This is a genomic window from Acidianus infernus, from assembly GCF_009729545.1.
Lineage (GTDB): Archaea > Thermoproteota > Thermoprotei_A > Sulfolobales > Sulfolobaceae > Acidianus > Acidianus infernus.
This window is the reverse complement of the sequence record NZ_WFIY01000004.1, coordinates 1990023-2047693: the sequence shown is the minus strand read 5'-3', so window position 1 is coordinate 2047693 and position 57671 is coordinate 1990023. Positions and strand designations below refer to the sequence as shown.

At 36.9% G+C, this 57671-nt stretch carries 60 protein-coding genes and 3 pseudogenes (1 of these 63 only partly in view); 31 read left to right on the top strand and 32 right to left on the bottom strand.

Annotated elements, in window-relative coordinates; all coding sequences use genetic code 11:
- The 3 genes in view from D1867_RS11505 to D1867_RS11495 are tightly spaced (each overlapping or abutting the next) and all read left to right on the top strand, a layout consistent with a single transcriptional unit that may run on beyond the window.
- On the top strand, window positions 1-289 hold the final stretch of the coding sequence (locus D1867_RS11505) for a dihydrolipoyl dehydrogenase family protein (RefSeq protein ID WP_420809280.1). The gene continues 1037 nt to the left of window position 1, outside the view; the window shows 289 of its 1326 coding nt (coding positions 1038-1326); its start codon lies off the left edge, out of view; its stop codon occupies window positions 287-289.
- Complete coding sequence (locus tag D1867_RS11500) at window positions 282-623, top strand: hypothetical protein (RefSeq protein WP_155864248.1); 342 nt, start codon at window positions 282-284, stop codon at window positions 621-623. The genes D1867_RS11505 and D1867_RS11500 overlap by 8 nt, the downstream gene beginning before the upstream one ends.
- Window positions 620-1156 (top strand): thioredoxin family protein, encoded by a 537-nt coding sequence (locus D1867_RS11495; protein WP_013776494.1) that lies wholly within the window; start codon window positions 620-622, stop codon window positions 1154-1156. The genes D1867_RS11500 and D1867_RS11495 overlap by 4 nt, the downstream gene beginning before the upstream one ends.
- A gap of 89 nt (window positions 1157-1245) precedes the next feature.
- Here D1867_RS11495 and D1867_RS11490 read toward each other — a convergent pair whose 3' ends face one another.
- The 3 genes from D1867_RS11490 to D1867_RS11480 form a co-directional block, all read right to left on the bottom strand.
- Entirely contained in the window at window positions 1246-1566 is a 321-nt protein-coding gene (locus tag D1867_RS11490; protein ID WP_013776495.1) for a PIN domain-containing protein, read from the bottom strand.
- 83 nt (window positions 1567-1649) lie between these two features.
- The gene (locus D1867_RS11485; RefSeq protein ID WP_013776496.1) at window positions 1650-2669 is read right to left on the bottom strand and encodes a histone deacetylase family protein; all 1020 of its coding nucleotides are present in this window, start codon (window positions 2667-2669) and stop codon (window positions 1650-1652) included.
- Between the two features lies 1 nt (window position 2670).
- Complete coding sequence (locus tag D1867_RS11480; RefSeq protein ID WP_013776497.1) at window positions 2671-2931, bottom strand: sulfurtransferase TusA family protein; 261 nt, start codon at window positions 2929-2931, stop codon at window positions 2671-2673.
- Window positions 2932-3052: 121 nt separating this feature from the next.
- Between D1867_RS11480 and D1867_RS11475 the strand changes: the two genes are divergently transcribed.
- Entirely contained in the window at window positions 3053-3394 is a 342-nt protein-coding gene (locus D1867_RS11475) for a hypothetical protein (RefSeq protein WP_013776498.1), read from the top strand.
- On the opposite strand, the gene D1867_RS11470 is transcribed toward D1867_RS11475, so the two are convergent.
- Window positions 3382-3558, bottom strand: a complete 177-nt coding sequence (locus D1867_RS11470; protein WP_013776499.1) for a YHS domain-containing protein — start codon at window positions 3556-3558, stop codon at window positions 3382-3384. The genes D1867_RS11475 and D1867_RS11470 overlap by 13 nt on opposite strands.
- A 1509-nt stretch (window positions 3559-5067) precedes the next feature.
- Here D1867_RS11470 and tsaA point away from each other — a divergent pair.
- The 3 genes from tsaA to D1867_RS11455 all read left to right on the top strand — a co-directional run bounded on the left by tsaA (window position 5068) and on the right by D1867_RS11455 (window position 6178).
- Complete coding sequence (gene tsaA, locus D1867_RS11465) at window positions 5068-5502, top strand: tRNA (N6-threonylcarbamoyladenosine(37)-N6)-methyltransferase TrmO (protein ID WP_155864247.1); 435 nt, start codon at window positions 5068-5070, stop codon at window positions 5500-5502.
- Window positions 5503-5586: 84 nt separating this feature from the next.
- Complete coding sequence (locus D1867_RS11460) at window positions 5587-5790, top strand: HEPN domain-containing protein (protein WP_155864246.1); 204 nt, start codon at window positions 5587-5589, stop codon at window positions 5788-5790.
- 229 nt (window positions 5791-6019) lie between these two features.
- A complete protein-coding gene (locus D1867_RS11455) occupies window positions 6020-6178 on the top strand; it encodes a hypothetical protein (RefSeq protein ID WP_205737153.1) in 159 nt (52 codons plus the stop codon).
- A gap of 71 nt (window positions 6179-6249) precedes the next feature.
- On the opposite strand, the gene D1867_RS11450 is transcribed toward D1867_RS11455, so the two are convergent.
- From D1867_RS11450 to D1867_RS11435, 4 genes and pseudogenes are all read right to left on the bottom strand, one after another.
- Window positions 6250-7386: a hypothetical protein gene (locus D1867_RS11450; protein WP_155864245.1), complete on the bottom strand. Its 1137-nt coding sequence runs from the start codon at window positions 7384-7386 to the stop codon at window positions 6250-6252.
- A gap of 34 nt (window positions 7387-7420) precedes the next feature.
- Window positions 7421-7905 (bottom strand): annotated as a pseudogene (locus D1867_RS11445) (RNA-guided endonuclease TnpB family protein); the annotation flags it as partial.
- A 233-nt stretch (window positions 7906-8138) separates the two neighbouring features.
- Complete coding sequence (merA, locus tag D1867_RS11440) at window positions 8139-9446, bottom strand: mercury(II) reductase (protein WP_155864244.1); 1308 nt, start codon at window positions 9444-9446, stop codon at window positions 8139-8141.
- Window positions 9443-9595 carry a TA0938 family protein gene (locus D1867_RS11435; RefSeq protein WP_155864243.1) on the bottom strand — a complete coding sequence of 51 codons (153 nt, stop codon included), beginning with the start codon at window positions 9593-9595 and terminating at the stop codon, window positions 9443-9445. The genes merA and D1867_RS11435 overlap by 4 nt, the downstream gene beginning before the upstream one ends.
- A 784-nt stretch (window positions 9596-10379) precedes the next feature.
- Between D1867_RS11435 and D1867_RS11430 the strand changes: the two genes are divergently transcribed.
- From D1867_RS11430 to D1867_RS11415, 4 genes and pseudogenes are all read left to right on the top strand, one after another.
- A complete protein-coding gene (locus D1867_RS11430; RefSeq protein ID WP_155864242.1) occupies window positions 10380-10604 on the top strand; it encodes an AbrB/MazE/SpoVT family DNA-binding domain-containing protein in 225 nt (74 codons plus the stop codon).
- 66 nt (window positions 10605-10670) lie between these two features.
- Window positions 10671-12044 carry an RNA-guided endonuclease InsQ/TnpB family protein gene (locus tag D1867_RS11425; RefSeq protein WP_155864241.1) on the top strand — a complete coding sequence of 458 codons (1374 nt, stop codon included), beginning with the start codon at window positions 10671-10673 and terminating at the stop codon, window positions 12042-12044.
- Window positions 12045-12095: 51 nt separating this feature from the next.
- Window positions 12096-12374: pseudogene (locus tag D1867_RS11420) on the top strand (PIN domain-containing protein); the annotation flags it as partial.
- Between the two features lie 338 nt (window positions 12375-12712).
- On the top strand, window positions 12713-13708 hold the full coding sequence (locus tag D1867_RS11415; protein ID WP_155864240.1) for an alcohol dehydrogenase catalytic domain-containing protein: 996 nt from the start codon (window positions 12713-12715) through the stop codon (window positions 13706-13708).
- A 94-nt stretch (window positions 13709-13802) separates the two neighbouring features.
- Here the strand turns inward: D1867_RS11415 and fdhD are convergent, their stop codons facing one another.
- From fdhD to fdhF, 3 genes are read right to left on the bottom strand one after another with little or no spacing between them, the layout of a single operon-like run.
- On the bottom strand, window positions 13803-14570 hold the full coding sequence (fdhD, locus tag D1867_RS11410) for a formate dehydrogenase accessory sulfurtransferase FdhD (RefSeq protein ID WP_013776507.1): 768 nt from the start codon (window positions 14568-14570) through the stop codon (window positions 13803-13805).
- The gene (locus D1867_RS11405) at window positions 14545-14907 is read right to left on the bottom strand and encodes a helical membrane plugin domain-containing protein (RefSeq protein ID WP_013776508.1); all 363 of its coding nucleotides are present in this window, start codon (window positions 14905-14907) and stop codon (window positions 14545-14547) included. The genes fdhD and D1867_RS11405 overlap by 26 nt, the downstream gene beginning before the upstream one ends.
- Window positions 14871-17804, bottom strand: a complete 2934-nt coding sequence (gene fdhF, locus D1867_RS11400; protein WP_338078054.1) for a formate dehydrogenase subunit alpha — start codon at window positions 17802-17804, stop codon at window positions 14871-14873. The genes D1867_RS11405 and fdhF overlap by 37 nt, the downstream gene beginning before the upstream one ends.
- A 229-nt stretch (window positions 17805-18033) precedes the next feature.
- Between fdhF and D1867_RS11395 the strand changes: the two genes are divergently transcribed.
- Window positions 18034-18606, top strand: a complete 573-nt coding sequence (locus tag D1867_RS11395) for a hypothetical protein (protein ID WP_013776510.1) — start codon at window positions 18034-18036, stop codon at window positions 18604-18606.
- 804 nt (window positions 18607-19410) lie between these two features.
- Here D1867_RS11395 and D1867_RS11390 read toward each other — a convergent pair.
- The 10 genes from D1867_RS11390 to D1867_RS11345 form a co-directional block, all read right to left on the bottom strand.
- Window positions 19411-19905, bottom strand: coding sequence for a hypothetical protein (locus D1867_RS11390; protein ID WP_155864239.1), 495 nt, complete (start codon window positions 19903-19905; stop codon window positions 19411-19413).
- Window positions 19906-20705: 800 nt separating this feature from the next.
- Complete coding sequence (gene gltA, locus D1867_RS11385; protein WP_155864238.1) at window positions 20706-21821, bottom strand: citrate synthase; 1116 nt, start codon at window positions 21819-21821, stop codon at window positions 20706-20708.
- A gap of 37 nt (window positions 21822-21858) precedes the next feature.
- On the bottom strand, window positions 21859-22701 hold the full coding sequence (prpB, locus tag D1867_RS11380; protein ID WP_155864237.1) for a methylisocitrate lyase: 843 nt from the start codon (window positions 22699-22701) through the stop codon (window positions 21859-21861).
- Entirely contained in the window at window positions 22685-23953 is a 1269-nt protein-coding gene (locus D1867_RS11375; RefSeq protein ID WP_155864236.1) for an MmgE/PrpD family protein, read from the bottom strand. The genes prpB and D1867_RS11375 overlap by 17 nt, the downstream gene beginning before the upstream one ends.
- Window positions 23954-23977: 24 nt before the next feature.
- The gene (locus D1867_RS11370; RefSeq protein WP_155864235.1) at window positions 23978-24163 is read right to left on the bottom strand and encodes a hypothetical protein; all 186 of its coding nucleotides are present in this window, start codon (window positions 24161-24163) and stop codon (window positions 23978-23980) included.
- Window positions 24164-24216: 53 nt separating this feature from the next.
- The gene (gene wrbA, locus D1867_RS11365; protein ID WP_155864234.1) at window positions 24217-24804 is read right to left on the bottom strand and encodes an NAD(P)H:quinone oxidoreductase; all 588 of its coding nucleotides are present in this window, start codon (window positions 24802-24804) and stop codon (window positions 24217-24219) included.
- A 46-nt stretch (window positions 24805-24850) separates the two neighbouring features.
- On the bottom strand, window positions 24851-26131 hold the full coding sequence (locus tag D1867_RS11360; RefSeq protein WP_240872259.1) for an acetyl ornithine aminotransferase family protein: 1281 nt from the start codon (window positions 26129-26131) through the stop codon (window positions 24851-24853).
- A complete protein-coding gene (locus D1867_RS11355; RefSeq protein WP_155864233.1) occupies window positions 26128-27231 on the bottom strand; it encodes a 3-hydroxyacyl-CoA dehydrogenase family protein in 1104 nt (367 codons plus the stop codon). The genes D1867_RS11360 and D1867_RS11355 overlap by 4 nt, the downstream gene beginning before the upstream one ends.
- A 45-nt stretch (window positions 27232-27276) precedes the next feature.
- A complete protein-coding gene (locus tag D1867_RS11350) occupies window positions 27277-28014 on the bottom strand; it encodes an enoyl-CoA hydratase/isomerase family protein (RefSeq protein ID WP_155864232.1) in 738 nt (245 codons plus the stop codon).
- Entirely contained in the window at window positions 28011-28550 is a 540-nt protein-coding gene (locus D1867_RS11345) for a class I SAM-dependent methyltransferase (protein ID WP_155864231.1), read from the bottom strand. Before D1867_RS11345 ends, D1867_RS11350 begins: the two co-directional genes overlap by 4 nt.
- 204 nt (window positions 28551-28754) lie before the next feature.
- On the opposite strand from D1867_RS11345, the gene D1867_RS11340 reads away from it, so the two are divergent.
- The gene (locus tag D1867_RS11340; protein WP_240872256.1) at window positions 28755-29183 is read left to right on the top strand and encodes a hypothetical protein; all 429 of its coding nucleotides are present in this window, start codon (window positions 28755-28757) and stop codon (window positions 29181-29183) included.
- A 13-nt stretch (window positions 29184-29196) separates the two neighbouring features.
- Here D1867_RS11340 and D1867_RS11335 read toward each other — a convergent pair whose 3' ends face one another.
- From D1867_RS11335 to D1867_RS11315, 5 genes are all read right to left on the bottom strand, one after another.
- Window positions 29197-29625 (bottom strand): Zn-ribbon domain-containing OB-fold protein, encoded by a 429-nt coding sequence (locus tag D1867_RS11335; RefSeq protein ID WP_338078053.1) that lies wholly within the window; start codon window positions 29623-29625, stop codon window positions 29197-29199.
- The gene (locus D1867_RS11330) at window positions 29626-30123 is read right to left on the bottom strand and encodes a Zn-ribbon domain-containing OB-fold protein (RefSeq protein ID WP_155864229.1); all 498 of its coding nucleotides are present in this window, start codon (window positions 30121-30123) and stop codon (window positions 29626-29628) included.
- A 13-nt stretch (window positions 30124-30136) separates the two neighbouring features.
- A complete protein-coding gene (locus D1867_RS11325; RefSeq protein WP_155864228.1) occupies window positions 30137-31315 on the bottom strand; it encodes a thiolase domain-containing protein in 1179 nt (392 codons plus the stop codon).
- Window positions 31312-32445 (bottom strand): thiolase domain-containing protein, encoded by a 1134-nt coding sequence (locus D1867_RS11320; RefSeq protein WP_155864227.1) that lies wholly within the window; start codon window positions 32443-32445, stop codon window positions 31312-31314. The genes D1867_RS11325 and D1867_RS11320 overlap by 4 nt, the downstream gene beginning before the upstream one ends.
- 97 nt (window positions 32446-32542) lie before the next feature.
- Window positions 32543-33658, bottom strand: a complete 1116-nt coding sequence (locus tag D1867_RS11315) for an acyl-CoA dehydrogenase family protein (RefSeq protein WP_155864226.1) — start codon at window positions 33656-33658, stop codon at window positions 32543-32545.
- An 86-nt stretch (window positions 33659-33744) separates the two neighbouring features.
- On the opposite strand from D1867_RS11315, the gene D1867_RS11310 reads away from it, so the two are divergent.
- Entirely contained in the window at window positions 33745-35610 is a 1866-nt protein-coding gene (locus D1867_RS11310; protein ID WP_155864225.1) for an AMP-binding protein, read from the top strand.
- Between the two features lie 49 nt (window positions 35611-35659).
- Window positions 35660-36115 (top strand): peroxiredoxin, encoded by a 456-nt coding sequence (locus D1867_RS11305; protein WP_155864224.1) that lies wholly within the window; start codon window positions 35660-35662, stop codon window positions 36113-36115.
- A gap of 9 nt (window positions 36116-36124) precedes the next feature.
- Here the strand turns inward: D1867_RS11305 and D1867_RS11300 are convergent, their stop codons facing one another.
- Window positions 36125-37978, bottom strand: coding sequence for an AMP-binding protein (locus D1867_RS11300; RefSeq protein ID WP_155864223.1), 1854 nt, complete (start codon window positions 37976-37978; stop codon window positions 36125-36127).
- A 273-nt stretch (window positions 37979-38251) separates the two neighbouring features.
- Here D1867_RS11300 and D1867_RS11295 point away from each other — a divergent pair, with 273 nt between their 5' ends.
- Window positions 38252-39433, top strand: coding sequence for an acyl-CoA dehydrogenase family protein (locus D1867_RS11295; RefSeq protein ID WP_155864222.1), 1182 nt, complete (start codon window positions 38252-38254; stop codon window positions 39431-39433).
- On the top strand, window positions 39430-41646 hold the full coding sequence (locus D1867_RS11290) for a xanthine dehydrogenase family protein molybdopterin-binding subunit (protein ID WP_276608440.1): 2217 nt from the start codon (window positions 39430-39432) through the stop codon (window positions 41644-41646). Before D1867_RS11295 ends, D1867_RS11290 begins: the two co-directional genes overlap by 4 nt.
- Here the strand turns inward: D1867_RS11290 and D1867_RS11285 are convergent.
- Window positions 41636-41884, bottom strand: a complete 249-nt coding sequence (locus D1867_RS11285; protein WP_155864221.1) for a hypothetical protein — start codon at window positions 41882-41884, stop codon at window positions 41636-41638. The genes D1867_RS11290 and D1867_RS11285 overlap by 11 nt on opposite strands.
- A 60-nt stretch (window positions 41885-41944) precedes the next feature.
- Between D1867_RS11285 and D1867_RS11280 the strand changes: the two genes are divergently transcribed.
- The 8 genes from D1867_RS11280 to D1867_RS11245 all read left to right on the top strand — a co-directional run bounded on the left by D1867_RS11280 (window position 41945) and on the right by D1867_RS11245 (window position 48965).
- Window positions 41945-43138 (top strand): 4Fe-4S dicluster domain-containing protein, encoded by a 1194-nt coding sequence (locus D1867_RS11280; RefSeq protein WP_155864220.1) that lies wholly within the window; start codon window positions 41945-41947, stop codon window positions 43136-43138.
- Window positions 43139-43187: 49 nt separating this feature from the next.
- A complete protein-coding gene (locus tag D1867_RS11275) occupies window positions 43188-43745 on the top strand; it encodes a 2-oxoacid:acceptor oxidoreductase family protein (RefSeq protein WP_338078133.1) in 558 nt (185 codons plus the stop codon).
- Entirely contained in the window at window positions 43729-43992 is a 264-nt protein-coding gene (locus D1867_RS11270; protein WP_155864218.1) for a 4Fe-4S binding protein, read from the top strand. Before D1867_RS11275 ends, D1867_RS11270 begins: the two co-directional genes overlap by 17 nt.
- Entirely contained in the window at window positions 43989-45188 is a 1200-nt protein-coding gene (locus D1867_RS11265; RefSeq protein ID WP_155864217.1) for a transketolase C-terminal domain-containing protein, read from the top strand. The genes D1867_RS11270 and D1867_RS11265 overlap by 4 nt, the downstream gene beginning before the upstream one ends.
- On the top strand, window positions 45154-46044 hold the full coding sequence (gene porB, locus D1867_RS11260) for a pyruvate synthase subunit PorB (RefSeq protein ID WP_155864216.1): 891 nt from the start codon (window positions 45154-45156) through the stop codon (window positions 46042-46044). The genes D1867_RS11265 and porB overlap by 35 nt, the downstream gene beginning before the upstream one ends.
- Window positions 46045-46148: 104 nt before the next feature.
- Entirely contained in the window at window positions 46149-46346 is a 198-nt protein-coding gene (locus D1867_RS11255; protein ID WP_155864215.1) for a DUF3311 domain-containing protein, read from the top strand.
- A 1-nt stretch (window position 46347) separates the two neighbouring features.
- Complete coding sequence (locus tag D1867_RS11250) at window positions 46348-47901, top strand: sodium:solute symporter family protein (protein ID WP_155864214.1); 1554 nt, start codon at window positions 46348-46350, stop codon at window positions 47899-47901.
- 62 nt (window positions 47902-47963) lie between these two features.
- On the top strand, window positions 47964-48965 hold the full coding sequence (locus D1867_RS11245) for an NAD(P)/FAD-dependent oxidoreductase (protein WP_155864213.1): 1002 nt from the start codon (window positions 47964-47966) through the stop codon (window positions 48963-48965).
- A gap of 35 nt (window positions 48966-49000) precedes the next feature.
- On the opposite strand, the pseudogene D1867_RS12715 reads toward D1867_RS11245, so the two are convergent.
- From D1867_RS12715 to D1867_RS11235, 3 genes and pseudogenes are all read right to left on the bottom strand, one after another.
- Window positions 49001-49293: pseudogene (locus D1867_RS12715) on the bottom strand (hypothetical protein); the annotation flags it as partial.
- An 851-nt stretch (window positions 49294-50144) separates the two neighbouring features.
- Complete coding sequence (locus tag D1867_RS11240) at window positions 50145-51167, bottom strand: hypothetical protein (RefSeq protein ID WP_155864212.1); 1023 nt, start codon at window positions 51165-51167, stop codon at window positions 50145-50147.
- Complete coding sequence (locus D1867_RS11235) at window positions 51168-51371, bottom strand: sulfocyanin (protein WP_155864211.1); 204 nt, start codon at window positions 51369-51371, stop codon at window positions 51168-51170.
- A 114-nt stretch (window positions 51372-51485) separates the two neighbouring features.
- Here D1867_RS11235 and D1867_RS11230 point away from each other — a divergent pair, with 114 nt between their 5' ends.
- The 6 genes from D1867_RS11230 to D1867_RS11215 all read left to right on the top strand — a co-directional run bounded on the left by D1867_RS11230 (window position 51486) and on the right by D1867_RS11215 (window position 55718).
- Complete coding sequence (locus D1867_RS11230; RefSeq protein WP_155864210.1) at window positions 51486-51866, top strand: hypothetical protein; 381 nt, start codon at window positions 51486-51488, stop codon at window positions 51864-51866.
- Between the two features lie 341 nt (window positions 51867-52207).
- A complete protein-coding gene (locus D1867_RS12650) occupies window positions 52208-52339 on the top strand; it encodes a hypothetical protein (protein WP_276608439.1) in 132 nt (43 codons plus the stop codon).
- Window positions 52340-52407: 68 nt separating this feature from the next.
- Complete coding sequence (locus D1867_RS12525) at window positions 52408-52578, top strand: hypothetical protein (RefSeq protein ID WP_240872254.1); 171 nt, start codon at window positions 52408-52410, stop codon at window positions 52576-52578.
- Window positions 52579-52609: 31 nt separating this feature from the next.
- The gene (locus D1867_RS11225; protein WP_240872251.1) at window positions 52610-53446 is read left to right on the top strand and encodes an AsnC family protein; all 837 of its coding nucleotides are present in this window, start codon (window positions 52610-52612) and stop codon (window positions 53444-53446) included.
- A gap of 465 nt (window positions 53447-53911) precedes the next feature.
- Window positions 53912-54418 (top strand): hypothetical protein, encoded by a 507-nt coding sequence (locus D1867_RS12520; RefSeq protein ID WP_240872248.1) that lies wholly within the window; start codon window positions 53912-53914, stop codon window positions 54416-54418.
- Between the two features lies 1 nt (window position 54419).
- Window positions 54420-55718 (top strand): P-loop NTPase family protein, encoded by a 1299-nt coding sequence (locus D1867_RS11215; RefSeq protein WP_155864209.1) that lies wholly within the window; start codon window positions 54420-54422, stop codon window positions 55716-55718.
- 77 nt (window positions 55719-55795) lie between these two features.
- Here D1867_RS11215 and D1867_RS11210 read toward each other — a convergent pair whose 3' ends face one another.
- Complete coding sequence (locus tag D1867_RS11210) at window positions 55796-57361, bottom strand: APC family permease (RefSeq protein ID WP_155864208.1); 1566 nt, start codon at window positions 57359-57361, stop codon at window positions 55796-55798.
- Between the last annotated feature and the right edge of the window lie 310 nt (window positions 57362-57671).

Genomic DNA, 57671 nt, shown 5'->3' with positions numbered 1-57671 from the left:
GTGCAAGTTCCCCCTATCTGCAACAACTAGGGCCATAATAAAAGGCTTAAGAGAAGGTTATGCTAAAATAGGCATTGACGAAAGAGGTAAAATAGTCTACGGAGAAGTAGTTGCAGACGTAGCAGAAGAACTTGTGAACGAGCTGGCAATTGCGATAAAGGCGGGAATGACTTGTAAAGATCTCGCTTTTACAGCTTTAGTCCACCCTTCATTGTCAGAAAGCATGATAAACGCATGCAGAGGATTCTTTAACTTAGACGTGGATAGATTTAAGGATAAAAATGCTTGAAAAATACTTGGAAGAAAAAGGTTACAAGTTAAGGGTTGAAGGAGATAGAAAAATAGTCGACATGAACGATTATTCCTTTTATATAATAGGTGGAAACAAGTGCGTCTTCCCAATTCCTCTACCCACTGGAAAGGAAAGCCTAGACGATTTAGTTAACATGGGCATCCAATACGCTAGGGCTTCAAGGTTAGTACAAAGCTTAGGTTCCCCGGTTTCTTATTCCGTTGAAGGCTCATCAGTTTTAGTAATTAAGGAATTCAAGGACGAGAAGGAGTTAGAAAACAAACTGATAGACGCAATGGATAAAATAGAAAGTTTGAGGTATTTCGTATGAGCTACGACCCAATAATTAAACAGTACTCTAACGTAATAAAAGGGTTAAAAATCGAGGAATGCCTAGCAGATGAGCTTTTTGAAGAAATGAAGGTAAATAACGAAATAGTGAAGATAGAAGGCTGTAATAGGCCGGTAATTAAAGTAGAAAAAGAAGGGAGGAGATTCTTTACTTACTATGGAGTCCCAGAAATTAACGAACTCTGGCCTTTCCTCAATGCTTTAGTTAGGATATCTTCCAATACCGTTCACCTGCAGGCGGATGAAATGGAATTAGCAAAGAAGTTGAAAGGAAACTTAAAGCTCTTCGTTACTGCAACTTGTACTCATTGTCCTGCGGTCGCTGAACTATTTTACCAAATTTCAATAGTTAACGAGAGCGTAAACCTTGAGATATACGACGTGGACGTTTATGAGGAGTACATAGATAAATACCACGTATTAAGTACTCCTAAAATAGTATATAATGAGAAAGAATTCCCATCATTTCCCCCGTTAATACTTTTAAAAATGCTCGCAAAGAGCACACAGTAATCTCAGTTCGTGCTGAGAAAACTTTGCAGGACGTTAAGTGTAGACGAAAAGTAATACTACTAGAGAAGCTAAAGCGATAAAAGAGCATTTCAAATAATAATGACTTTTACTCCTTCCTTCTCTGCAAATTCCTTAACTTTATCGTCTGCGGTTATTAAATAATAATTAAGGTCTTTAGCCAAAAGCACTGCTTCAGTTTCCTCAACGCTTAACCCTTCTAAAGGTTGGAATTTATGAGAGTAAGCTAAAACCTTAACTCCTTCATCTAAAGCCTTATCTACGTCTATCCCCTTCTTTAACGCAAAAGATAAGCCAGAGGTCGTAATTATTAAGGAATATTTTCCTTTAAACTTTTCAACAACCTCGTCCAATCTTTTAAAAAGATTTGGAGATATAACCGCATACTCCATGATTTAAAGTAGAATAGAGACGATTAAAAGCTCTTCTTACCAGTTTTTCATATTTCAACTTATCTAAAGAAAAAGAGCTTTAATTAAGAATGATTCTTAACAAAACTTGAATAAAAAGTTTTCAAAATTTCATCGACTTCCTGCCTAACTATTTCAGCGTTTCCCATAGTTTCCTCCTCCGGGTTATCTTTCTTTCCTAGGTAGCCCAAAATGTATTCAAACATGCATAAAGCAGAGCTCTCTCCATAGCCTCCACCGCCGTATGATATTACCTTAAAATTCAACTCTCTCTGAAGCCTCCTAACCTTCTGACCCAGATAGTTGAAGGAATTGGCAGACAAATTAAGGAAATGTAGGCTGTCGTCCTTATGGCCATCAACTCCAGCGTTTACCAAAAGATAATCCGGGCGGAAGTCCTCCAAAACTTGAGTAACTTTCAAAGCCTCAGCAAAGGCGTCATCTCCAGAACCCCTAGGTAACGGGATATTCAAATTCAACCCCTTCCCTTTTCCCTCTCCTATTTCGTCCATTTTACCGTCTCCGGGGAAGAAATGACCGTCGTAACCAAAGATGTTTATCTTGAGTACTTCGTCAGAATAAAGTATCCTCTGTAGCCCGTTACCGTGGTGGGCGTCAACGTCAAGTATTGCAACCCTCCTAGTTTTACTTAGAATTTTTGCTGCAATTGCAATGTCGTTTATAGGGCAGAACCCCATTGCCCTGCAGGGCAGCGCGTGGTGAAAACCACCTAGAGGAACGTAAATGAAATCAAGGAAGGAAGAGAATTTAATTGCCGTAATACTCCCACCTAGGATTAAAAGCACGTCGTCAAACATTCCTGGATAATGAACGGTGTCACCTTCGTCCAAAAAACCTATATAAGGAGAATTACTCGCTTCCTTCAGTTTCCTCAAGTATTCCTTGGAATGGACTACGAGCAAATCTTCTTCCTTTGCGGGCTCAGGTTTAATGAAAAGGATCTCATCTTTTATTCCCTCAAGTAGTTCCCTAAACTTCCTTATTCTAGCCTTAGCTATATCCCTTATCATGGGATGAGAAAAAGAGATATTAAGAAACCTATCGTCCCAAATTACTCCTATCATTTCAGCAACCGGTAAAGTCGCTTAAATCAACTTTCTTCTTTTCTCCCTTTTTCTCTATAATTAGAGTAAAAACCCCGTCCTTTTCCTCGTGTTGAAGAACTTTACAGTTAGCTAAGTCCATGAGCTGGAGCAACATTTCGTCACATTTAGGATCTTTATATAGAACTTTTAACTGTTCCCCTCCTTTCATTTCCATTATCTTCGCAGAGACTTTGAGGAAAGGTTCTGGGCATTCAAGGCTTACCAAGTTTAGTTCTTCCATAAAATTATGAAAATCAAAAAAGTAAATAAGTTTTTAACAAGTAGACTGGCATCTTGACGTCAAAGGAGTAGCAAAGCCTTATAAGTACCGCAATAAAAATATTACTGTGTCATCTTCACCAATGCAAATAGAGGCAAAAAAGGTAGCAGCCCTTTACGCAAGGTGGTTAAGGTTACCGGAAGATGCGTTATTTCACGGAGGAAGAGGCCCAGTAATGAAAATTTATGATGCATTAAAAAGCGCTAAAAACAAGGATGATATAAAGTCGATCCTAGACCTTTCAAAGTATGAAATGGAGAAGCAAACGCTTAACGACCTAACAAGGTTGGTTAATGAAATCCTTAACAGGATACAAAACATGAACGACTCAGATGCCGTAGCTTTTACCTTGGAAGTATTTAGGTATTTCCAAATAGCTTTAGCCACAAAGATTGAGGACATAAAGAAAGGCTATTGGGCTTGACTACCGCTGTTCTTACAATTATAAACAAACCTCTCAGGGTTCTGTCTAAAAGCTAATTGGCAAATTTCAGTATCGAAATAGTAAACAATTCCATTATACATTTCTTTATAGGGAGAACACTCTGCTTCAAACAGCCTATTGCAAACTGGGCAAATTACCTTCATAAAGGAAAATAAAAACGGAAGTTTATAAAATGAGCTCCAGCAGTGTGCAAAAGAATACAAAGCTCTCCCGTTTCCACCATAGAGTATTCAAAATCCAACTAAGAGACGATAATGAATCACGACTTTCCACAATTGGAATTGTTCGGAGGAGTGTAGAGCCAATAAAGAAATTTAAACTCCCATCCCTACCCTTGCAAATTTTTTGCTAAACAGTTGTTGCACATGAGTTTTAGGAAAGTCGCTCTCGTTTCAGACCTAACTACAGCGATAAGGAAACGTCATAAGCCTTATTTAATTCAAAGAAGTATCTACTCTCTCATTGAAAAAACCTTGAGTCATATACGCCAATGTAACATGAAGTATATAACGTCCTCCTTGAAAGGCGCATGTGCTAATAATTTCTGACTTCCTCCCGGAAGGTTTCTCTCCCAAGGGGCTCATCAATTCGAGCACAGAGGAATACTGGGGAGAAGCGTCATTATACTAAAAACTTTCTTAGGCTATACATCCCCTTTCCGCCACATTTATTGTAAGCCAGAGTCTTGTAATAAACGCTGTCGTCTACAGCATAAAACCCATCAATACTGTCTTTGAAGCCAAGAAAGAATGCGCAGTTTTCTCATCAAAATTTCTCTGAAAAGTAAAGGGGCATCATAATTCTTGCTCCACATTCGCGTTACTACTTCTAGGACGTGGTGAACAGTTTTTATTTTATCGGCGTTGTTAAAAGTAGGTCTAAGGTCGTATTTATAAATCTCTTTAAAAATATAACTATCCGTCCTATTGAACGATGTTCTGTATATTTTATCATTTTCTAAAAGGATTTTAACGAGATGGTACTAATATAAAACCATAATTGACGAATTTATGTAATGAAGAGTTCGATAGTTATTAAAACGATAAAGTTTGAATCTCAATGAGACCATTACGAGAATCTCTAGACTAATTGAAGACCGTATTAAATCTATTTCTTAAACCGTATACAACTTCATAATATATACTCATAACCGAATATTAGGTGTCAAAATCTTACTAATGTCTGTAGTTCAGAGTATAAGCTGAATTCTTGTCTATGTGTCACACAAAGGATAGTAACAAGTTTTTAGAAATCGAGAATAAGGAGGACTTTGAGAAGTTTAAGAAGATTTGTTAAAAATAGCTAGAGAAAAAGCTAAGGGTCATGTCCATTCTTATGAGACTATAACTGTGGGGAGATGTACTTAACACCTAGCGAATTTGCTGAAATTTAGGTGAAGGGAGGGAAAATCAACGGTGGAGGATTCAATATGGTGAAGAGGTTATTAAGCGGTAGAGTACAAGGGTTTCCTCAATCAGAAGGACGAATTAAGCGTGTTGGGGAAGTCGATAATATGGATGGGAGTGTGTTTCCCTCGAAGATGATCCTTTAAGCCCTTGAGAAGTTACGCCACGAGTAAACACTTAGGAATAATTTATGAAATTGAATAGCAGACTTCAATGATTTTATTTCTTTAGCCTCGACTTTATATTATGGATTGTTGCTTTAACTACATAGGTTTCGTGAGGAGAGAAGATAATTCTGCCTCAAGGAATTCCGTAGTTAGAATAGTGATTAAAGAGGAATACGTTGAAGGACTAAAAGGTGTTGAAGAGTTCTCTCACTTAATAATTATTTATCATCTTCATCTAGCTAACCTCAACAAGGGTCTAAAAAGAGTGAGAGGAGGAGTAGAGGTAGGAGTTTTTGCTACAAGGTCTCAGCACAGACCTAACCCAATAGGGATTTCAGTGGTTGAACTAATTAAGAGGGAAGGCAACACCTTGTACGTTAAAGGAATAAATGCCTTTGACGGAACTCCAGTCCTTGATATCAAACCTTATGACGAATGGGATTCAATTCTTAACCCAAAAGTGCCAGAATGGCACAAGATAGAAATGAGATCACGGGTTACCGACTCTTTCTAAGTTCTCTATTTCCTTTAGAAGTTTCTCTAATTCTATTTTAACAAAATCTAAGGTATATGAGTTATATTTCAAATATTCAGTTTAATGAACTATAAGGAATGGATAGAGCAGGAAGATCTAGATACTGCAAAAGTTCTTTTAACTAACGGGAAATGTTATGCTTCTGCCTTCCATTCTCAGCAAGCAGTAGATAAATCATCAAAGTCCCTTGTAATTTATCTTTGGAAAAGATCCTGTAAGACGCATTTACTTATAGAGAAGGAAGGACTGAATCCTTTTTCATGCTGAGTGAGTCTAACTATTTTGTTAAATTATACAAAATAAATGAGTAAAACTTTCCTAACCTAACGTGGGATTTTTGTTAAAAAATGTTTGATAACATTTTTATTAAATTAAGAGTTATTAAATGCGTCGAATTAGATGTTAATCTATTAATAAGTTTCAAATAAATTGTTGGACACACTCTAGAAATCCGTAAACAAACTCATGTTTTTACTTTAACTTCTCACGGTCTATTATGGAAGAGAAAGTAGCAGATTCAAAGGGTAGGTTATATCTAGGAAAGTGGTATGCTAATAAAAAACTCTATGTCGTAGATCTGGGAGGAGTTATTGTACTCCTTATACTTGCTTTGCGCAAGAAATTGGGAAGATTAAAAATATGGAAGATCTCGTGAATTTCCTCTAAGAATGAATAGTGTTAAAATTCTATAAGATAATAAAAACATTAAAGTCGACAAAAAATATTCTATAAATATCTTTTTCTAAAAAGTAAGAAAATTAAAGTTATAAATAAAATGCCTATGATAACTATGACTATCTTATCTGTTTTATTTACGTTAATAGTGTGAGCAATAGATTTTGTATAACTACTTTGAACCATAGACGCGATATAGGTAATGTTAGTACTAATAAATTTCCCTACACAACTACCATTTTCATAAAAATATACAACTTCTGGAAATGGAAGATAGAATGATTTACTCTTTACACAGTCTATTTCAGTGTAGTTATCAAAACTTATCAATATTTCCTTTTTAGGTATGAAAGAATAGTTAAAATAATAGAATGGTCTTATAGTTACGTTTTCTAATGGGGTAGAGTTTACAAAAAACCTTCCGTTAGCTATCCACAAACTACCCCTAGGAAAAGTATAAACTGTATTATTTACAATGACTACGCTAAAATTATATAATTCTTGTATACCTGCATTACCGTAAGTTATCCATACTGTACCTTTACTGAAATATGCGTAGCCGTTTATTGCACTTTCCCCTGTAGACCAAACTCCACTATAAGCTACTGGAGGAACATACCAGTTATTGTTATACCTATAATATTCCCTTATAGATACATTAAATCCCTTTGCGAGTTCTGCTACGGCACTGTTTCCATATCCCCCTATCACAGTTCCAGCGTTGTAGCCGGAATAAATTATTCCAAAAAATTTGCCCATGATGACACACGTTTTGTTTAATGTTAAAGTCGTGTTAGATATAAAGAATTCAATGCAAAGTGCGTTACTAGTGTTAGTCCAGATCGTAGTTATATTGAAAGTATAGCCTATTATGCCACTGTGACAAAACATATGATAAGCCCCATCATAATAAACGCTAGTTGTCCATATTACATCATAACCATATTTAGTAAGCATTACGGGCTCAATAACGTTTTGGACAAAGACATTACTACCATTTATATTTAGACATACATTTTCTTGAATCGAAATACCCGGAGATCCAGGCTCTAAAGATATGTTATATAAACTTACTATAGATTGAATCCCGCATGTTTGTACATAACCGAATTCGTATCCATAATCATACCCGGCATAAACTGTAGGAATAAAAATTATTAGAATAACAAGAAGGAATAATACCTTCATAAGTATTATTAAATTAACGTAAAATAAAAACCTATACCTTGAGAAAAGCTTTGTCATCCTTGATTGTTAGCATAGACTCCTTCATCTTCCAAGTTAAGTAGTCCTTTAGGTTTCTAGGATAGCCTAGTATTGGCAGTTCACCAACACTTGCTATCTTAACTGTCATTCTATCTAAGTCAGCATTATAACTTGCCTTTGGTGTTAGCCATACAGTGGGCTTATAAACGCGGGAAACCTACCCCTCTTGGGATTAAACTTGTAGATGGAGAGGGCATCACGATAGCAGTCCTCAGCGACCTTCGATGGTAGATTGTACTCTACCTTTAACTTTTCGTACAATCCGGCATGGACTTTGGAGAGTGTGTCCTTTTCTTCGGGGTTTTTCACGTTCTCTTTCATCCAGAATAGGGCAAAACGGAGTGCACTAACATAGTTGTTCACGAGGGCTAGGAGGGTGTTAGATAAACCAATCTTCATTGCGACAGTTGCTCTGATTGGGTTTTTCTCCCTCCTAGCTATTGAATGACAATAGGAGAAAGAGATTTTTAAATCTATAAGGGGGCTATCATTGACGAGGTTTTCCTTCCCCATTTTTGTAATCTGCACGATCTCATAGCTTTTCTATCGATAGAGGATATCTTCTCTTCCATATAACTTAAAAACAGCTATGTTTTATGATTTTCTCTAATTAGAAATTTCCACATTAGATCGAAGTTATTTTATCTCTCTAAGTATTTTAAGTTACTCGTATATTAAACGCAACAACTTAACTTTTTCACGTCCTTATAAAACGCTAAAGCAACTATCCTTAAAGACTCCGCTACTGTAGGGAATACGTGAACTGTATCTATAATATCATCTATCGTCATCCTATGCTTTATTGCCAATGCTGCCTCACCAATAAATTCTGCAGCATTCTCAGCCATTACATGAACTCCCATTATCCTCTTTGAGCCTTTCTCCACTACCATCTTTATTAAGCCCTTCTCTTCGTCAATTATTTGAGCCTTTACGATGTCTTTCATTTTTACAGTCCTGCTATCAAAATCTCCATCAAAGGAATTAAGCCCCACTCTTGCTAAATTTGGACGAGTAAATATGACTTGAGGAACACTAAGGAAGTCAATCTTCTTATGCTCTCCCTTAATTGCATTTCTCACCGCTACAGTTCCTTCATAACCCGCTAAGGCTTCCAACATTTTATCTCCTATTACGTCACCTGCAGCGTAAATGTTGGGGTTAGTAGTCTGAAGCTCGTCATTAACTTTTATTCCTCCCTTCTCGTTTAGTTCAACTCCTGCAGATGATAAATTCAAATCAACGTTAGGTTTCCTTCCAGTAGCCATGAGGATCTCTTCAGCCTCGACCTCACCTTTGTTTGTAACTACAACTTTACCGCCTTCTCCTTTCTTTACCTCCTTAACCTTAACGTCTGTGACTACGTAAATTCCTTTCTCCTCCAAGACTTTCTGTATCTCCAGAGAGATCTCAGGCTCCCAATCTGGAATGAGAGTTTTACTCCTCTGAAGGATTGCCACTTCAACGCCGAAATTTCTGTACATTTGAGAAAACTCCAATGCCTCTGCCCTACCGCCTATGATTACTAAAGAGGAGATTTTCCTATCGGGGTTTAGAGCCTCAACGTTAGTCCAGTATCCTAAGTCTTTTAATCCCGGAATTTCCGGGATAAAAGGAGAAGATCCGGTAGCTATAATGAACTTCTTACCTTCTATTACTTTATCCCCAACTTTTACCTCGTGAGGGGAAATAAAGTAAGCTTTACCTTCTATTAATTCCACGTCGTAATAACTGAGGACGTCCTCGTATTTTTCTTTCCTGGATCTATTTACGAACTGTTTGGTGTCTTCAAAAGACGAGAAAAAATCTCTTCCCTTTTCCCCTAAGTGGAGTAACCTCTTTGAAGGAACGCAACCTACGTTTACGCAAGTCCCTCCAATAGGGCCGTAACCTATTAAAACTGGCTTAATTCCCAGTTCATTTGCTTCAATAAGTGAAGCGAAACCTGCTGCTCCGTAACCTATTATTACTAGGTCTTTCATTTTAACCTAGCCTCAAATTTGTCAGCACAGTGGGAACAACAGAAGTAGTGCTTTTCCCCATTTATTACTCTAACGTAAACGTCGTCCTCAGTTAGGGGTGCACCGCATTGTTCGCATTTCAATTCGTCTTGATTTATTCTTATTTTCATTTTTTCTCAAATTTTCTTTACACTCTTTTGTTAAAAAATTTTCTCATAATGAACATATGCTTAATAAGAAGAAAAGAGATAGTAAGCAATAACAACGAAAGCCTTTTACTGGAACTGGGGTCATTTTTCCTGTACCTCCTCTCTGTCCATAGAAGGGTCGAGGCTTTATAAGACCAGGTTGGAGATAGTCTTCTACCTCTTAGACAAGGGTAAAGTCACAGTTCAAGATATGTCTAGAGATTCACAATTTCACACCACTTGTCTTACCTAAGAATAGTTAAAGTAGAAAAGAACGGTAAGTATTCAGAGTACTCAGTTAGTGATGAAGATGTTAAGGAGATAACCAGGCATACAAAGAACTACGGTAAATCCATTCTATCCTGCTAGAGGAGAACTAAATCGGTGAAATAAATGTCTAATCAATTCCCTCTCCCTTTTTTCTACATCCCTCTTTACATAAGGAATTTTTATATATCCAATAAAATGAGAAGGTAACAATTGACGAAATTTGTTTAACAAGGTTTCACATATATCTCCTTATTTCAACAAAATTGCTGACCATCATGACTCCAGTCCTTTCAGTTCTTCCTTAATCTCTCTGTTAACCTCAGTTAGCACAAACGACGAAATAAGGAAGTTATATAGAGAGTAATACTCTCCTCGAGTGGGGAATCTTCGGTGGGTAACAACGCGATAATAATTTAGGACCGTTAGAGGTTAATCGTACTTATTTGCTATTTAGTTGTAGTTAAAATTTATATATTAGTAACTCTCACTTTTTACTATGAAGGTAAAGGTTACTAGAAACTTTCAAGTTACTATACCTTCAGAGATAAGAGAAAAATTAGGTATAAAGGAAGGGGATTACGTGGAAGTAACTTTAGATGAAAGTAATGGGGTTATAATAATTAAACCGTACATAAGAAAGTGGACTACAATAAGATTGAATAGAAAAGTGGATCAAGAGGATATAGATAAGGCAGTTGAGGAGGCATTAAATGATAAATGAACGACAAGCCTCGCCCCTTCTAGGGGCGGAGTAAAGCTATTTAAACTTCAGCAATAACGATTAGTTATGGCACCCTCCTCTGGTCAACTTTATGAGGATGAGGAGCGGGAGCCGACTTCCACTCCCGCAATGCCAGAGGAGGGTGTCTACAAAGTTGAACACTCAGGAAAGAGGACAAACGTAGTTCGTCTTCTTCCAAATGGTTTTCAAGAAAGAAAGTTGAGGAGGTTAGCCAATCTCTCTGCAAAGCTCTTCAACGAAGTTAACTATGAAAGGAGGCAACAATTCTTCCACGAAGGGAAAGTAGACTTTAAGGGAACGTGGAGTAAGTACTACGAGAAGTATAAGGACAAGTTGGGCGTTAATGCTCAAGCTATTCTTCAGAAGAACAACGAAGCGTGGTCGTCCTTCTTCTCCTTGTTAAAACTGAAGAAGGAGGGAAAACTACCACCACACATGAACCGCGTTTCTCCGCCTAGATACTGGAAGGACAGAGAGACGAAGAAGAGAAAGCTAATACTAATCATTAGACAAGATCGATATGAGGTAGATGCTGAAAATCATAAATTAATCCTCAAGGACTTTAAAATGGAAATAGACTTTGTTGGTAGACTCAAATGGTACGGTAAGCAAGGTAGATTAGAAATAATTTTTGACGAAACCAAGAACGCCTGGTATGCACACATACCAGTTGAGGTAGGTGTTGAAGAAGCTGGAAAGAAGAGCAAGCACGTCGTCAAGGGTGAAAGGAAGAGTATCCAGATTGCCAAACCAAATGGAGACAAGCTCGCTTCCATCGATTTAGGTATTAACGTAATAGCAAGCGTAGTAGTTAACGATGGCACTTGGTTGCTCTACAAGGGTGTTAGGACAAAGGAGGACTACTTCTACTTCCAAAGGAGGATTTCAGAAGTTCAATCGTTAGCAGACAGAACCAAAAACCTTGGCGAACATGAGGCATATCTGGAATTGTTAAGGGAAGAGAGGAGACTGTTCAAGAAACTAACTAGGAGGCTTCTTCACCTCTACCGTAACTTAGCTTCCCACCTTATTAGGACACTTCACGAACTAGGAGTGTCAACAATTTACTTAGGTTACCCATTCAACATTGTGAAGGAGAAGGGTAATAAGTTTACAGTAAACATTTGGTCTTATCGTAAGTTGATGGAATCCATTGAATTGAAAGCACAAGAATACGGTATGAAGGTGTTTGAGGTTGTTGAGTACAATACATCAAAGTATTGCGCTTACCACGACGTGGAAGTAAAGAGAAAGCCAAGAGGTGTTGTCAACTGTCCTTTGGGTCATAAACTTCACAGCGATTTGAATGGTGCGTTAAACATTCTAAAGAAGGCAGTAGGAGTAATTATTAACGCAGTTAAGAAACCTCTATCTTTCATCGTGGATCATAACCGAGTAGCACCCATAAAGGGGGTGTAACCCCTAAGACCTCGGGGAACCCTCGCCCTTTAGGGCGGGGAGGAGGTCAGAGTGGTTTATGAGTTCTTATGGGTTTTAGCAAAACTTACGCCAAATGTTTCCTTAATAGAAACTAAGATTAAAGAGTTAAGGGAGTTTGAAATTATATGCGAAAGCCCAGAAACCATACTAAATGGTATAAAAATGTTAAAGGAAGACGGTAAACCCTTAAAAATGTTAAATGATTACATAATTCTAGCCTTAGCTAAGGAATTAAAAGGAAATTTAGCAACCTATGATGAAAAATTGAGGAAAACTGCCGAAAAACATGGTGTAAAAACAATTCCTTAATGCTAAAGCGGAGTTTAAACATTCTTGAGGAGCAAATTGGAGATAATAGATGCTAACTAAGATACTGCCGCAACTAGAATAATCCTTAAAAGAAACTATCAACTCTGATCTGGATTTTCTGTCTATCTTTAATGTGTTAGTAAGGTCTAATTGGGATCTAAAGACGTTGATGAGATCTTAAAAGAGGCACTAGAAGAGAGAACTAAAAGATTGTTAAAAGGTATTTAGACTAAGGGTTTTCGTTAGGCAGTACGCATATTCTTGAATAATGTAGTTAAAGTAACTAACTTTACCTAAATCGAGTTACTTTTATAATAAACAAAAAGAAAGAAGAAAATATGAGAGCTTTACAGTTCGATAAAAGCGGAATTGAAAACTTGAAACTAGTTGAACTCCCTAACCCTGAAGTAGGTGCTCACGACGTTAGGATAAAAGTTAAGTTTGCAGGAGTAAATCCCATAGATTATTTTGTAGTTAATTATCTTCCAGTAAAACCTATGCCTCACATACCTGGTGCTGAAGTTTATGGAGAAATTGAAAGTGTAGGAGACCACGTTAAAAGCCTTAAGCCGGGAGATAGGGTAATAGTTTATAATAGGCTTTTTGATGGTACGTGCGACATGTGTTTGTCCTCAATGGAAATGTTGTGTAGAAACGGAGGTATAATGAGCGTAATAACTAATGGTGGTTATGCGGAATACTTGACAGTCCCAGAAAAGAACGTATTTAAAGTCCCAGACAATATGAGCGAAGAATTAGCTTCGAGTTTACCTGTTGCAGGTCTTACCGCATATCACGCTTTGAAAGAGGCTGGAGTTAACTCTAACGATACAGTAGTAGTTTTCGGTGCTTCGGGGAATACTGGCCAATTTGCTGTACAATTTGCGAAGAAAATGGGAGCTAGAGTCATTGCTGTAAGTAAGAAGGTTTGGTTAAAGGATTTTGGAGCAGATTATGTTACCACTTATGATAAAGTAGTAGAAGACGTTTCAAGAGTGACTGGAGGTAAGATGGCTAGCGTGGTAATAAATTCTGTAGGCTCTTCAGTGTGGGATTTAAGCTTGAGCAGTTTAGGAGTTAACGGAAGGCTGGTGTTCTTTGGCGGAATTGCCGGATCTGAAGTGAAATTAGACCTTTCTCAGATATATGGTAAACACGTAAAGATTATTGGTACTACTGGAGGTAGAAGAATAGAATTAATGGAAATTCTGGAATCGTGTAACGACTGTAAGGTAAAGGTTTGGAAAACTTTCAGTCTAGAGGAAGGTAAGGATGCATTAAAGGCGTTATTTGATCCTACTAGGGATGGAAGAATTTTGTTAAAAATTCAATAAAGTTTATTTTGCGTCTGTGAGGTTTTGTTGTCTAAATTTAATGTTTAGCGGACCTTCTAGTCCCTTATATAAGGAGCTTTACGTTTTTATCTCGTCATATTAATCTCTCCTTATGTGAGTAAATATTGAAACTGTCCCCCCTTAGAAAGCCAATGAGAGTTACTCCTGCCTCTTCAGCGATTTCTACTGCTAAGCTTGTGGGTGCAGATATTCCCGCTATTATAGGAATTCCAGCCTTTATTCCCTTGCTTACTATTTCGTATCCTAACCTTCCGCTTACTAACAATATTGACTTTTCTGCGGGTATTTCTTTTTCTATCAATAGGCTTCCTACTATTTTATCTACAGCGTTGTGCCTTCCTACATCCTCATATATTTTCAGCAACTTCCCCGATGCGTCAAAAAGTGCCGAAGCGTGAAGTCCTCCAGTCACGTTGAACGCGTTTTGGTTCTCTCTTAATATTGAAGGTAAAGAAAATATTAATTTTTTAGACACTTTTAGGTTACTTTTTAGTATTGAAATTGTGTAAAGTAACGCTCTTCCGCAAACACCACAGCTGGAGTTAACTATTAGCTCTCTGGTTTTAACTTTCATAAGCCTATTTACCCAGACTTCTACGGTATTTTTATCTTTTTGTACCACTTTTTCTACATCTTCGATGCCATTTATTACACCTTCAGAGTATAAAAATCCTAAGGATAGTTCTTTATCGTTCCCTGGAGTTCTCATAATTATTGCAAAAGTTTCGCAGTTATCTTTACATATCTCTAAGTGCATCGGTTCTTCTACTGCAACGTAATCCTCTCCTGATATCTCCTCTTCTTCCCTTATTCTTTCAAGGCTTACTCTCTTTATTTGCACTACCTATCGCCTTAAGTATCTTTAAAACTAAGTATAATCCTCTCTTAACGTCAGGGTCTTTTAGTTCCATTATTAGCTCTCCTAAGCTAACATTATTAATCTCTTCCTTACCGCTTAGAACGCTGTAAATCATGTTAACGTTCCTTATTAACATAGCGTTTTGTTCTGCTAAGAAAGCTAAGTTCTCATCCAGTTTTTCTACTATTCCAACTAACAGTGGCAGTATTCCAGTCTTCTGCAATGCGTTTAATAGCCTTAAGAATTGCTCTAAAGCATCCTTACTTTCAACTATTTGTTCAACTAATCCGTCAATGGCCTGAATTCCTCTCTCATCCATTTCTTTTGCACCTCTATTCCTAATTGTCTTCTCCTCTCATTTATATGAAATCTCCAATTATCTAAAGGTAATGGACTTTCTCCCTTTCCTTCCTCTATTTTCTCTATTACCACTGGCGTGTCCTTATATCCAGGGGTACCGCTTGCTTTATCTATTTCTAAGCCAGTAAGATTGTTAACGCCTTTAGACGGATCTGAAGCGAATAGAGGTATGAATATTTCCTCACCTTTAACCCTATCACTAACTATAGCTCTAGCCTTTATTTCTCCTCCAAATTTAGATTTAACTAGCACGAGATCCCCATTCTTTATGGAGTACTTTACAGCTAATTCCTTTGATACCTCAACGAAAGTTTCCGGAACCTTTCTCCTCAATTCTTCAACCCTTCTAGTCATATTCCCTACGTGAAAGTGTTCTAATACTCTTCCAGTGTTTACAATTACTCTGTGAACCTCATCTCTTAGCTCTGGAGGCTTCCAGCTTAACGGATATAATATAGCCTTTCCGTCTTCTGTTGCGAAAGCATTAACATATAAAAGTGGAGTGTCAGTACCATCTTCATTTACTGGCCATAATAAACTATTAAATCCTTCTAACCTCGAATAGCTAACTCCAGCAAATATTGGACATAATTTAGCTATCTCATCCATTATTTCTGATGGGTGTTTATAGTTCCAATTTGCTCCTAATGCATTAGCGATCATTTGGATTATTTCCCAATCAGGTTTAGAGTCTCCTAATGCTTCCATAGCCTTATAGAATCTCTGAATCCTCCTCTCGGTATTTACGAAAGTCCCGTCTTTCTCTAGGCTAGCAGCTGCTGGTAATATTACATCAGCTAATTTGGCAGTTTCAGTCATGAACATATCTTGAACTATTAAGAAGTCCACTTTCTCTAAGGCTTGTTTAGTTAATGGGGTTCCGCAGTCTACCATTACAGTATCCTCTCCAACTATATATAAGGCGTGAATTTTACCCTCTAATACTCCCTCAATCATTTGGGTTATTTGCAACCCCGGCTTTCTGTTTAATTTAACTCCCCAGCTATCTTCAAATTTCCTTATTACATTTTCATCATCTAACTTCTGATATCCAGGTAAGTAATTAGGTAAACAGCCGAAATCACTAACGCCTTGAACGTTATTATGACCTCTCATAGGATATGCTCCAGTCCCTGGCCTTCCGTAGTTTCCGGTTATTAATAATAAGTCAGATATTATGGTTGACGTATCGGCACCTCCTAAATGTTGCGTTACTCCCATTCCCCATAATATTACTACGTTTTTAGCTTCATGTATCATTTCCGCTAATTTAATTATTTGTTCCTTTGGAACTCCGCTTATACTTTCAACATAATCTAATGTGAATCCCTTTATGGATTCCTTGAATTCCTCAAACCCCTTTACTCTCTTCTCAATGAACTCCCTATTTTCCCACCCTTTATCTATAATATATTTAGCAACGGCAGCCAATATTGCTGCATCCGTGCCAGGTTTAGGTCTTATAAACAAGTTAGCCCTTTCAGCCATTTCATGCTTTCTTACATCTATTACAACTACCTTAGCCCCCCTAATTTTCTGAGCCCTCTTTATCTTACTTCCTACAACGGGGTGACTTTCAGTAGTATTGTGACCTACTATAATTATTAAGTCAGAATATTCTGCAATGTCCTTTATAGTTCCAGAATCCGCTCCTATTCCCACAGTCCTCCAAAGACCTACAGTGGCCGGTGATTGACAATATCTTGCAGAATTATCTACGTTGTTTGTACCTATTACCGCCCTAGCAAGCTTTTGCAATAAGTAAGCCTCTTCGTTACTCATCTTATCTGAGGCTATGAATCCTATGGAATCTGGCCCATATTTTTCCTTAACTTCCTTTAACTTCCTAGCTATGTATTCTATTGCTTCATCCCAGCTTGCTTCCCTAAAGCGGTCTCCTTCCCTTATTAGAGGTTTTGTTATCCTATCTGGACTATTAACGAAATCCCAACCGAACTTCCCTTTGACACATGTTAGAATTCCGTTGGCTGGAGATTCTGGTTTAGGTTCAACTTTTAGTATTTTCCTTCCCTTAGTCCATATCTCAAAGGAGCATCCCACACCGCAGTATACGCAAACAGTTTTAGTCTTCTTTATCTGACTTTCCCTGGCTTTTGCCTCAATTTCGCTAAACGTCATTAATAGACTGAAGCTGTCCTCAGCTCTTCCTATCGCCTCAATTGCCTTTTTCTTTAAATCTTTGTTAATCCATGTTAGATATCCAGCCTCTCCTAGCATCGATTTTTCCATTAAAGCGTTTACTGGACATACTGTTACACAAGTACCGCAGTTAACACATGAGGAATTCCCTATTAGATTTCCGTTATCCCAGATTACTCTAGGAGGATTTAAATCCCAATTAATCCATATTACCTCATTTACTGCGAAATCCTGGCAAGCCTCAACACATCTTCCACAAAGTATACATTGTGACGGATCGTAGATGTAAAAGGGTCCAGTATCATCAACGGAATACGGTTTTTCAACATATTTCTGTGAATTTATCCCCAGCTTTATTACAGCCTCATGTAAGACGCAATCTCCATTGTTATTTTCACATATACTGCAATATAGTTTATGATACTTTAATATTCTTGAAATTGCAGTCTTTCTAGCGTTTACTGCTCTGGGACTGTTCACTAAAACGTTCATTCCATCTGAGACCTTTGTCGAACATGCCCTAACTAGCCTTCCGTTTACCTCTACTAAGCATGAGTCACAACTCTCTATTGGTGTTAATCCCTCATTATAACATATATGGGGTAAGTATACTCCGTTCCTCTTTAGTACTGATAATATGGTTTCCCATTCATTTGCTGTTGTTTCCCTATTATCAATAGATATCTTTACGGTCACAGATACCTCATCTCATTTATTATTAAAAAAGTTAACTCACTAAACATTTTAAATCAAAAATTCTTTTTTTAACAAAAATCTATACTAAGATTGTTCTATAATAAAAGTTTATAGTAGTATATATAGTTTAAAAATAGAGATATTTGAATACATGAATTATAAAATAATTTGCTAATAATAGGAAAGAAAACTTTATAACTTAAATAGAGTAAAAAAGATATAGATCGAAATGAATTTGCCAATACTCCCGTTGGCTATAGGATTTTTTGGTCTAGGAACGGGATATTTTGTTTATGGCGGAGTGGAAGTAAGCGGTTATCCCCAATCAAGTGAATCATTAAATAAATCATTAGGTCAATGGGGCATATGGATGCCCGGTTTTATGCAATTTATTACTGCAATAATATTATGGGCGTATATAGCAATGTATGATGTTACACCTCCTAATGCATTATATATGGCCGCTGTAGCTTTTACTGCATATGGCGTACATTGGTTTGCGTTAGGACTAAATAGACATTATGGAGGCGACGCTAGAGTCGACGGCTATATGGCCGTAGCTTTCTTGTGGATATCAATAATAGGTGCTTTAGTATTTTATGAGGTAAAAGATAATCCAGTAGGAATCTTATTTACTTTACTGGCACTAGTTTATATTTCAGATATCCCGGCAAGTTTATTAGCATCTAGGCAATGGACTAAAGTAAAGGGTTATTTCCATCTAATAACTGGAGTGTGGCTAATGTACTTAACTTTCGCCGCGGTTACTTCTTTTGCTCTAGGCTGGAGTTTGCCATTATAATCTTATTGTTCAAGTAATTTATTTTTTATATACGCTCAGTTTATATAAAAATGATGTCGAGATATTACTTAATTAGTTGAGAAACAAAGGTAGGCTGTATGGAGTATACGGAATTTCCCTTATATCAGTTGAAATAGGGAAGAATTGAAAGGTAGTATATATTTTTATCTTTCTATTCTGCTTATTTGATATTTTTCAGGAAGTAAATTTATGTGATTTTAATGAAGTCGTGCATCTTTCTCTTCGAGATGGTATGTGTGGCTTTTTGAAGTAATCTTTATTAATGAAGGGTTGAAAGCCTAGGGGACGGATAGCCCCTTATAGAAAGCAGTTCCTTTTAGCGTCGCTAATGGAGGCTCTTCCGGATGAAAGTGCTCCATTAGAGTTATTCTCTGGCCACCGATAGTGGAAACTATGAGGAGAGAACCCCTCAGTGCTGGGAGGAAGTCGGCTGATAAATAATATTAGCTACATATATACTCGGTATATCGCATCAAGTCCTGTGTTTACGAGTTCGACCTAGGCACATTTGCGGCTATTCCAATTCTCAAATTTCTCTCAATATTTTACTATTTATTGATACTATCTTTGAGATAATAATTACTTTCAATAACGTCTTCGAATTGAATGAGAGAAAAAGAAAGGTTAAAAAGTGATAATTAAAACTTTCTATTAAATTAGTTGAGACGAGATAGCTTTTAAGGTATATTATAGAATACTATATAAAAAAGAGAAGAGTAGTTTATTACAAGAAAATTATGTATGCATGGGTAATTCTAAATATACAAACATTTTTACGACTCGCTAGCCTTTCTGTAGGTGAACAGTTAGAATTCCGTTCTTAAACTTTTTCTCAACAATTTTCCAATTCCCAGGAGGTAAAGTTATTGCTTTCTTTCCTACATCTAGGACTCCGCTCTCAATCCTAACCTCAGGCTCTTCTTCAACTCTGCCTACGACGAATAATTCATCTCCTTTTGGTATGATTTCGAAGTCCTCTTCCTCTGGAACCTCATACTGCGTTTCTTTCTCGGGTTCTTCTTCAATTCCCATCATAGCTCTCAGCATTTTTTCTATACTTGAAGTCATTGAAGTTGGAGCCACAGCGTTAATAAGCCTATTATAATCTTCACTTTCCTTGGGGACTACTATTTTACCGTCTCTGTTATCAAAAGTAACGTAATAAATTACTATGCCGTCAAAGTTTGCCATCATTGATAAGCTTTTAACTAATCCCGATAAGGAATTCATGTCTTGTTTCTCTAGTGCATCTATTATTTTCCTTTCCAGTTCGTCCATAATATATAATTTGATTAGTATAAAATAAACCTTTGCATAAACTTTAGCTCATCCTGATTTTGCAGATAAATCCTGGGCGAGGCTTTTTCTTTTAAAAACTCTATGGAGGGTTGGTGGGTAACCCAATTGAATCTTTCTAACGACGTTGCTCTTTTAGTGGGAAGATGAAAAACGCCGAGGACTTCTAGAGAGTCAAATAAAAGCATTAGTTCTTAGCCATGTGCATATTAACCAATCAACTTTCTCATTGTCCGATGATCGAGAAATTAAGCACATAGAAGAATAAGAAAACATATAAGTAACGACCTTCATAGGTCTTTTGAGTCTTTATTTTATATTTTCTGATACTATAGAAAGTCTTTTTCTTGAAGTCATTAAGCACCAGTATTTATAAATTGAAAGACACGATGTGTGTAATTTAATTATCAAAAAGTTGTAGAATAGAAATATTTAGTAAAATAATATATTTTATGACCTTAATTATAATGATTCAGATTGCAAAGCGTAAATACTCACATGATTACTTTAAATTTAACTAATCTGTAATTTTATAACTAATTATTACAATTGAGGTATAATTACTAGAAGAGAGTAAAAATACAGTATTAGGTAAAATGTTAATCCAAACGCAGAGGGTAAAGATATAATAGTATGGTTGATAATGACATGGCAAGGTTTATATCCATTAGTTTATCTGATAGAAAAACGACAAACCTCGCCCTTTCAAGGCGGAGAGGAGGTCAGAACTCAGTACTTAGCATTATTCCTAATCTTTGAAATCAGCTAGAAGGCTGACTCCTTTATCCTCTCTGTGATAAAGGTATAAAATCTCTTTTTTCTGGTCCGACGTATAAAGCCCTGGGCCAGATTATTGCAGGTTGATTTTCTAAGTATTCTATTACGTGAGCTAACCAACCCAGTATTCTGGACAAAGCGAAAAGTGAGGTAAACATGTAAATCGGAAAACCTAGTGAATAGAAGACAATCCCAGAGTAGAAGTCTGTATTCGGATATATTTTCTTTTGTGAGAAATATCTTACTCCTAGTTCCTCAAGCTTTTCCGCTATTTGTAAGTATTTTTTACTCTCCTCCTTAGCTAGTGAATAAGCCATCTTTTTGAATATTTTTGCCCTAGGATCGTAAGTCTTGTAAACTCTATGCCCAAAACCCATTAGTCTCTTTTTACTTTTTATAATGTTCTCCTCAAACCATTTTTCCACGTTATCCGGACTACCTATTTCCACAAACTGCTTGAAAGCCTCTTCAGCTGCTCCTCCGTGTAAAGGACCTTTTAGTGCGGAAAGTGCAGAGGTTATGCAGGAATAAATATCTGTTAAAGTTGATGCAGAAACTAGTGCTGCAGTAGTTGATGCAGGTACTTCGTGGTCTGTATAAAGTATTAGTGCAGTGTTCATTGCCTTTACCTCGTCCGCTGAAGGCTTTTTGAAGAAAGTTGCCTCTAGAAAGCTCTTTGCATAACTTTCAGATGGTTCTGGAATTTTTGTTTTTAACCCTTCCTTTATCCTATATACGTTAGAGACTATGGTTGAAGCCTTGGCAATTATATCAAGTGCTGTTAGTCTATTTATTCTTTTACCCCAAATGCTCATTATACTAAAAGCCGTCTCCATTAGGCTTATTGGGTCTGCATCTCTTGGTAGCTTTTGCATTGCTTCAAGAACTTCGAGAGGTACTTCGTAACTTTGGTTAATTTTCTCCTTTACTTCTTGTAATTGCTTAGCGTTTGGCAGTTCTCCGAATAACATTAGATGAACTACTTCTTCGTATTCACAATTTTCTGCAAGGTCTTCTATATTATACCCTCTATACCTAAGTACTCCTTTTTCTCCGTCTATGTAGGTTAATGAAGTTTCCTTTATTATTACATTCTCCAGTCCCCTACTTATTTGGATCATACTGCCACTTCGTCAAAATAATAGTTATTATTTATAATTATAAAAGTTTCGCTAATTTTTTGTCTAATTTATCATAGAAATCATAATTAATTATCTCGTATTGCTCTTTTCTCGTCATCATCTTATCTATTAAAGACTTTTGAGTGCCTTCATTTAGTAGAACTTCTAGTGCCTCCTTCATCGCCTTTGCAGCTACTCTAAAGATTGTTACTGGAAAGATAACGTATTTATAGCCTAATTCTTCAAACTCTTTGGCGGTTATTAGAGGAGTCTTTCCGAACTCAGTCATGTTAGCTAAAAGTGGTGCCTTAACTTCTTTGGCAAATTTTGCGAACTCCTCCTTTGAATGTAAAGCCTCTGGAAATATTATGTCGGCTCCTGCTTCTACGTATTCTTTAGCTCTTTCTATTGCATCTTCTAAACCGAAGACGTCGTTTGAATCTACTCTAGCTATTATTAATGCGTCTTTCCTAGCCTCCAGAGCTGCCTTTATTTTTGACACCATTACACTCCTTTCAACTACTTCCTTTCCGTCTAAATGACCGCATTTTTTAGGCATTTTTTGATCTTCTATTTGTATAGCGTTAGCTCCAGCTTTTTCCAATACTCTTACCGTCCTATAGACGTTTATTGCTTCTCCGAAGCCCGTGTCTGCATCAACTATCATTGGTATTTGGGTTACTTCTCTAATTTTCCTAACTTCGTTGGCGAGTTCCTCAAGGCTGATTATACCTATATCAGGCAGACCTAAAGACGAAGTTAGCGCTCCTCCAGATAAATATATAGCCCTAAAACCTACTTTTTCTGCAAGTAATGCTGTAAATGGATTAAAAACCCCTGGAATTATAAGGAATTTTTCCTTTCTAAATACTTCCGACAATTTTGTCTACCTCATTTTCATTTTCTAAATTCCAAATTTTATTTATTACTTCCCTTGTTAGTCCAAGTTTCAACGCCTTTTCCTCCACCTCTTCATCTGACATGGGATTATTATAGTAACCTCTCGGGGACCTAACCTCGTTCTCGAACTTTCCTTTATCAGTTATTATGGTAATTTTTGTAGGCAATTCCCTAGGATAAACCTTTGTGTATTCTGGGTTTTCGACTACCTCAACTTTCTTCATTAACTCTTTAACCTTCTCGTCTCCTATTAACGAGTAATTTTCGAGCCACATTTTTCTTAGCATTAGCGTTGTAGCAGTTATGAAAGGTATACTGTGATCTGCAGTTTCTTTGGTTTCGGGATTCCACTTTTCTTCATCTGCTAAAATGCTCTTACCTGCCTCGTAAGTTTCTACAATTATTTTCTTAATTTCACCTTCATACTTCAGATTAAGTATTGCCTCTACTAAGGCTTGTGCATGATATTCGACAGGATATTTTTTAATACTCGTCTGGAGTATTTTCCTAGTTCCCATCCTTTCAAATGGCGAATAATCTAACTCGGCTATTAATTTAAATCCTTTTTCTCCAGAGAATGGCTTTTCCGGTCCGGTAAAACCTTCCTTTGCTAATAAGACTGCGAAAACTGAATTTCTTATTGCTTCAGCTGTAGCTCCTGCCTTCCACATCGATAATTTTCCTACTCTACTTTGCCTCAATGCTACATGGGGGATTACAGTCATGGAAATTGCGTTAATTGTTTGTTCTTTGTTAAGGTTAAGCAGTTTACTTAATGCTACTGCACTTGCTATTTGTGTAAAGTTTACGTGATCGAAACCCCTTAATCTTAGTGATGCGGAGTCACATAACCTTGTCCCGACTTCATAACCTATTACGATTGATAGTATTATATCTCTCCCTTTCTCTCCCAATGTTAGTATTCCTCCAATGATATCGCTAGGATGTAATGGTTCCTTTGACAAGTATGTATCGTTAAAATCTAGATATCTTATTAAGAAAGTATTATAAAATGAAGCGTAATCTGGAGATCCTTTCTTGTAACCTATCATTGGGTAATTTCCTTTTATATCCAGTCTTCTTATTATTTCCGCGGGTTTAGAGTTTATTGATGCTTTTGCTACCCCTAAAGAGTCTATTATTCTCCTTTTGGCTTCATGTATTTCTTCTTCGCCTAGATCTTCATAAGATATTGAAGTTGAGTATTCAGCTAATAATTCAGCTAGTTCCATAATGATAAATTAATGTCCTCTTTATTAAATTTCTTCCTCGGCGTTGGAGGATGCTAGAAGTAACATGGATATTATACCTAGTAATATTCCTAGATAAATCGGTACGTCTGGCGAGTACTTAAAGTAAGGTATTGGCAAACTAAAATCTGATACTACTAAATACACTGCTAGAGCTAATAGTCCTCCACATGCGCAAGTTAATTTCTTCATAAGTAATGCTTTGCACCAAAAAATAAAAATTTTTCTTAAGTTATAAAATAAACTTAACTTAATAGCTTTTTAGCTACTTGTGCTAACCTTTTACCTTGAAATCTTGCTATCTTTATTTCGTCTTCATCTAACTCCTTTTTTGAGCCTAGATGTGATGCCCCGTAAGGACTTCCTCCAGTTGTTGATTTTGAAATTTCTGGAATTCCGTAACCTAAAGTCACTATTATCATACCAAAGTGATATGCATATGTGCTCATGGTAAGGATCGTAGTTTCGTGGCCTCCGTGAACTGTTGATGCCTCGGTGAAGAACGTTACAGGCTTGCCATATAAGTCTCCATTTCTCCATAGAGGTGCGGTTGAATCTAAGAAAGTCTTCATTCCACCTGCCATGTTTCCGTATCTAGTTGGAGAACCTATTGCTATTCCATCTGCCCATTTTAAATCATCCAATGTAACTTCTGGAATATCCTTAGTGTTATCAACTGGGATATGAAATTGTTGTATTAATTCTGGGTACAGCGTTTCTCTAACTTTCCTTATCCTTGTTTCTGCACCTTCTTCTTCAGCTCCTTTTGCTATTTCTTTTGCCAAATCTACAATACTCCCGTAGCCGTAGAAGAGAACTAAAATATTTACCATAGATAACAGAAGAAAAATAAATAACTAAAAATTTGACTCATCATAACTAAGTCAATTTTGTGGCATCACTAATAACTTTCTTTAATATTGCTAAGCCTTTCTTTGCTTCCTCGCCACTTATTATTAAGGGAGGAATTATTCTGATTGCTCCTTCTCCTGCAGGCAATAGTAGTAGTCCTCTTCTAGCTGCCTCCTGAATTACCGTATCCCTTATTTTTCTATTGTATATTCTACCGAATTCTATTCCCCAAGCTAAACCCATTCCTCTTACGTCATCTACGTCCATCGTAGATAGCTCATCTCTAAATATTTTCCCTACTTCATTTACATGCGGTAATAAATCCTTAGTAATTTCTATGACCTTTGAGCCTATTGCACATGCTAAGGCATTACCTCCAAAGGTATTACTATGCATTCCAGGTTTAAAGTCCAACTCTGCCCTAAATATGGTAGCACCTATTGGAACCAGTCCGCCACCTAAAGCCTTCGCTAAGGTTATTACATCTGGTTCCGCGTTAAAGTTCTCTATTGCGAAAAGTTTTCCTGTTCTTCCCATTCCCATTTGTACTTCATCGTCTATCAAATATATTCCGTATTTTCTTGCTAACCTTTGCAATGCTTGAAAGAAACCTCTTGGTGGGACTACGTAACCTCCTTCTCCTTGTATAGGCTCGAAGAATATGCCTCCTATCTCTTCTGGTGGGACTACGTGGGCAAAAATGTAATCCTCGATATATTCTATTACTCTGTCTATTAATGAGTTAGGATCCTCATAACCATTAATATGCCACGGATTCTTAAACGGATTAGGGTAAGGCACATATATTACTGGTAAGAATGGCCCTACTTCTGCTTTTTGTATTGGCTTACTTGCTGTAAGTGAGACGGAACCAAAAGTTCTACCATGGAAAGCTCCAATGAAGGATATTAAATATTTTCTTTCTCTCCTTTTTACTAATTTTATCGAAGCTTCAACTGCTTCAGTACCGCTATTAGAGAAGAATACTTTCTTTTCAAAATTCCCTGGAGAGCATATTGCTAATTTTCTTGCCAATTCAAGTTGCGGTAAGTTATAAAAATCATTACCTGCAGCATGGGCTAACTTTGCCATTTGGGCTATTGCAGTTTTTATTACTTCAGGGTGAGACGGCCAACCCAAATTATTAACTCCAATTCCCGAAGTAAAGTCTAGGTATTTATTTCCTTCAATGTCATATAACCAAACTCCTTCTCCTCTGTCGAGTATTATTGGATAAGTTTCTGGATCTCTAGTTGTTGTAGCAAGGTATTTTTCTGTCTCTCTAATAACTTTTTTAGGGTTCATCATGAGTAAGACCTCGTTAATTCTTCATCTGGGATGAAATGGGGTAAACCAGTGGATTCGTAAAGCATTTTTAAGTTTCTTATGATCGTGCTTAATCCAAATTCTTTTAAGTATTCTTCGGGAGTTTTTGGCCAATTTAATCCTAATTTGCAACCTTTACCTACGTCTTCCTTTGATACTATTCGAAGTCTAATTAATCTATACGATTCGTTTATTGCTGAGGAAACTAGAAGTGCAGGGTCGACTAATTTTGCGTTCTCTAGTGTAGGTTCTATAATTTTACCTTTATATGTATAAAATCCTTTACCTGATTTCATTCCGAATTCTTTTGAATTATATTTTTGTTCAAAAGATTTGCAATAATATACCTCAAAACCTCTTTCTATTAACGCTTTCTGAATAAGGTAACTTACGTCAAGTCCTACGTAATCTTGGAGTAAGAACACTCCCATGGGAAATTGTAAGACCTGAATTGCTGTATAATCTATATCTTTTACTTCAGCCATTTTATTGTCAAGTAACCAACATCCAACTTCGTTAACCCTAAACATTATTCTTGTAACTAAAAAGCCAGGGATATCCTTATTGATAAGTATCGTCTCCTTTCCCATATTCTTTGCAACATCTAAAGCAATTCTTACTGTTTCTTCTGACGTCTTTTCTCCTCTGATAATTTCAACCAAGGGCATTAAGACAGGGGGATTGAAGAAATGCATTCCTATTACTCTCTCCTGCCTATCTACGGCCTTTGCTATTTCGGAAATTGGAATACTACTAGTGTTTGATGCAAGTACTGCAGTCTCTGAAACCAGCTTAGAGGCCTTGTTAAAAACTTGCGACTTTACTTTTATATCTTCTATTACTGCCTCCACCATGAAGTCCGTGTCCTTTAACGCTTCCTCTTGGTTTGTAGTAAAATGAATACGTTCTAATGCCTCTTGCTTTTTAAGTTTAGATAAACTCCAAGCTATTTTATTTCTTGCGTTAAGTAAGATTTCGTCGCTAATGTCGTTAACCCAAACGTCATAACCTGCGATAGCTGCCAGTTCAGCTATTCCATGTCCCATGGTTCCTGCTCCTATTACAGTAAACTTTTTTATCATATAATAATCTTTGCAACTAGCAAAAATAACTTTATTTATAAAACTTTAGGACGTATGTTTAGAAACGAATTCCCTCATCCTATCCTTAGCTGGAGAAGTTAAACAAAGTAGTGATAATTCCTTAACAGCTTTTTCTATCATCTTTAAGTCTGCTCTTGTCCAAGCTTTCATTGATCTTATGGAATTCAAGTCCAGTTGAGAGATCATTTTAACTACTTTATCAAGTTCTTCCATAATTTTTTCCTTAGGGACGACGTAATCCACAAGTCCTATTTCCTTAGCCTCTTTCGCCGTTATTGCTTCAGCTGTTAATAGAAGCCTTGTAATCCTTCTGCCCAAGGCTTTATATCCTATAGCGCAAGCCATCGGGGGGATAAGTCCAAGTTTTCCTTCAGAGATGGAGAAAACTGCGTCTTCCGATGATATAACAATGTCAGAAAGTAAGAGTATTTCGCAACCTCCGCCGTAAGCTAAACCATTTACTAAAGCTATTACCGGTTTTTTAACCTCTATTAGTGCCTTAATAGCTGAGTACAAGGTATTAAAGAATTTTTCTGCTTCATCTGCATTAGATAGTCCTTCCATTGCATATATATCATCTCCAGCAGAGAATGCCCTACCTTTGCCAGTTATAATTATTGCCGTCGATGGATCTTCATCAGCTTTTCTTAGAGAATCCCTAAGTTCCGCCCAACTTTCCATATCTAAGGCATTAAGTTTCTCCTCCCTATTGAAGATTATCCAAGATAGGAGTCCTTCATTTTTGTATATTACTTTCGTCATTTTTTCTCACCACTTAATATAACCCAAGCGTGAAACCTGGAGAGACCTTTCCTCTCTATGTTAGTAAATAGGGAAAAGAATTCCTCTGCAGAAAGGGACCTAGGATCTGATCTTTTCCCTATCCTTATTGTAACTAATGCCTTTCCTCCAGGCTTAAGAACTCTCTCTATTTCTCTTGCCAATTCCTTGTGAAGTACAGTACAACATAGAACGTCTTTAGAAAGTAAAAAGTCTATTGATGCTGAAGGAATGAAATTTAGGTTTCTAGATACGAAAGTTTTAACGTTATTTATACCCTTCTTTTTTAACTTACTTTCCAAAACTTTTATCGATTTTGCACTGGAGTCCACGGCATAAACAATTCCTTCCTTTCCTACTAAATATGATAAAGGAATTGTATAAAATCCTGGACCACAACCATGGTCTACTACAGTCATGCCTCTTCTTACAAACGGTGTTAAAATTTTGTAAGGATTTTCGAAAAACCTTCTTAGAGGGAAGGATAAAATTATTGGAGGAATATGTCTATCTTCCATAGTTTAGATTTCTCAGCCTAATATAATTAAACTTTCTAAACATGACTTCAATTTAAAACTTAGTAAATTTTCAATAAAAATTTAATATTTTTATAGTTAATTAAAACTCATGTCTATTTGTCCAGATATGAATATAAGGCTTCAGAAGGAAATAACAAATGAGAATTAATTATTGTTTTTATTTTCTGAAGTTTAATGCCACTTATGTGGAAGCATATAAATGGATGGGATAAATGTAGAGATTGTTGGCTTGCTTATGAGAAAGGTTTACAGCACGAGAACTCTTTACGTTGTTATAAGGTAGGAATACCAATATCATCACTTAACGTTCCAGTAGAGGTCTTCATAGACGAGATAAAGAAGAAGGGTTATGTTGCCAAGTACGGTTACTTTCCATTTCCAGTTAGTTTAGTTTCAAGAGGTGTAATAATATTATATTTTGAGAGTAAAGAAAAGATGATTTCTGCAGTTAATGAATTACGAAATTTTGTGAAAGAACCTAACATTAGGGAGAAGTTATTTTTTAATACTTTCGTAAACGTGGATTGGATGGGGGGGATTAACTATAGAAGGGGATGTCCAGAGTATGATAAAAAATTTGGAGATTGGAGGAAATGGGGGAATCCTCATTGAGGTACTTTTTGGATTATTCAACTATTACCCTTAACGGCCAATCGAAACTTGTTATCTTAGCTTTACCTCCAACTCTAACGTTTCCTTCAGCATAGCATAATAATCCTCCGACAGTATTTGGAAACCTTATCATTGCAATATAAATAGGTTTATCTAATTGACGACCTTCATCGTCTTTATAAATTATAGTGTAAGAATCAACGTAAGCTTCTTCCTTCTTTATTTCTACGTAATTATCGATCTTAGCAAAACAATTTTCACAATATGCTCTTGCAGGGATGTAAATCTTACCGCATTTTGAGCATTTACAGCCTATTATTTTACCTTGTTTTAGCCCTTTAAAGAACTCCTCTCCTGCCGGTCCTACTGTATACTCGTATTTTTCAACCTCCATATTATCGTACCATTTTACGCTTTCTTTTATACTCTTATCCCAAGACACTCAGATCACCTTAAAGCATTGTATGTCTTCTATACTGCCTTTCCTTTCTTCTTTGGATCTCCAGATCGCCTTAACTTTTTTACCTATTATGTTCATGTTCTTCACTTCCTCATAAGTGGTGCATATTCTGTGGAATATTCCGGGGTATACAAAATCTCTATCGTTCGATGGCAATAACCTTATAACGCCTACTATTTCGGGTTCCTTCAACCTTTCCCTAGTCCAACTTATAAAACTTGCAACTGCAGTCATTACGATACCTTCGTCCTTAACCTCAATCCATTCGTCAGTGGGTCTAAAGCATTCATCGCAATACATTCTTGGCGGAACGTAGATTTTACCACATTTATTGCATTTTCTTCCGTATATTTTTCCTTCCTTAAATCCCATTAAATATTTGCTTTGAGCTTGTCCTGCAGTATATGCGTATTTCGCATTAGGCTTATACGAGATTATTACATGTTCTTTTAACTCATTTTCCTTTAGAGGTGTGACCATTTTTCCACCCTTTTTAGTTACGTAAAACTATAACCGTTCCGGCTTGCATTAAATCTCCCCAGGCTTGAGCTAGTCCAGTATGGACTGGTCTTTTGACTTGCATCTTTCCTGCAGTACCCTTTAATTGCCAATATATGCTAATAACCTTCATAAGTCCTGCGGCAGCTATCGGATTGCCTACTCCTAGTAAGCCTCCACTAGGGCTACTGGGGATATCTCCATCAATGTCGAACACTCCTTCCTTTAATAGTGTAGGCGCCTCTCCCCTTTTAGCCAATTGTAATGCCTCTAAGTGGTGCAATTCTTTATAATCAAAGGGATCGTAAGGCTCTACAACGTCTATCTCCTTATTAGGTCTTTCTATGCCTGCAATCTTATACGCCATTCTGGCTGCAAACTCAACGTACCTTGCGTAAGATAAGTCCCTTGCAGGCCATTCTGTATTATCCAAAGTCCATCCTACTCCTTCAACCCATACTGGCGTATCTGTATACCTTCTTGCAACGTCCTCTGAGGCCAAAACTATTGCTGCACCTCCATCACTTACCGGACTAACGTCTAGGAGTTGTACAGGCCATACTAGGACTTCGCTATTTAAAACGTCATCAACTGTTATATTAGCTCCAAGCTGCGCATATGGGTTATTTAGTGCATTTCTCTTATTTTTGACTGAGACTAAAGCTATTTCTTCCTTCTTTATTCCATATTTGGACATATACCTATGCATTTCCATGGCAAAAATCCAGATCAAATTTGGATTAAGCGGCTTCTCCAATATCGGATCCCATATGTACTTAAACACGGATTGAGGATGAGGTCTTGCAGGACTCATCTTCTCTTCAGCTACAGCAAGAACTTTCTGGCAAAGCCCGCTAGCAACATGATACCAGCCAGCTATTGCAGTCATAACTCCAGTAGCCCCTCCAACATATACTCTACTGACCGGCTTCCTTATTCCTCCGGAACCGTGAGATAAATATTCGCCTTTTAAGTGAACGCCGTCGAACGCGTCTGGGGCACTGCCTATTACTACACAATCTATGTCCTTTAATTCTAAGCCCGCCTCTTCTAAAGCTTTACTAGCCGCTTCCCAAGCTATTTCTTGGGGAGTTTCCAGTAACCTCCTTCTAAATAGCGTTAACCCTGCTCCAATTATTGCAACCCTTTTATTTAAATACAGATTTACCTTCATGGCTTTTCCACCACCACCACAGAGCCACTGAATGTGGGAATGCCTCTCCAAGATCCAACTAATGCCTTTTCTATTTTTCCTTGTTTGATATAATCTATTGCATCTAAGAGTAGGGAAAACCCTGAAGCCTCGAGTGGTACTCCCTTAGCTAAGTGACCTCCTAAAGGATTTACCGGAATTTCTCCTTGAGGCGAGAAATTTCCTTCATTTAAATCCTTTGAAGGATCGTCAGATATCCTTAAGCCTTCTAGGTGTTGCAATTCCTTATAACTATACCTATCATCTACGAAAACTGCGTCAAAATACTTTCTAGGCGAAGTTACGTTGGCCATTTTATATGCTAAATCAGAGGCGATCCTCATATAATTTGCCTTGCCGAGTTCTGAAGTTTCTAAGTTTGAAGAATCTGTAGCATAACTTATGCCCTTGACCACTACATAGTCATCTTTTTTCAATTTTCTTGCAATTTCCTCTGTAGAGACAACAATTACTATTGCACCGTCAACTAACGGAGCTATGTCAAGTTCACTCAATGGATATACTATGAATTCCTTGCTAAGCACGTCTTGAGCTGATATTTTACTGGCGTAAGAAGCTCTGGGAGATGAAAGACCAGAGCTTTTATTTTTCTCTACGACCATTGCGAGATCTTCTCTTGATATTTTCTTCCTTTCCATGAACTTTACAGCATCTAACCCTGCAATAAAGTGGAAATTTTGTGGATTTATGGATCTCACATATATTGGATCCATAGATAATTTGACTATTTCACTATACGTTAGTATATCGCTGGCCTTTGAGTGGGCCTCTATTGCTACTATATCTGCAATGCCGGAATTTATGTGCATAAATGCATGTGCTAGTCCTTGTAGGGAATCTCCTGCTACTGTCATTGTAGGTCTTAAGGCTCCGCCTAATTGATCTGGCGCGAACTCGTCAGAAATTGAAATTCCTTCCCAGAAGTCTTCCTGACATGAAATAAATGAGTCTACGTAGTTTCTTGGATTTATATTTCCTGCGTCTTGGTAAGCCCTAGTGGAAGCTTCAAAAACCATTTCCCTAAACGAGACCTCTGGAGTTGAAGGCTTGAATCCGTACCACCCTACGCCTATTATTGCTATTTGATTCAAAAATAATCCCCTACTTATCTTAACTTTCCTAATTTATTAAAGTTTTCTGACTTTTGATATATTATTGTTCTTATAATAAACATAATATTTATAAAATTTAATCTAATATAGGAATGCCGTATTTTTCAGAATATTTTGATATAATGTGTCTTTGTATTTCATCGCTTCCCTCGCCTATCCTCATTACTCTCACGTCTCTGTAAATTCTTTCTACGGAAGAACCTTTAGCATAGCCTAATCCTCCTAATATTTGGAGAGATGTATCAACAATCTCCTGTGCAATTTCTGCAGATAATAGCTTTAACATTGAAACGTAAACTCCTTTATCATTTGAGTTCTCATCAAATTTTCTGCTAACTTCCTTAGCTAAAGCTTTCAAAGAGTTAATTTTAGCAATTGAATCAGCAAAATACCACCTTATTCCCTGAAAATTATATAGCTTATTTCCAAAAGCCTCTCTAGAATTAGCCCACTGAAAAGCTTCTTCTAACGCTCTTTCTGCTAAACCTATTGCAATACCGGATATTGCTAACCTACCTACTTCTAGAACTGAATTAATCATTTCCCAACCGTTGTTTACCTCACCTATAACGTAATCTTCTGGAACCTCGCATTCGTGAAATATGACTTCAGCAGTGCCGGTACCTCTATTCCCCATTACTTCAATCTTACTTGTCTCTATACATTTACCTCTTGGTATTATGAAAACTGACAAGTCTTTTCTAGAGTTTCCCGTCCTTGCTACAGTTATGAATATATCCGCATAAATTCCTTGGGTAATCCACATTTTACGCCCGCTCACAATCCACGAACCTTTCTTTTCTGCATACGTTTTCATAGATCCTATGTCGCTTCCGCCAGAAGGTTCAGATAAGGCAAGACTGGCTATAATTTCCCCTTTACTCATGGGCTCCAGGAAACTCTTTCTCTGCAAATCGTTACCGTAAAGTCTTATCATTTCTCCGGCTAATTCCCCTTGGGCATCGGCAATTAAGGCTAAAGAACCGCTAACTTTAGCAATTTCTTCTAGTGTTTTTACCATATCATAGTGCGATAAATTACTATATAAAGGAATTAAGAAACCTAATTCTCCCAATTTTTTAACTATCTCTCTAGGATAGAAATCTTCCTTATCGATTTTTGCTGAAACACTCTCCACTTCTCTCCTTAAGAATTCCCTTAGTGATTGAATGATAAGACTACTTTCACTCATATGTTAACTTAATTTCGTATGTTTTTAAAATCACCTATTAATGAAAACTAAAGTATATAAATAAGTTAAATAATAAAAGTTTATTGATGGTTTGGAAAATTTATTCATTACATCAAATCAGATCCATGGCAAGAGTTGCAATAGAGGATCCCAGTAATTTTTGGAGAGATAAAGCAAATTACATAACTTGGTTTAAGGCTCCAGAGAAGATTCTTGAAGGAGACCCTCCTAAAGATAAATGGTTCCCTGGAGGAATTACAAATATTTCTTATAACGCAGTAGATAGGCATTTACCAAAGTTAAGGAATAAAGTGGCCTTCTATTGGGTTAATGAGAATTTGGATCATGAAAAAGAAATTTCGTATTACGATTTGTATCAAGAAGTAAATAAAGCATCATACGTTTTAAATCAACTAGGAGTTAAGAAGAATGACGTAGTGTCTATTTTGATGCCAAGTATACCGGAGGCAGTGTACTTCTCTTTAGCAGTTCATAGACTAGGTGCAGTTTTGGCTATTCATTACGTAGGATTAAGTGAAGAAACGCTTTCCTATAGATTTAACGACTGCGGTTCCAAGATTTTAATTACATCATCAAAGGCTTTTAGGAACGGCAACGAAATTAGGATTAAGGATTTTGTAGATAATGTGTTAAAGTCCCATACTACACCGATACAGAAAGTCCTAGTAGTCTCGAGAGGCTTTTCAGACTTTAATGTTATAGGCAATAGGGACATAATTTATGAAGATATTAAACCTAAAGGCAAAGTTTATGTGAAGCCAACGGGAGTTGAGGCAAATGAGCCTGCTACGATTTATTATACATCTGGAACTACTGGAAGGCCTAAGGGGTTATATCACACTAACGGGGGTTATATCATAGCTTTAAATTGGGCTTTCAAAGCAATATTTAATCCAACAGAGAACGATACCTGGTGGACTATTTCAGAATTAGGTTGGCCAGTATGGCCTATGGCAAATTTATACGTAATCCCAGTAATGGGACTGACTGGAGTATTATTTGAGGGATACATTGCTCATAAGAGAGATTTATTTTCTAAAATAATTGAAAAGTTCAACGTTAGTTTAGTCTGGAGCTCTACTACAACGCTCTATACTCTAAAGAGTCTGGGAGACGAATCCGTGAAATCCGGAGATACGTCGAGTTTAAGGGAAATACTCAATACCGGTGAACCGCTTAACGCCGGGGCATGGAGTTGGTTAAGCGAGAATTTGCCTCACGTTAAGATAGCTGATGCCTATTGGATGACCGAGCATTTATATCCCATTGCCGCAACTCCTTATGGCTTGGGAGAAATTCCTTATAAGCCTGGTTCTGCAGGGATACAATTTCCTGGTTCATACTTCCTTGTAGTAGATGATGAAGGTAAGCAATTACCTCCTAGGCAAAAGGGTTACATTGTTTTAAAGCCATTAAATCCTGCTGAGGCTAAGATGTGGAACGACCATAATTATGAGAAACTTTTAAAGCAATATTGGTCGAGGTTTCCAGGGTATTTTTACACTGGAGATTACGGTTATGTTGATGAAGAAGGCTATTTGTACGTATTGGGTAGGGCAGACGATGTGATAAGATCCGCAGAAGAAAGAATAGGAACTTTAGAAGTTGAGAGCGTAATAGTCTCTCATCCTCAAGTTGCAGAAGCTGCAGTAATTGGACATGGAAATAATATAATAGCTCTTGTTGTTCCGAAGCAAGGAGTTATGGTAGAAGAGGGGTTAAGAAATGATATTAAAAATTATTGTAGGAATGCAGGGTATCTCGTTGATAAAATAATATTTGTTAAGAGGCTACCTAAAACTAAGAGCGGTAAAATTATGAGGAGGCTATTAAGGGCAATAATTAATAATGAAAACCCTGGCGATATCTCAACTTTAGATGATATGAAAGTATTAGAGGAGCTAAAGGAAGCATTAAAGGAGCAATTGTAAATCTAGTTATTATGTTAACCTTTTTTAACTTAGAAAGATACATCTATTTATGGTAAAAATAGGGGATAAGGCACCTTTATTTGAAGCTATAAACGACAACGGAGATAAGATAGCATTGTCAGATTTTATAGGAAAACATAACATAGTGCTTTATTTTTATCCCAAGGACGATACGCCGGGGTGCACTAGAGAAGCGTGCGCATTTAGAGATAACTGGGACTTGCTCAAGGATTACGACGTCGTAGTTATAGGAGTCAGTTCAGATAACGTAGAATCCCACAAAAGATTTAAGGAAAAATACAATCTTCCTTTCATTTTAATTAGCGATCCGGACGGGAAAATAAGAGAATTATATGGAGCGAAAGGTTTCATATTGCCTGGCAGAGTTACTTTTGTAATCGATAAAAATGGCATAATTATGCACGTTTACAAGTCACAATTTAATCCAGTAAATCACGTTAAGGAGGCTTTAAGAGCTTTGGAAGAGATAAAGAAAAATGAATAGTGAAGACATTTAATTCTCTTTTTGCATATCTTCTTCTTTTTTAATTACTTTCTTGATGGCTTCAAGAGATGAAGGGTTTTCTAGAGACGAAATATCTCCTAGCGGTTTATTTAGGTAGATAGCTTTTATTAATCTACGCATAATTTTAGCGTTCCTAGTTTTTGGCAATTCTTCTACAACTTTCACCTCAGATGGAGATAATGCTTTTCCTAACTTTTCCTCTGCATATCTAAGTAGTTCTTTCTCACTTACGTCTTTCTTTCTTGTAACTGCGAGGCATACGATTTTCTCCCCTTTTATTGGATCTGGAACTCCTATGCAAGCAGATTCTATTACTTCTGGGTGAGAATTTATGACGCTCTCTATTTCTGCAGGACCTATTCTCTTGCCAGAAACTTTTATTGTATCGTCACTTCTGCCTACAATATAAAAATAGCCTTCGTTGTCTTTATAAGCCAAGTCACCGTGAACCCAAACGTTCTCCCATTTTGACCAATAAGTTTCCAAATATCTTTCAGGATTTCTCCAGAAACCTCTAGTCATTCCAGGCCATACACTTAGCACGACTAGCTCTCCTTCAGTATTAGGAGGAGCTTCTTTTCCATCTTCAGTAAATACTGAAGCTTTAATCCCTGGAGCCTCACCGTTAAATGATGAAGGCTTTATTTTCTTTATTACATAATTGCCTAAGATGCCTCCAGAAATTTCCGTTCCCCCTGAATAGTTTATGACAGGCTTATTTCCGGAGTGATGAAATAGCCAATACCAACTTTCTGGGTCTATAGGTTCTCCAGTGTTTCCCGTCAATCTAACGTCTAACTTAATGTTGTCTTCTTCACTCCTTAATAGTCTGACTAAACTGGCGGAAAGCCCAAAGATATCAACTTTCATATCTTCCATAAATTTCGAAATTACCTTTCCGTCAGTATAACCTTCAATTATGCCAATTTTTCCTTTTAACAGTAAAGATCCGAAAACAGTCCACGGCCCCATCATCCATCCCATATCCGAAATCCACATAAGAGTTTCTCCTTTCTTCATATCAAATTGAAAATATATGTCCGCTGAAGCCTTTATGGGAAAACCGTCGTGTGTATGCACGCAACCTTTCGGTTTACCGGTAGTTCCAGAAGTATATATGATCATCATTGGATCCTCAGACTCTGTGTACTCCAATCCGTCACCAGCAGTCCTAATAACTTCCTCGAAATCGTAAAAATCCCCTTTAGTCCCCGATCTATTTAATACCACTTTGCTTATATTAAGCCCTTCCAAGTTGTTAATCATGTTTAATTCCTTTCCTTTTCTAATGCTTTTATCTACAGTGAATATTACCTTTGCTTCGCTATCCTCTACCCTGATCCTTATTGGCTCTGGCCCGAAGCCCGAGAATAATGGAACTATTACCATACCTGCCCTTATAACTCCTAGCATTACTGAAATTATTTCAGGGATCATAGGCATATATATTGCCACTCTATCGCCTTTCTTTAGGCCAATCTTTTTCAACCAACTAGATACAGCCTTTGCCTCATAAAGAACTTGATTGTAAGTAACTTCTCTTGAATTAAGATTCTCATCCATCCATTTTATGAATACTTCAGAACTTTCTGGTATTTGATCTCCTATGTTCAACTTCCCTCCTACAAACCATTTGGGCCATTGCTTACCATTAGAAAGGTCTAAAATCCTCTCGTGCCGTTTATAAAATCTCAGATTGATAAAATCGACAAACTCTTCCCAGAACTTTGGATTCTCATTAGTATATTTTATAAACTCTTCTAGTGTTGAAAGATTCTTTTCAGTCATGAACCTATAAACGTTGCTGTTTTCAATCAATTCCTTATCTGGTTCAAATACCATAATATACTTTTCTCGCGCATATCTAAAAACTTTAGTTAGGAAACAACTTTAAATTATACAATTTGTCTTTAAAAATTAGTAAGTTAGCTAAACATTTAAGGAAATAAATAAATATAATCTTGGAAATCAAAATTTACTAACTAAAGTTATAACCATTGATATTAAAGAAGAGGTTCAATCTGTTATTTAGTAAATATAAGGTTTATATTATAAATAACTAAAAAAGAGTAGTTATTTTAACAAACTTAAATAACCGAGTTGCAAGATTAACATATGGTGTTTCCATTTAATAGCATTGAAGAATTTAAGGTTAATATAACGCAAGACCACGAGTTGTTTAGAAAAGCGGTAAGGGAATTCTGTGAAAGGGATGTTTTACCCTTGGTTGAGAAAGGAGAAAAGGAAAAAGATATTCCGAGGGATTTAAAAGATAAGGCTAAGGAAATAGGCCTTTACGGCCTTGATGTACCGGTAGAGTATGGAGGACAAGGAGGCGATTATTTATATAATTTAATAGCCTCTGAGGAAATGAGTAGAGTCTGGCCATCGTTTGCAACGTTTTTCTTAATTAATTGGATGTTCACTCACGCTATATTAACCTTCGGAAACGAGGAACAGAAAAGGAAGTACGTAACAGAAGTAGCAAAGGGAGAAAAAATTGCTGCATTTGCGAATACGGAGCCAAACGCAGGAACTGACGTTGCCGGAATACAGACTACTGCTAAGAAGGTCAACGATCATTACGTGATTAACGGGAAGAAAATTTTCATAACTAACGGAGACATTGCAGATTATTACCTCGTTACTGCAAGGACTTATGCAGGAAATCCGAGGTGGAAAGGAATTTCAATGTTTATTGTAGATAAGGATAACGTCAAAATAGAAGGAAGAATAGAAACTACAGGATTAAAAGCCTCTCATACTGCTGAAATATCTTTTAATGAAGCTAAAGTTCCTGAAGAAAACTTATTAGGAGAAGATGGCATGGGATTCAAATACGCTGTTGCATCCTTCGATTACGCTAGGACAATAGTCTCTGCACAGGCAGTTGGAATAGCCCAAGCCGCTTTAGAAAAGATGATAGAATATTCCGTTCAAAGAACCTCCTTTGGAGAGAAGATAGCTTCATTTCAAAATGTACAACAGCACATTTCAGAATCCCTTGCAGATTTATACGCTTCAAGACTCTTAACTTATTGGGCAGGTAATTTAAAAGAAGGTAATGACTACGTTATTGTGGCGTCAATTGCGAAGTTCTTTTCCACCGAAGCTGCAGAGAGGGTAGTTTTAAGGGCTATGAGGGTTTTCGGCGGTTACGGAGTGGCTGAGGCAACTGGTTTGGAGAGAATGCTTAGAGACTTACAAATATTGAAGACCTATGAAGGCACTAACGATATTCAAAGGCTTTCTGCCGCAAAGTTCTTAATAAGGAAAAAATTAGGTGTAGAAATTTGAGGAGAGTCGAAGATCCTAGGTTTTTAACAGGCAAGGGCAGATTCGTTGACGATATTCAACTACCGGGAATGCTTTATTTAGGCGTTATTAGATCGCAGTATGCTAGGGCAAAATTTTACGTGAAAAGCTCAGACAAAGTAATAACGCAAGAAGATGTGATGGAAATAACTAATCCTTTACCTAATTTTTTCGCACCTAAAGCTCCAAAGGAATATCCATTAGCTTATAAGGAAGCTAAATATGTCGGAGAGCCGTTGGCCTTGGTTGTTGCTAAAGATAGGTATGAAATTGAAGATCTCATTGAGGAGACTTACGTTGAATACGAACCTTTATCACCTATAGTTGACCCATTAAAGGCAATGGAAGATAAGGAACTAGTACATGAGGACTTCGGGACTAATATAGCTTATGATGATACTTTTGTTTACGGAGAAGAACCTAATGATTACGAATATTTAGAAAAAACTTTTAGAATTAATAGAATTTGCCCTTCACCTATAGAGCCTAACGGAGTTATTGCAGATTATTCATATGCAGAAAATTCTTTAACAGTCTATGCAAATACTCAAGTTCCGCAAGTGTTTAGAACTGCGTTAAGTATAGTGTTCAACATACCTAGGAGCAAAATTAGAATAATAGTTCCAGACAGTGGAGGAGGTTTTGGAGGTAAAATATTTTTAAAACCCTTAGTTTTAGCTTCTCTTGCATCAATAGTTAGCAAAAGGCCCGTAAAGTACATAGAGACTAGAACTGAAAACATAATGTCTGTACAAGGTCCAGATAGAATTTACAAAGCTAGGATACTTTACAAAGGAGATAAGTTATTAGGAATGGACGTTTTTCAGATAGAGGATTTTGGGGCATATCTTCACATGTATCAACCTTTACCTATATTGAGGCAAATTTACCACTTGACTGGGGCATATGATATGAAATTCTTAAGGTTCAAAATTAAAGGTGTACTTACAAATAAACCACCAACCGGACCATATAGGGGTCTAGGAATTCCTCCGGCGGTTTTAGTCCTAGAAAATTTAGTGAGCTCAGTGGCGAGAAAATTGGGCATTGGGCAAGATGAAATTAGGTACAAAAATTTCATAAAATCAACTCCTTTCACTACAATAACTGGAGCTATTTATGATAGCGGAGATTACGTTAAGAGTTTAAGTATCCTTATGAGAGAGATTAAACGAGAAGGTAAAGGATTAGGAATAGCCTTTGCGCTAGAGCCCGGATCTTCTTTAGCTTTTCAAACGCTAGTGGGTAAAAGTAGGACTCCATATTATGAAGGAGCATATGTTAAGATGGACAGCGGTGGAGAAGTAACTGTAATAGTAAGTTCTAATTCAATGGGTACTGGTCATGAGACTTCGATAGTACAAGTAGTATCTGAAGTTCTAGGAATACCTCCAGAAAACGTAAGGGTAGTAATGGGAGATACCGACGGTCCTCCAGGCACCGGATTTTACGGTAGTAGGTTCTCTGTAGTTACAATCTCTGCGGTTTACGGAGCCTTACAGAAGTTAAAAGAAAAAATAAAGGAATTGACTGCCAAAGCGTTCAACGTAGAGAAGGATCAAGTTAGTGTAGAAAAAGGGATAGTAAAAGTTAATGGTAAACAATATAAAATAGGAGAAATTGCCAACATCATATATAATAGGGCAATTCTAGAGGGAGATATAGGACTTGATGCTTCTTTTGTCCTTAAATCTCCTAATTTAAACGTTGCCGACGAAAAAAGGAGGGTTAACTTCTCGTCAACTTATGGAATTAATGCTCATGCCGTAAGGATTAAGGTTGAGGAAACGGGTGAAGTGAAAATTTTAGATTACGTAATTTTAAGCGATTGCGGTAATATGATAAATCCAATGATCGTCGACGGTCAAATAATGGGGGGAACTGTAATGGGCTTTGGAGCATCGTTAATGGAAGTAGTAAAATACGATGAGAATGGAAATCCTCTACAAATTAACTTTTCAGATTATTTAATACCATCAACGTTGGAGGTTCCAAAGCTAAAAATTATTCATACTATTACTCCTTCACCTTTAACTCCTCTAGGGACAAAAGGAGTTGCAGAAGGAGGAGCTACTGTTCCGATGGCTGCAATAGTTAATGCAATAGAGGATTATTTTAACATCAACTTGGATTATATAGAAATACCTATAACCCCAGAATTTATCCAAGGAGTTATGGAAAAGATTAACCATTAAATGAATTGCATTCGTCTAGTATAGCGTTAATTATTTCCTCCTTCCGATCTATCTTGCCTATAATAAATTCTACTTCCTCTAAATACTTTGTTAACTCTTCCCTTGATAAACCGCATATTCTTTCCATATTTTTATCTACGGATAATTGAACTTTAACTTGTGCCTTTACATCATCAGAAAGTGCTACTATTGATAAAAAATTTCTAATCAATGCTTGTCTATAAAAATTCGTTTCCATATCATTCTATTATTTCTTTATATAATAAAGTTTAATATCTATCATTACTAATTTTACCTTATGGAGAGACAGTTGGGTTTCATTTTTGACCATAACAAGTGTATTATATGTAATGCTTGCGTTAACGCTTGTACTCAAGCTTACGGTTATCATTGGAGAAAATTACCGATATTTCAAATAGACGGTTATAAGACAGCATTGTCTATTGCTTGTAATCACTGCAGGGATCCTAAATGCATGAAAGTATGCCCTACTCAAGCAATAAGAAAGGAGGATAACGGAATAGTTCATATAATTAAAGAAAGGTGCATAGGGTGTAACTATTGTACTTGGGCTTGCCCTTATGAGGCGTTAGAAATGGGTAACGATTCCATGACTAAATGCGACCTATGCATGAATAGATTAGGTAAAGGATTGCCTTATTGTGTTGAAGTTTGTCCGACTGGGGCCTTAGCTTTTGGTTGGATCGAGGGAGGAAACGAAGTTAATTACTTACCTCCATTTGAAATAACGAAACCAAATTTTAAGGTTATACCCCCTAAAGAAGGCAAGATAAAAGGAGAATATACTAAAGAAAAGGGGGAGAAGAATTACTTAGGTTTACTATCCTTCACGATAGGTAGTCAAGTTTCTCTCTTCTATTCATTACTAAAGTTGCCTTTCTACTTACCCATATCAATAGCCATCCTTCTCGTAACTTTATTATTATCAATTAATCATTCCAAGTTCTTCTCAAGGTCAATAAACATGATTTACGGCTTGAAGAATTCTTGGCTAAGCAGGGAGGTAATATTTTCTCTTCTTTCAGTACTTTTCTTCACACTTACTTTGATTTACTCTCCAATGTATTACCTTGCAGAAGTTTCCTTAACAATTGGCGTCGCGTCCTCAATACTTATTTACATGCTAAAAAGTAGACCTTCTTGGTATAACGTCGATACGCCAGTTTCTTTTATAGGCTCTGGATTAACTATAGTACTTCCTCTAGCTTACTTCTTTACTCATTACATAGTTTTTATCATAATAGGAGCGTTTGTTGGCGTTTTAGAGATCATTACTGCACATGAAAAGTCAAAGAAATTTAACACACATGAAAGGATAGCATACAATGTACCCTATGTTGCTATCTTTACGGCATCTTTATTATTTTCTCCTTTATCTATAGTAGCCAGTGCTATAGCAGTTTATTCAGAAGTTAATTATAGGCGTGAGTTCTTCAAAAAGGTTATATATTATGGAATTCCTAATTATTGAAGTTTTTATTATAAACGTTTATTAAGTTAAATAACAAACATTAAAATTGGTGAGAGTATCGCTTGAGATACGTTTTCACGGAAGAGGGGGACAAGGAGTTGTTACTTCAGCTGAGCTTTTGGCAGTTGCTGCAGGAAAGCAAGGATTATGGTCTTCGGCGTTCCCAATCTACGGAGCTGAGAGAAGGGGTGCAGAAATAGAGGCATATTGTAGGATTTCTAATCAGCCAATTAGGCTTACTTCTCCAATCGAAAACCCAGACATTGTGGTTATCATAGATCCTACATTACTTAACATATCTAATCCGTTAAGGGGGCTTAAAAAGGACGGAAAAGTGTTGATAAACGCAAAGAGTGTAAACATTCCGTTTACTACATACGTTATTGACGCCTATAAAATAGCTAGAGAAATAGGATTAATAAAGTCCGGTTGGCCAATGGTTAACGTAATCATACTTGGGGCGTTAGTTAGAATAATCAATTTGTCTTTAGATTCTCTAAACAAGGCAATAGATGAAGAATTTGAAGGGAAAGTGGCAGACCTAAATAAAAGAGGGGCTGAAATTGCTTATAAGATAATCTCGGAGGCGTATGAAATTGCAGTATGACTACCAATATTTCCCGATATCGATTCCAGACAAGGGAGCAGGAGGGAAGACTGGGAATTGGAGAGTAGTAAAGCCTGTAATCTCAAAGGAAAAGTGCATCCAATGCAAAGCTTGTTATCTGTGGTGTCCAGAGTCCACAATCCACATCGATAACGAAGTTTATATTGATTACGAATACTGCAAAGGATGTGGAGTTTGTGCTTCAGTTTGTCCAGTAAAAGCAATAAGCATGGTGATGGAACAATGAAGATTATTTCTGGAAACGAAGCTGTAGCGTTGGCAGTTAAATTAGCTAGAGTTGGAGTAGTTGGAATTTATCCTATAACTCCTCAGACTTCAATCATAGAGAAATTAGCAGAAATGAAGGCTAATGGAGAATTAGATGCGGAAATCATAAGAGTTGAGAGCGAACATGCTGCAATGGCTTCAACTTTTGGAGCTGCAATTGCGGGAGTTAGGGCTTTTACAGCAACGTCTTCACAAGGATTGCTTTACATGCACGAAATGACGTGGTGGGTTGCAGGAAGTAGGGTTCCGGTAGTGATGGTAGTAGCTACCAGGGCAGTTGGAGCACCGTGGAATATATGGGACGAGAACACTGACTTTATGAGTGAAAGGGACAGCGGATGGCTAATGGCCTTTGCTAGCAATCCTCAGGAAGCCCTGGATTTAACCTTACAAGCTTTTAGAATTTCGGAAGATGAGAGAGTTTATTTACCAATGATGGTTGGAATGGATGGATTTATATTATCTCACATGAAAACTAACGTTAACATTCCTTCGCAGGATGATGTAGATTTATTCTTACCTTCTAGGAAACAGCCATTTGTCTTAGATTCAGAAAGTCCAGTAGGAATGGGTAACATTTTTCCACCAATAGAGTACATGAAACTTAGGCACTCAATTCACGAAGCAATACTTCACTCAGAAGAAGTTATTAGAAAAGTTGGGATAGAATATCAGAAGATTACTGGAATAAACAATTATTCGACGCTTAATGTTAAGTACAAGTTGGACGATGCAGATTATGCTGTAGTATTAATGGGTGCGTGGGCAGGAGACGCAATGGAGGCGATAGACGAGTTAAGAAAGCAAGGCTTAAGTGTCGGATTATATAGGATAAGGTATATAAGACCTTGGAGTGAGGAAGAAATTACTTTAGCATTAAAGGATAAGAAGGCGATACTAGTAATTGATAGGGCAACTTCCATGGGCAGAGGAGGCCCATTATATTTAGAATTGAAATCAACGTTACATCACGAGCAAATGTGCGGTGTAATTTCAGGCTTAGGCGGAGTTTTACTGAATAAAGGTGATTTTAAGGAGATAATTTCAAGATTTGTGGAAAGGGCAAAGCAAGGTAATGCTAAAGGTATAACTTGGTATTATCCTAAAGGAGGTGAGAAAATTGAGCTTAAGTCTCCGAGATATGTTGAAGAGTAACTCACTATTATCAGGAACTTCCGCATGTCCAGGATGCCCAGAAAATATGGCAATGAGAATGGTGGGAATGGCTTTAGGTAATGACGTTGCTTTAATAGTAATAGCCGGCTGTTCATCAGTAATTCAAGGTTTAGCTCCGAAGAATTCCTACAACTTTCCGGTACTTAACATAGCGTTTGCAGCAGGGCCGCCAGCCGCCTCTGGAATGTGGAGGGCTTATAGACAAAGGAATAAAAACACTACCGTAGTAGTTTGGGCTGGAGATGGAGGAACAGCTGATATAGGCTTTGCTTCTCTAAGCGGTGCTGCAGAGAGAAACGAGAACTTTATTTATATTTGCGTTGATAATGAGGCATACATGAATTCTGGAGGTCAGAGAAGTGGTTCAACTCCTTTTGGCGCATACACTTCAACTACGCCAGAAGGAAAGAAGGAGAACAAAAAGGAGATTATGTTCATAATGATGGATCATAATATACCTTACTTAGCTACAGCCTCAGTAGGTTATCCTCACGATTTTGTAAACAAGTTAAGAAAGGCTAAGCAGATCTTCGGCTTTAAATACGTTCAAGTTTTAACTCCTGATCCTTACGGTTGGATGTTCGATCCTTCAAAGACCGTAGAAGTAGGAAAATTAGCAGTTCAAACTTGTTACTGGCCTTTAATAGAATACGATAATGGCAAGTTAACTGTTAGCCCAGAGTCTCTTCATTGCCTGGATAGATCCACAAGAAGACCGTTGAAAGATTTCCTTCAAATTCAAGGTAGGTTTAAACGCATTACGGAAGAGGAGTATAAAGCATTGGAAAACTATGTTGATTCCATGTGGGAGAAGATAAAGAAATTGATGAAATAGTTCATACTTTACAAAGGTTTTTTAAATTTCATTTATTTCATTTAAATCTATAACAGTGAAAATTATAAACTAAACTTAATTAAACGTAATCCAATAGTTTCCCTATGACATCTAAATTTTATGTTGCAATTTTCATAGCTCTAATAGTTGACGTAATTTTATATTCAATATTTCCTGTCTTTAATAGAGTTAGTCCTTGTTTATTTGGAGTACCGTTCTTTTACTGGTATCAAACTATAATGCTCGCAGTTAGTAGTTTAATGTTTTTTATTGTAGCATACGTTTTCAAGGAGGAGGAGTAGAATGATTATCCCTCAAACTAACGTTGATATCATTACTTTAGCAGTGTTTTTAATATTATTTGCATTTTTCGTGTTTCTAGGCTTTTACGGTGCTAGTTGGAGGAAAGGAGATTTATCTAAGCTTTACGAATGGGGATTAGCGGGAAGAAGGTTAGGAGTTTTCCTAGTTTGGTTCCTCATGGGGGCTGATTTATACACAGCATATACTTTCATAGCAGTACCCGCTGCGTTATTCGGAGTAGGTTCACTGTACTTTTTCGCTGTACCTTACGTAGCCTGGACTTTCGCTATAGCCATGCTTACAATGCCAAGACTTTGGACAGTTTCAAGGAATAAAGGTTACATAACTGCTGCAGATTTCGTAAAGGATAGGTTTAATAGCAGATATTTAGCTTTGGCAGTGGCTTTGATAGGAATAGTTGCAGAATTGCCTTACATAGCATTACAAATAGTAGGTATGAAAGCAGTCTTAACCATGCTTATTGTAGGTCTTGGAATTAATGGATCAATAACTTTAATTAATGAGATATCGCTTATAATAGCTTTCGTAATACTGGCAGCTTTCACTTATACCAGTGGACTTAGAGGGGCCACACTTACAGGAGTCTTTAAGGACGCTTTAATATGGTTTACAGTCATTGTATCTATAATAGCAATACCTATTGCAATTGGCGGATTCCACGTAGCGTTCTCTTCAATACCTTCCACCAAAGCTGCAATATACGAAACCTTACCTCCTAAATTAATAATGGGTTACTTCTCCCTAGCGTTAGGTAGTGCTATAGCGTTATATTTATATCCTCACGCAATAAACGGATCTTTAAGTTCAGTAAGTAAAAAGCAACTAAAGTTAAGTACTTCACTCTTACCAATTTACGGCATAGGGTTAGTATTTTTAGCTTTATTTGGGATCTTAATTTACGGAATACCTAGTGCTTTATCTGCAATAAAAGACTTAAGTCCTATTATAGGCAAATCTGCAGCTGCAGACTTAGTAGTTCCTGCAGTGATAGCCTATACTATGCCCAACTGGTTTATAGGCATTGCTTTAGTAGGGGTATTTATCGGAGGCTTAGTCCCAGCAGCAATAATGGCTATTGCTATATCAAATCTGTTCGTAAGGAATATAATAGGAGAATTTAAACCATTGTCAATGAAGGGAGAATCTACTTTAGCAAAATGGATGTCAGCGGTGTTTAAATTTGCAGCCTTAGGTTTTGTTTTCGCGGTTCCAGGTTATGCAATAACATTACAGCTTTTAGGAGGAATAATAGTTACACAAGCTATGCCACCTATTTTCTTAGGTCTTTACACTCATAAACTGGAGAAATGGTCATTGTTAGCAGGTATGATAGTTGGAGTTTCCTCTGGAGTCGGATTATATTATCATTACGGTAGCGTTTTCATGCCAACTCCAATAGGCTCAATTTACATTGCGTTAGTTGCTTTAGCCTTAAATTTAATAATTACTGGCTTAGGGACAGCAATAGCTTACGTAAGCGGTTGGAAGCCTACATCTAGAGTTAAGGATGAGGAAATATTAAAGTCAATGTAAATTCATATTTTTTAAGGATTTTTATAATTCACGAATATAAAGAAGTTTACAGAAAATAGTGTATGACAATAGTAATTATAGGCGGAGGATTTGCAGGGCTTTCGGCTTATAAGGAAAAGGGAGAAGAAAGGGCAGTGTTAATAGATAAGAAAGATTATTTTCTTTTAACTCCTTGGCTTATAGATTTTATTTGTGGATTAAATAATAACATTACTGTAAAATATAATCATGTAATAGTTGGAGAGCTAAATAAAATAGATTTCAAAGAAAAGAAAGTATTTCTTGGCAATCACACCATAGCTTACGACAAACTAATTTTAGCACTAGGTCATCACCAAAATTTACCAAGGTTAAAAGGTGCAAAGGAGTTTGCTCACAAATTAGAAACTCTAGATGATGCCTTATTATTGAAAAAGAGGTTATCAGAAGTTAAAGACGTAGTAATTATAGGCGGAGGCGCTACCGGCGTAGAGCTGGCTGGAAACATAATTGGAAAGAATATAACGCTAATTCAGAGAAGGAATAGGCTACTTCCCACAATGACTACTGCCTCAGCAAAAAAAGCTGAGAAACTACTTACTGAACTGGGAGTAAACCTCCTTCTAGGAGTTGAGGCGTTGGAAGTTCAGAAGGATAAAGTGATAACAACTCACGGTGAAGTAAAGTCTGAATTAACAATATTTGCAGGTGGTCTTAAAGGTCCTGATATAATAAATTCTATTCATAAAAATAGGAACCACAGGATGTTGGTTGACAAATTCTTAAGGTCAGTGGATTATAAAGACGTATACGGCGCAGGGGATTGTGCGACTTTTGCTGATTCAGAAATACCCATGTCTGCTGATGTAGCAGTGAGCGCTGGGAGGATTGCTATGAGAAATGCTTTAGGAGAGGAAGAGGAATTTAAACCACAAAGGTACGCGACAATACTGAGGATAAGGGACGAGTACTTTGGAGACTTTGGAGAAAACTATGTAGAGGGAAACTTCGCTAAACTATTAAAGAAGATAGCTTACGTCGAAAGCAGGATGTTAGTGATAGGCAAAAATTTAACGAAATCATAAGTACAGAGTACATAGCATAAGAAATTTCTTGTTCATTATGAGAAAATTTCTGCCTCTTCCAACATCTTCTTTACCTTTTCGTTCACAAAGTTAGCTACGAGGAATACCTTCTTGTACTTGGCTGAGAACAACTATTATTTGATCATAAGCGCTCTCGTCTGCAAAGTCCTCTATCTCGAACACGTAGTCGTCTGTCTTCGTAAATTCAAACTCCCTACCTTTATCCCCTCCTCGTCCTTTATTACGCAGTGCGTCACCTTCTTAGGGTCTACCCCTGCAGTTCCAAGTCGTCCTTGTAGAGCTTTTATAAGGTTTTCTCAATCCCCTTCGGATTGTATTCGCCCAGTTCTTCCAGGTTAATTTTCTAGGATAATCATAGAGATGGGGGTTAAGGGAGCGGGAAGTGGATAGATAGCCCCCTTATAGATTTATTCGTTTATCTATTAGTGACGTTAATGACGCTCCTCCCCAGCTCAAGTATGAGCAACCAGCAATAAGGGACTAGGTGAATGAAAGTCCCTCACTCTTCTAATGCTCTGAGCCACCCGACTGCCCACCAAATGTAATCGCGAATCGATGGTGGGAACGATGAACCGCTTTGGGAGGGAACCCTTCAGGAGGAAGTCAGTTATAGCCTCAATAATAGTCCTTCTTTCCTGTTTAGACAAGTCCATAACAGTTAGTATACAACTATCACATCAGACTCGTAAAAACGTTTAATACTACCCAAGCCTTCCAATTCTCTCCTGAGATCGTTAACTTCATCTTTTGGCAGAATTACTAGGACTTTCCATTCCTTATTAGATCCCTAAGATGAATGACATTATAATTGTTCAAATTTCCCATAATCTTATTATTAAACGTTTCTTTAAATATTATTCTAAAATTTCTTCTCCTTCTATCAACCTCCCTAATATCTACAATTTCAATTATATTCTCATCATTCCTAAATGATCTTAAGAATTCCTTAATAGTGCTTGCCCTGATCTCGTCTATTTAGTCTCCATTTGGTTTAGCGTAAAGAGCCCTTGTAATAACACCGTAGTCCGAAGTTAAATTAGATCAGCATTTTTAATCAAAAGCGAAAGAGTGAAATTATTCCTAGATATATGATTAGGTATTCTCGAAGCAATATAAAGTTTATCTAACTATATAAACATGAACTTATCTATAATTACTTTATGAAGACTTTCTTCCATTTTTATATAAGACTAATCCGAAAATTGAAAGCAGGCTAATAATCTCTATCATGAGAACGCTTAAAGACTCGAAATCCAGAGAAGTATAAAAACCGTAAGCTACAATTACAAGGCTAACAATTGAAGAAGCTCTCAGAAATACGTTTCCACCCTTTGAGAAAGCAATTGATGAAAAGAATATCCCTAAAGATACATATAGAGCGGATAAAGACGGTACTATTGTGTATAAATAGTACTGATAAGGATTTATTAAACTTACAAGGGTCATTGCCGAAAAAAGCAATACTATTATTAGAAGTTTTCTAGGTAAAATCTTCTTTATTGCATAAAATTCCACTATAATTAGGGAGAACGCACTAATAGATGAAGCGTAATAAATAAACTTGGGGATTGCAAAAAGCGTGGAAATTGCCATTAAGCTTACAGCAATTACGTATGCGTAAAAAATAACCTTAGCATTACTATTTTCAGTTTTGGCGAAAGGAGTTAAAGTTATGCAAACAAAAGCCTCCGAAGTTGGTAGAATTTGCGAAAGATTAACGCTATCAGTTAAACTGACCTGCCGGCCTATAGGAATTGAAAGGAACAGTTGAATAAATGAGGAGAAAACGAGAAACCACAATTCCGATCCGGTTAGCGTTAATAAGTCTATGCCAAGCGTAAGTAAGACAAGAGTAACTGTAGCCAGAAAGCCGTCAAGTTGTAGAATATAATAAACTACGTAATCCACTGTGTAACTTAAATAAAGGAAATATGAAAAGAACCAGAAATAGAGGAAAGCTGTAGAGACTTTACGACTATTTAATAAGTATTCATAAAGGCCTTTCTCTCCTTTTACTTCCTTAGTAACGTGGTAAATAACGTAGACCGTAGGGAAAAAGAGAATAGAAGATAGTATAACGCCTAGAGGAGAAAGCCCTCTAGAAAACTGAGCAATTAAGGCTAAAGGACCACCTATAGATGAAAAAGAATAAGAAAAGAGAAAAAGATCTGACTTTTTCATTTAACCCCACGTATAGCCAGAAGATGAAGAAGAGCTTGTAGAGGTCGAACTATTAGTTGTAGATGAGCTCATGGTAGATGCACTGCTCATTGATGAATGACTTGTTGTACTGGCTACGTGGCTTATTGCCATACTGAAGAAAACTCCTCCTATTATTAGGATTATTACTGAAAGGCCCAAGAGGACTATTTTTTTCTTATCCATTTCTATCGAGATAGTCTTCTCATCAATTAATATAAATCTTTTCCCAATTTATGTAATTTAATTTAACTTTGGATTTGGGAAAAGATTTTTAAAATAGAATAAGAAGAGTAGCTTATGCTAAAACAAAATTCAATTATATTGGGAGTCGTAGGAGGTATATTATCTTTTATCTGGGCTTACGATCATTTTCCCTTATATAACATTAGTTTATTACCTTACGGAATAAGATTATTCTTTGTAATAGATTCAGTAATAGCAATAGTTGCAGGGATAATTATGATCATGATTTTCAAGCTCGCTTACCTTAAGTTCCTTTACGTGCTTAACCTAGTATTTTGGTGGATAAATTACCTACTCTTAACTCTTACTAGAGTATTACCAGCGCCGTTAATAGGAAAACCATTACCTTATACTGGAGGACCTGCTTTAATAGCCTTTATTCTTGACGTGCTACTTATAATAGTTTCAACGGTCATTGTATACATGAACAGTTAATAGATTAATTTGGATATAAATTGTGCATGTAACATGAGTGTAAAATCTACATGTAAACTTTTATTAACGTTTTATTCATGTATCGCTTAGCGTTATTTTCCACATCAGACAATGTGTTACTTTGGTAAATTAAGAAGGACTAAGAGTAGCACATTTAAATAGAGAATTCAATAATACATAGGCATTAGTATTATCTTTATTGAAAACTTTTTGAGGCTTCTACTTTTAATATTTAAACTTTTAATTAGGCTCTTAATTTCCGCACTATTACGCAGATTCTTAATTAGTGTTCGTCATATTAAAGTTTAATTCATAGTAATTGAAACAAATCCTGACCAAAAATGATGGACCTCTATAAATTAAACCTCGGAATAAGGTTAGCTATTCTCGCAGCGGGTTTAACATTAACTGCACTAGCGTTAGCCCACCTAGTAGTATTCGCAGGCAGAAGCAACTCAGTTGATGGTGTATAAATTTTTGTTTAAAATTTTTTCCTTCTCTTAAGGTAAAGTTTTTAAGTTCATAACACAAAGTACGGCTTGTGCTAATTCAGAAAGAGACCCTTAAGCTTTCTGAAGTGTTATATTACTTACAGCGATTTGGAGATTTAAATCCTAGAATTATAGGCGCAATTTCTAGAATTAAAGATGCTGAGAAGCTTATCCAATGGTTAAGGAATAGATACCATTACAGATTGTTCCCCTGTTGCTAGATATGAGATTTTAGGGTTAAAGAAGTATTATGTGACAATCTATTTTAATTACTACGACGTTTCAATTGATGATCTCTATAATCTATTTGATTGGACTACAGTATTTATCCTAAGAGATCTTATGAATCCTCTTATAATTAATATATCAATCCTTTATACTTCTAGAGATTTTGAGAATGTTTTAGATTATTTACAAGACGAAGGAATAATTTATCACTACGACATACACAAGGTTGAGGAGGAAAAATTTTATCCTATTGATTATTCTGTCTTTGATTTTGAGAGAGGCGAATTCCAAGATTTCTTACCTTTTAGTAGAGAGCCTTTTGAATTACCCGATTTAACTGAAGGATTCATACCAGACGACCTTGACGTGAAAATTATTGGCAAAAAACAAGAGAGAACGGATCTTTCACTTAAGGATCTTTCTAACGCTCTAGGCATCTCTTTTAAAGATGTACTTTATCATACTCAAGCTCATGTAATAGGTAAAGGATTAATAAAAGGTTATAATGTCTATCTTTATAGACCAGACTTTAGGCTGGAGGTTATCTTTAACGAGAAGGAAGTTCTAGATGAATTAACTAAAATACCTAATATGTATTTTGTTTACAAGCTGGACGACAAAAGTTACGTAGCACACATAAGCGACATTTCATCACGATTAATTCCTTACTTGAAGTTTATTTCTAGTTTGAAGAAAAAGGATACGATAGAAGTTTACATTCATCCAACAGATGAGAACCACTTGCTCATTTCCTCAATACCTTACGAACATTTTGAGAAAGGGAGGTGGAACTTTAACACAGAGGTCATGAAGCTAAGGGCAGAAAAACTAGTGAAAAAGCTTGAGGAAAACTCAGCGTGAATAGAGTGAACTTTTTGCGTTTCTATGATAATTAAAGCTAACTTTTCTAGGCAAGTAGCTTACCACGGTTTTGTTAAATAGGTTGTGACGACTAGTTCATGAACCTTGATGGGTCACTACGCTTATACCTAATTATGAGGAGTATTTATTGTAAGACTCGTTATATATAATGAGTTCAGATTATCCTTCCAAATTATATATTCTCCCGTATTTAATATCGTGGAGATGGGATATTTAATACTTATTTTCGTCCCATAAGAAAAGTTTTATTCGCAATCTACTCTTACTGATCCGCCCCTAGAAGGGGCGAGGTTTGTCATTTATTTTATCACCTTTCCGTACTGAGAGATCAGGAAATCGTCTGGGGCACTAGACTTTCAGCTGGGTAGATAATTTAATTTGTTTCTTCACAAAACATAAAGCTGAACAATTAAAGTTTAAATTTGAGGAAAGTAAAAATTATATATGCTGAGTAAAGATGAAATAATTAGAGCAATAATTAAAGTTACTGGAGGTGACGAGAACAAGGAGTTTACTAAGACAGCTATACTCCGAGAGTTGGGAATGAAAAGTGCTAAGGCGAGCATAGACAAAATCTTTAAGGAATTAGAGGATGAGGGCTTCATAAAATTTAAGGAGACGAAAGGTCGTGGTAAATACTACGTATTAGCTAAAAGGCAAAGCGAAAAACAGGACATGAAAGATTTAAAGGGAGCATTAAGGGAGGTCTTGGAGGAGTATTTTGGCAAGCCTAAAAGCTTTGCAGACTTAGATAGGACGTACGACTTCATGAAGGACTCTCTAGGCTACGTGAGAATTGAAAATCTAAGGAAACAACTAGGTATGAGCCTTGAGCAGTTCATGGCAAAATTTGGGGATTACATTTTACAACATTACGAGCTCATCCCAGGTGGGGAGGAGGGGTTCATTAAGAACGGGGTAATGTATGGGATAATAAGGAGGAAAAGGTAACATGTGTGAGTTTCAAGAATACACTGTGAGCAAATACGGCGATAAGCCCAAGGTTGAAGGCAAGGTTTGGAAGGACGCTCTAAGTGAGATTAAGGATTCAATCCTAAAGAGGAAGGATATTGTAATAACAATTGTAGGAGCTCCGGGGATGGGGAAGACTACTTTGTTAAACGCAGTCTACGACGAGCTAAAAGAGTCTTATATTATATACCTAGACTTGGTTAACAGCACCTCGCTGTCCTCCTCAGCCTGGAACTTTATACTTATGACCAAACTTAATGAGAGGATAAGGACAAACGCTTTCAATTTACTTTATGATCACAAGGAGGAAATAGGTTACACTGGCTTTGCGAGAATTAGGGAATTCCCTAACTGGTTAAGGCACTTGTGCTTAAAGGAGGCTTGGAGCGAGGCCTACGGCTATGCGGAAAGGCTGTATTGCATGAAGTATAGCAAAGACGTCGATGGGCTCATAGAGTTTTTGAAAGATCTTCAAAACTTGGGCGCAGTTGGTCTCCTCTTAGACGAGATGAAGGCAGAGGAAGGGCTATTAAAGGAACTCCACAAGTTGATAAACGAAGTTAAGTTACCAATAATAGTCACAATGACCCCTGACGTTATGAGTAAGATTAATGATAGCGCTCTAGTTAGAAGACTTACGGAGAGGCAAATAGAGTTAAAATTGAACTACAGCGATAAGGCAGACATACTCAAGGCATATTGCGAGGAGTATTATAAGGAATTGTCAGAGATAGAAGAAGTCGCTAGTGCCTCTTCTGTAAACCAGTTACTCGACAAGGCTAGGATTGCGTATAAGAACGCCTTGGATAAATGTAAGGATGAATATAAAAAAGAGGAGTGTGTAAGGAGGGAGTTGACTAAAGCTTTTGATATAGGCGACCCAATGGAGGCTTCAAGGCAATTAGAGGATAAGATTAGGGAAGGGCTTCTTGAGCTGAAGAACGAGCTGGGAATAACTTTCGTTCACACAAAAGGGAAGAGGATTGACGATTTACATGTTATTGTTGATATATACTTTGAGACTGCTAACGCGGCTTACATTGGCGACATTAAGTTGAGTAATAAGGATACTTTGAATAATATAGAAAACGTGAAGAAGTTAGAAAAGCTAGACCACTATGATGACCTCCCGGTTAAGAAGTTCATAGTGACTAACCAAACTAACGTCAATATTAAAAACTTTAAGTTGATATACGTTTCTAACGAGGATATTAAGAGAATCATAGAAGGCGATAAAGAAAAGAGGAACGAGTTAGTGAGAAGGATAATGGAAATCTAAGCTTAATAGCATGGTTAAGCAGTCCGGCTTTTTCCAGAGATGCATTCTGTGGAGGTCTATCGACAAGGTATTCATACCTACTCGATTTCTTTCTCGTGCTCTAGGTAGTTCTCTTTCTTCAACCCAGATATTATCCCCCATGGGTAAAACACAGCCAAGGACACCAATGCTGTAATTATCGTAGCATCTATGAAAGGTATTATGTTTAACGCTCCATCACTGCCAATGTAAGTCATTATTGTTAGGAAAGCTATGTAAGTCATGTACCATATTGACTCTTTGAAATCTTTTGTAGCCTTTCCTATTGCGGCGAATACTGCAGAGGCTATAGTTAATAGTAATACTGAGTATGGTACTGCAGGCCACCCAGACCAGAATACTATTAACGAAGAACCTACGAAAGCTATTGCCGAAATTACGTTACCTAAAGGAATCTTGTACTTAGTTACTCCTTGCCTCCTCAACACTACAAGGGCAATTGGGTTTGTGGCGAAGCCTAAATAACCGGCGACTACGCTATCAGATATTAATCCATATATGCTCGGTATTGGCGCAAATAGGAAGGTAATTAAAGCCCCTACTACTGCGAAAACCATTAATCCCCAATAAGGTATTGCATACTTCTCGTGCAACTGTCTCATCGCGCTACTTACGAATCTAGACCTCCCCATAGCTAAAAGTACTCTGCTACCGCTACCCATGTAAATGTATCCCGTTAGGAAAGGGCCTGCTATCGCAGATATCAAAATTATTATTAGGAATATTTTTAGATCATATGAAGAAGTCAATATGACGAATGGATTACCTGTTACTTTTGACAATCCGCTCCAGTCGCCAGGGGTTATGCCAAAAGCTTTCCAATTTACAGTAAGTATGAGGGTTAAGTCGTATAATATATAAATTGCCGCTTGACCTAAAATTGTAAGCAACAGTGCATAAACAATGTGCCTTTTATCTTTAGTTTCCTCCGCGAAGTCTGGGACTACTCTAGCACTGCCAAAGGCAAACATGGCGTAAGGCATTGCTGCAAATATTCCGGCTATTCCAAATGGTAGTACACCGTGATAAGCAGTAAAGTTCTGGGGATTTGAGAAGAGTAAAAGTAGAGCCAATACAGGCAGTACGTAAAATATTATTTTGACGCTTCCAAACCCTGCAGTAATTTTTGCGAACAGCTTTATCCCGTAATAATTGAAAGGTATATATGCTATTAATATGACGACTCCTACTATTGCTCCTAAGAGTGTTGGATATCCTTGTTTATTCAGAAGCTGAGGGAAGATAAAGTATAAGCCCTCTATGGTAGCGAAAGCCTCAATGGGTGGTATAAATAAATACCATATGAGATCTGCAGTCGCGTTAATTAAGTTAGTAACTACACCATGTGAGTAAATTGAATACCTAGATGGGCCTCCGGCTTCTGGGTAAGTCTGGGAAAGCTCTATGTATGTTAGACCAATGGTGAAGTAAAAGAAAATTCCGACTAACCAGGCTATTAAGCTCCCTGGTCCCGCTAATGCCGTCATTTCCACTTGACTAAAGAACACTGCCGTAGCTACTGCTCCAGCAAGCCCAATGATAAATAACTCAAGGAATCCTATCTCTTTTCTCAAGTGTTTTCCTTTATCGGGTGTGCCGGTCATGGTGTATATAAGTGGCATTTATTTCTTATAAATTTGCCTTGAAAATTTTTGACAATTTAAGTATATTTAAAAAATAGTACATTTGTATATGAGACGATTAGCTAAGTTTAAATTATTAGTAAAATTTTAATCTCACTTAGAAAGTATATGATTAACATTTGAGTTATAGTAAAGGCTAGAAACCTTGTGAATTAGACGTCTGATGCAGTTATACTCTAAAACGACGCAGTTATTGCACACAAGTAGAAGCTACAATCTTTTCACTACTCATGGTTAAACGAGAACCTCATGGATCATTTGGGATTTTTAT

Coding starts and splice junctions, on each gene's coding strand:
- D1867_RS11500 (WP_155864248.1), top strand. CDS start 282: ATGCTTGAAAAATACTTGGAAGAAAAAGGTTACAAGTTAAGGGTTGAA.
- D1867_RS11495 (WP_013776494.1), top strand. CDS start 620: ATGAGCTACGACCCAATAATTAAACAGTACTCTAACGTAATAAAAGGG.
- D1867_RS11490 (WP_013776495.1), bottom strand. CDS start 1,566: ATGGAGTATGCGGTTATATCTCCAAATCTTTTTAAAAGATTGGACGAG.
- D1867_RS11485 (WP_013776496.1), bottom strand. CDS start 2,669: ATGATAGGAGTAATTTGGGACGATAGGTTTCTTAATATCTCTTTTTCT.
- D1867_RS11480 (WP_013776497.1), bottom strand. CDS start 2,931: ATGGAAGAACTAAACTTGGTAAGCCTTGAATGCCCAGAACCTTTCCTC.
- D1867_RS11475 (WP_013776498.1), top strand. CDS start 3,053: ATGCAAATAGAGGCAAAAAAGGTAGCAGCCCTTTACGCAAGGTGGTTA.
- D1867_RS11470 (WP_013776499.1), bottom strand. CDS start 3,558: ATGAAGGTAATTTGCCCAGTTTGCAATAGGCTGTTTGAAGCAGAGTGT.
- tsaA (WP_155864247.1), top strand. CDS start 5,068: ATGGATTGTTGCTTTAACTACATAGGTTTCGTGAGGAGAGAAGATAAT.
- D1867_RS11460 (WP_155864246.1), top strand. CDS start 5,587: ATGAACTATAAGGAATGGATAGAGCAGGAAGATCTAGATACTGCAAAA.
- D1867_RS11455 (WP_205737153.1), top strand. CDS start 6,020: ATGGAAGAGAAAGTAGCAGATTCAAAGGGTAGGTTATATCTAGGAAAG.
- D1867_RS11450 (WP_155864245.1), bottom strand. CDS start 7,386: ATGAAGGTATTATTCCTTCTTGTTATTCTAATAATTTTTATTCCTACA.
- merA (WP_155864244.1), bottom strand. CDS start 9,446: ATGAAAGACCTAGTAATAATAGGTTACGGAGCAGCAGGTTTCGCTTCA.
- D1867_RS11435 (WP_155864243.1), bottom strand. CDS start 9,595: ATGAAAATAAGAATAAATCAAGACGAATTGAAATGCGAACAATGCGGT.
- D1867_RS11430 (WP_155864242.1), top strand. CDS start 10,380: ATGAAGGTAAAGGTTACTAGAAACTTTCAAGTTACTATACCTTCAGAG.
- D1867_RS11425 (WP_155864241.1), top strand. CDS start 10,671: ATGGCACCCTCCTCTGGTCAACTTTATGAGGATGAGGAGCGGGAGCCG.
- D1867_RS11415 (WP_155864240.1), top strand. CDS start 12,713: ATGAGAGCTTTACAGTTCGATAAAAGCGGAATTGAAAACTTGAAACTA.
- D1867_RS11405 (WP_013776508.1), bottom strand. CDS start 14,907: ATGGATGAGAGAGGAATTCAGGCCATTGACGGATTAGTTGAACAAATA.
- D1867_RS11395 (WP_013776510.1), top strand. CDS start 18,034: ATGAATTTGCCAATACTCCCGTTGGCTATAGGATTTTTTGGTCTAGGA.
- D1867_RS11390 (WP_155864239.1), bottom strand. CDS start 19,905: ATGGACGAACTGGAAAGGAAAATAATAGATGCACTAGAGAAACAAGAC.
- gltA (WP_155864238.1), bottom strand. CDS start 21,821: ATGATCCAAATAAGTAGGGGACTGGAGAATGTAATAATAAAGGAAACT.
- D1867_RS11375 (WP_155864236.1), bottom strand. CDS start 23,953: ATGGAACTAGCTGAATTATTAGCTGAATACTCAACTTCAATATCTTAT.
- D1867_RS11370 (WP_155864235.1), bottom strand. CDS start 24,163: ATGAAGAAATTAACTTGCGCATGTGGAGGACTATTAGCTCTAGCAGTG.
- wrbA (WP_155864234.1), bottom strand. CDS start 24,804: ATGGTAAATATTTTAGTTCTCTTCTACGGCTACGGGAGTATTGTAGAT.
- D1867_RS11360 (WP_240872259.1), bottom strand. CDS start 26,131: ATGATGAACCCTAAAAAAGTTATTAGAGAGACAGAAAAATACCTTGCT.
- D1867_RS11355 (WP_155864233.1), bottom strand. CDS start 27,231: ATGATAAAAAAGTTTACTGTAATAGGAGCAGGAACCATGGGACATGGA.
- D1867_RS11350 (WP_155864232.1), bottom strand. CDS start 28,014: ATGACGAAAGTAATATACAAAAATGAAGGACTCCTATCTTGGATAATC.
- D1867_RS11345 (WP_155864231.1), bottom strand. CDS start 28,550: ATGGAAGATAGACATATTCCTCCAATAATTTTATCCTTCCCTCTAAGA.
- D1867_RS11340 (WP_240872256.1), top strand. CDS start 28,755: ATGTGGAAGCATATAAATGGATGGGATAAATGTAGAGATTGTTGGCTT.
- D1867_RS11330 (WP_155864229.1), bottom strand. CDS start 30,123: ATGGTCACACCTCTAAAGGAAAATGAGTTAAAAGAACATGTAATAATC.
- D1867_RS11325 (WP_155864228.1), bottom strand. CDS start 31,315: ATGAAGGTAAATCTGTATTTAAATAAAAGGGTTGCAATAATTGGAGCA.
- D1867_RS11315 (WP_155864226.1), bottom strand. CDS start 33,658: ATGAGTGAAAGTAGTCTTATCATTCAATCACTAAGGGAATTCTTAAGG.
- D1867_RS11310 (WP_155864225.1), top strand. CDS start 33,745: ATGGTTTGGAAAATTTATTCATTACATCAAATCAGATCCATGGCAAGA.
- D1867_RS11305 (WP_155864224.1), top strand. CDS start 35,660: ATGGTAAAAATAGGGGATAAGGCACCTTTATTTGAAGCTATAAACGAC.
- D1867_RS11300 (WP_155864223.1), bottom strand. CDS start 37,978: ATGGTATTTGAACCAGATAAGGAATTGATTGAAAACAGCAACGTTTAT.
- D1867_RS11295 (WP_155864222.1), top strand. CDS start 38,252: ATGGTGTTTCCATTTAATAGCATTGAAGAATTTAAGGTTAATATAACG.
- D1867_RS11285 (WP_155864221.1), bottom strand. CDS start 41,884: ATGGAAACGAATTTTTATAGACAAGCATTGATTAGAAATTTTTTATCA.
- D1867_RS11280 (WP_155864220.1), top strand. CDS start 41,945: ATGGAGAGACAGTTGGGTTTCATTTTTGACCATAACAAGTGTATTATA.
- D1867_RS11270 (WP_155864218.1), top strand. CDS start 43,729: ATGAAATTGCAGTATGACTACCAATATTTCCCGATATCGATTCCAGAC.
- D1867_RS11265 (WP_155864217.1), top strand. CDS start 43,989: ATGAAGATTATTTCTGGAAACGAAGCTGTAGCGTTGGCAGTTAAATTA.
- D1867_RS11255 (WP_155864215.1), top strand. CDS start 46,149: ATGACATCTAAATTTTATGTTGCAATTTTCATAGCTCTAATAGTTGAC.
- D1867_RS11250 (WP_155864214.1), top strand. CDS start 46,348: ATGATTATCCCTCAAACTAACGTTGATATCATTACTTTAGCAGTGTTT.
- D1867_RS11245 (WP_155864213.1), top strand. CDS start 47,964: ATGACAATAGTAATTATAGGCGGAGGATTTGCAGGGCTTTCGGCTTAT.
- D1867_RS11240 (WP_155864212.1), bottom strand. CDS start 51,167: ATGAAAAAGTCAGATCTTTTTCTCTTTTCTTATTCTTTTTCATCTATA.
- D1867_RS11235 (WP_155864211.1), bottom strand. CDS start 51,371: ATGGATAAGAAAAAAATAGTCCTCTTGGGCCTTTCAGTAATAATCCTA.
- D1867_RS11230 (WP_155864210.1), top strand. CDS start 51,486: ATGCTAAAACAAAATTCAATTATATTGGGAGTCGTAGGAGGTATATTA.
- D1867_RS12650 (WP_276608439.1), top strand. CDS start 52,208: ATGATGGACCTCTATAAATTAAACCTCGGAATAAGGTTAGCTATTCTC.
- D1867_RS12520 (WP_240872248.1), top strand. CDS start 53,912: ATGCTGAGTAAAGATGAAATAATTAGAGCAATAATTAAAGTTACTGGA.
- D1867_RS11215 (WP_155864209.1), top strand. CDS start 54,420: ATGTGTGAGTTTCAAGAATACACTGTGAGCAAATACGGCGATAAGCCC.
- D1867_RS11210 (WP_155864208.1), bottom strand. CDS start 57,361: ATGACCGGCACACCCGATAAAGGAAAACACTTGAGAAAAGAGATAGGA.